This is a genomic window from Rhodothalassium salexigens DSM 2132 (assembly GCF_004341375.1).
GTDB classification, from domain to species: Bacteria; Pseudomonadota; Alphaproteobacteria; order Sphingomonadales; family Rhodothalassiaceae; genus Rhodothalassium; species Rhodothalassium salexigens.
On the sequence record NZ_SLXO01000011.1, the window covers coordinates 1 to 43,429 of the forward strand.

General features: G+C 69.0%; 30 protein-coding genes, 1 tRNA gene and 1 pseudogene. 10 read left to right on the top strand and 22 right to left on the bottom strand.

The window, feature by feature from the left end; genetic code table 11:
• Nucleotides 1-95, top strand: a pseudogene (locus EV659_RS12590) (IS5/IS1182 family transposase); the annotation flags it as partial.
• Between the two features lie 225 nt (nucleotides 96-320).
• Here the strand turns inward: EV659_RS12590 and EV659_RS12595 are convergent.
• The 6 genes from EV659_RS12595 to EV659_RS12620 form a co-directional block, all read right to left on the bottom strand.
• Nucleotides 321-1,418: a hypothetical protein gene (locus EV659_RS12595; protein ID WP_132709249.1), complete on the bottom strand. Its 1,098-nt coding sequence runs from the start codon at nucleotides 1,416-1,418 to the stop codon at nucleotides 321-323.
• A gap of 107 nt (nucleotides 1,419-1,525) precedes the next feature.
• Nucleotides 1,526-1,918, bottom strand: a complete 393-nt coding sequence (locus tag EV659_RS12600; protein WP_132709250.1) for a gamma-butyrobetaine hydroxylase family protein — start codon at nucleotides 1,916-1,918, stop codon at nucleotides 1,526-1,528.
• A gap of 111 nt (nucleotides 1,919-2,029) precedes the next feature.
• A complete protein-coding gene (locus EV659_RS15260) occupies nucleotides 2,030-2,236 on the bottom strand; it encodes a Trm112 family protein (protein ID WP_200288121.1) in 207 nt (68 codons plus the stop codon).
• A gap of 229 nt (nucleotides 2,237-2,465) precedes the next feature.
• Complete coding sequence (locus tag EV659_RS12610) at nucleotides 2,466-3,110, bottom strand: LON peptidase substrate-binding domain-containing protein (RefSeq protein ID WP_132709252.1); 645 nt, start codon at nucleotides 3,108-3,110, stop codon at nucleotides 2,466-2,468.
• 14 nt (nucleotides 3,111-3,124) lie between these two features.
• A complete protein-coding gene (gene trxA / locus EV659_RS12615; protein WP_132709253.1) occupies nucleotides 3,125-4,030 on the bottom strand; it encodes a thioredoxin in 906 nt (301 codons plus the stop codon).
• 475 nt (nucleotides 4,031-4,505) lie between these two features.
• On the bottom strand, nucleotides 4,506-7,565 hold the full coding sequence (locus tag EV659_RS12620) for a TonB-dependent receptor domain-containing protein (RefSeq protein WP_165878884.1): 3,060 nt from the start codon (nucleotides 7,563-7,565) through the stop codon (nucleotides 4,506-4,508).
• A gap of 863 nt (nucleotides 7,566-8,428) precedes the next feature.
• On the opposite strand from EV659_RS12620, the gene EV659_RS12625 reads away from it, so the two are divergent.
• The 3 genes from EV659_RS12625 to EV659_RS12635 all read left to right on the top strand — a co-directional run bounded on the left by EV659_RS12625 (nucleotide 8,429) and on the right by EV659_RS12635 (nucleotide 11,502).
• A tRNA-Gly gene (locus tag EV659_RS12625) sits at nucleotides 8,429-8,503 on the top strand.
• 255 nt (nucleotides 8,504-8,758) lie between these two features.
• Nucleotides 8,759-10,609, top strand: coding sequence for a M2 family metallopeptidase (locus EV659_RS12630; RefSeq protein ID WP_132709255.1), 1,851 nt, complete (start codon nucleotides 8,759-8,761; stop codon nucleotides 10,607-10,609).
• A gap of 143 nt (nucleotides 10,610-10,752) precedes the next feature.
• Nucleotides 10,753-11,502, top strand: a complete 750-nt coding sequence (locus EV659_RS12635) for a nitroreductase family protein (RefSeq protein ID WP_200287562.1) — start codon at nucleotides 10,753-10,755, stop codon at nucleotides 11,500-11,502.
• Nucleotides 11,503-11,633: 131 nt separating this feature from the next.
• Here EV659_RS12635 and EV659_RS12640 read toward each other — a convergent pair whose 3' ends face one another.
• The 7 genes from EV659_RS12640 to EV659_RS12670 form a co-directional block, all read right to left on the bottom strand.
• On the bottom strand, nucleotides 11,634-12,446 hold the full coding sequence (locus tag EV659_RS12640; protein ID WP_132709256.1) for a class I SAM-dependent methyltransferase: 813 nt from the start codon (nucleotides 12,444-12,446) through the stop codon (nucleotides 11,634-11,636).
• Nucleotides 12,447-12,849: 403 nt separating this feature from the next.
• Nucleotides 12,850-13,815 carry a glutathione S-transferase family protein gene (locus EV659_RS12645; protein WP_132709257.1) on the bottom strand — a complete coding sequence of 322 codons (966 nt, stop codon included), beginning with the start codon at nucleotides 13,813-13,815 and terminating at the stop codon, nucleotides 12,850-12,852.
• A gap of 76 nt (nucleotides 13,816-13,891) precedes the next feature.
• On the bottom strand, nucleotides 13,892-14,686 hold the full coding sequence (gene xth, locus EV659_RS12650; protein ID WP_132709258.1) for an exodeoxyribonuclease III: 795 nt from the start codon (nucleotides 14,684-14,686) through the stop codon (nucleotides 13,892-13,894).
• Between the two features lie 46 nt (nucleotides 14,687-14,732).
• Nucleotides 14,733-15,314, bottom strand: a complete 582-nt coding sequence (locus EV659_RS12655; protein WP_132709259.1) for a hypothetical protein — start codon at nucleotides 15,312-15,314, stop codon at nucleotides 14,733-14,735.
• Between the two features lie 342 nt (nucleotides 15,315-15,656).
• On the bottom strand, nucleotides 15,657-16,451 hold the full coding sequence (locus EV659_RS12660) for a LolA family protein (protein ID WP_132709260.1): 795 nt from the start codon (nucleotides 16,449-16,451) through the stop codon (nucleotides 15,657-15,659).
• A gap of 88 nt (nucleotides 16,452-16,539) precedes the next feature.
• Complete coding sequence (locus EV659_RS12665) at nucleotides 16,540-18,975, bottom strand: FtsK/SpoIIIE family DNA translocase (protein ID WP_200287560.1); 2,436 nt, start codon at nucleotides 18,973-18,975, stop codon at nucleotides 16,540-16,542.
• Between the two features lie 356 nt (nucleotides 18,976-19,331).
• The gene (locus tag EV659_RS12670) at nucleotides 19,332-20,669 is read right to left on the bottom strand and encodes an ammonium transporter family protein (RefSeq protein ID WP_132709261.1); all 1,338 of its coding nucleotides are present in this window, start codon (nucleotides 20,667-20,669) and stop codon (nucleotides 19,332-19,334) included.
• A gap of 326 nt (nucleotides 20,670-20,995) precedes the next feature.
• Between EV659_RS12670 and EV659_RS12675 the strand changes: the two genes are divergently transcribed.
• Entirely contained in the window at nucleotides 20,996-22,267 is a 1,272-nt protein-coding gene (locus EV659_RS12675) for a UbiH/UbiF/VisC/COQ6 family ubiquinone biosynthesis hydroxylase (protein WP_132709262.1), read from the top strand.
• A 78-nt stretch (nucleotides 22,268-22,345) separates the two neighbouring features.
• Here the strand turns inward: EV659_RS12675 and EV659_RS12680 are convergent, their stop codons facing one another.
• The 6 genes from EV659_RS12680 to EV659_RS12705 form a co-directional block, all read right to left on the bottom strand.
• Entirely contained in the window at nucleotides 22,346-27,262 is a 4,917-nt protein-coding gene (locus EV659_RS12680) for an NAD-glutamate dehydrogenase (RefSeq protein ID WP_132709263.1), read from the bottom strand.
• Nucleotides 27,263-27,373: 111 nt separating this feature from the next.
• Entirely contained in the window at nucleotides 27,374-28,213 is an 840-nt protein-coding gene (locus EV659_RS12685) for a PAS domain-containing protein (protein WP_132709264.1), read from the bottom strand.
• Nucleotides 28,214-28,401: 188 nt separating this feature from the next.
• Nucleotides 28,402-30,456 (bottom strand): hypothetical protein, encoded by a 2,055-nt coding sequence (locus EV659_RS12690; protein WP_132709265.1) that lies wholly within the window; start codon nucleotides 30,454-30,456, stop codon nucleotides 28,402-28,404.
• A 3-nt stretch (nucleotides 30,457-30,459) separates the two neighbouring features.
• Nucleotides 30,460-33,255, bottom strand: a complete 2,796-nt coding sequence (locus tag EV659_RS12695; protein ID WP_132709266.1) for a DUF4159 domain-containing protein — start codon at nucleotides 33,253-33,255, stop codon at nucleotides 30,460-30,462.
• A gap of 3 nt (nucleotides 33,256-33,258) precedes the next feature.
• Nucleotides 33,259-34,275, bottom strand: coding sequence for a DUF58 domain-containing protein (locus EV659_RS12700; RefSeq protein ID WP_132709267.1), 1,017 nt, complete (start codon nucleotides 34,273-34,275; stop codon nucleotides 33,259-33,261).
• Complete coding sequence (locus tag EV659_RS12705) at nucleotides 34,272-35,285, bottom strand: AAA family ATPase (protein ID WP_132709268.1); 1,014 nt, start codon at nucleotides 35,283-35,285, stop codon at nucleotides 34,272-34,274. The genes EV659_RS12700 and EV659_RS12705 overlap by 4 nt, the downstream gene beginning before the upstream one ends.
• 152 nt (nucleotides 35,286-35,437) lie before the next feature.
• Between EV659_RS12705 and EV659_RS12710 the strand changes: the two genes are divergently transcribed.
• The 3 genes from EV659_RS12710 to EV659_RS12720 all read left to right on the top strand — a co-directional run bounded on the left by EV659_RS12710 (nucleotide 35,438) and on the right by EV659_RS12720 (nucleotide 38,168).
• Nucleotides 35,438-36,049 (top strand): DUF1285 domain-containing protein, encoded by a 612-nt coding sequence (locus EV659_RS12710; protein ID WP_132709269.1) that lies wholly within the window; start codon nucleotides 35,438-35,440, stop codon nucleotides 36,047-36,049.
• An 80-nt stretch (nucleotides 36,050-36,129) separates the two neighbouring features.
• Nucleotides 36,130-36,807: a CoA pyrophosphatase gene (locus tag EV659_RS12715; protein WP_200287552.1), complete on the top strand. Its 678-nt coding sequence runs from the start codon at nucleotides 36,130-36,132 to the stop codon at nucleotides 36,805-36,807.
• A gap of 5 nt (nucleotides 36,808-36,812) precedes the next feature.
• Nucleotides 36,813-38,168 carry a CCA tRNA nucleotidyltransferase gene (locus tag EV659_RS12720; protein WP_132709271.1) on the top strand — a complete coding sequence of 452 codons (1,356 nt, stop codon included), beginning with the start codon at nucleotides 36,813-36,815 and terminating at the stop codon, nucleotides 38,166-38,168.
• Nucleotides 38,169-38,495: 327 nt separating this feature from the next.
• Here the strand turns inward: EV659_RS12720 and rpmF are convergent, their stop codons facing one another.
• Nucleotides 38,496-38,690, bottom strand: a complete 195-nt coding sequence (gene rpmF, locus EV659_RS12725; RefSeq protein ID WP_132709272.1) for a 50S ribosomal protein L32 — start codon at nucleotides 38,688-38,690, stop codon at nucleotides 38,496-38,498.
• A 370-nt stretch (nucleotides 38,691-39,060) separates the two neighbouring features.
• Between rpmF and EV659_RS12730 the strand changes: the two genes are divergently transcribed.
• Nucleotides 39,061-39,516, top strand: a complete 456-nt coding sequence (locus EV659_RS12730) for a DUF3429 domain-containing protein (RefSeq protein WP_132709273.1) — start codon at nucleotides 39,061-39,063, stop codon at nucleotides 39,514-39,516.
• A gap of 4 nt (nucleotides 39,517-39,520) precedes the next feature.
• Here the strand turns inward: EV659_RS12730 and EV659_RS12735 are convergent, their stop codons facing one another.
• Together EV659_RS12735 and acs are read right to left on the bottom strand one after the other, a co-directional pair.
• Nucleotides 39,521-40,171: a response regulator gene (locus EV659_RS12735; protein ID WP_132709322.1), complete on the bottom strand. Its 651-nt coding sequence runs from the start codon at nucleotides 40,169-40,171 to the stop codon at nucleotides 39,521-39,523.
• A gap of 124 nt (nucleotides 40,172-40,295) precedes the next feature.
• Nucleotides 40,296-42,236, bottom strand: coding sequence for an acetate--CoA ligase (gene acs / locus EV659_RS12740; RefSeq protein WP_132709274.1), 1,941 nt, complete (start codon nucleotides 42,234-42,236; stop codon nucleotides 40,296-40,298).
• A gap of 320 nt (nucleotides 42,237-42,556) precedes the next feature.
• Here acs and EV659_RS12745 point away from each other — a divergent pair.
• A partial coding sequence (locus tag EV659_RS12745; RefSeq protein ID WP_132709275.1) for a cache domain-containing protein occupies nucleotides 42,557-43,429 on the top strand: 873 nt, incomplete at its 3' end.

The window sequence follows — 43,429 nt, forward strand, 5'->3', positions numbered from 1 at the left end:
CCACGCGCTATGACAAGAAACCCGAGAACTTCCTCGCCGCCGTGAAACTCGCTTCAACGCGGATATGGCTGCGAAATTATGAGTCTACGGCCTAGGTCACATGGGCCGGGACGAGCCGATGGGCAAGGGGGCGGGCCTGACCGCCGCGCCGTCGCAGCGGTCGCTGTGGGCCGGGTCGGTGCAGATTTTCTCTGAAAGATCACCGCTAAGCCATTCGGGAACATCGGTGTTCAGGAAATCGCGTCTGATTGACAGAGGGCCGGAAGAAAAAAGCCCCGGCGCGAACCGGGGCTTTCCGTCCTTTTGTTGTTGGCCGGCGCTCAGCGATAGTCGCGCGGCTGGAGCCCGTGCGGCGGCGCAATGGGCCGCATGGGACGGGGCGTCTGATCCCGGTTCAACAGATCCGGCACCAGGCGTTCGGCAAAACCGGCGGCAGCGGCGATGAACGCCAACTTGTAGACATTCACCATGTCCATGGCGCCATCCCCGCCGGTGGCGCTCAATTGGGTGACGATGCCCGAGCGCAGCAACAGATAGACGATCAGCGCGATGATCACGCCGGCGAACACGCGGAAGCCGCCATAGAGGAAATTGAGCCCGGCGCTGGCGCCCACATCGACGCTGAGCCCGCGCAGGCTGACCGCCACCGAGGCCAGCGCGCCCACCGCGCCCATCATACCGGCGATGGCGAAGCCCGGGTCGAAGCCGGTCGGCGCCAGGTTGAGCATCAGCCCGCCGGCCAACAACACCACGGCGGTGACCAGGAAACACATGCGGAAGTAATAGAGCCGGCCCACATTGCCGACCTTTTGTTCGAGCACCGTGGTCAGATGGCTCATGGTCTCGCGCCCGGCGTCTTCGTCGCCGCTCAGCGCCTGGGCGATGCCACGCGCCATCTCGCGCTCGTAGTAGCTGCGATTGTTGGTCGACCCGCGCCGGCCGTCGCCGCCCGGCAGGCGGCCGATCAGATGGTCGAGGGCAGCCAGTTGCGACCCCAGCTTCAGATAGCGCTCGCGCTGTTCCTCGGCGACCACGGGGTCGTCGGAGAAGTGCGGCGAAACCCCTTGCGGCGTCTTGTAGATCTTGAAGTCGTGGACGGCCCACAGCACGTCCTCGATCGGCCGGTCGCGCTTGTCCTTGCCGCCGGTGCGCACCGCTTTGAGCGGGAACGAGACCGAATAGTCTTCGTCTTCATAGCCCGCCTTGACGGTGGCGGCGGCGCGCTTGCGGGTACCGACCGCGGTTTCGGGTTCGTTGGCCATGGCGCGTTCCTCTTTTCGCTTCGACGCCGCACGGCGCAGGCCGCGCAGCCCCGGCTCGTCGCGGTCGGCTTGCGGCTCGTCATACGGCCCCCCGGAGCCGCCTTCGCCGGGCTCGTCCGGATCGGACGGCGCCCTTTTCCGGGACGTTGTGACCATCCCTTGATCCCCTTTGTATATACGCCGACTTTACATCATAAGTTTCACATTGCAGTATAGCCGCGCTTTCAGGGGATGAAAACAGTCTTTATTTGGTTAATAATGTGTTACGGGCGGTCTTGGGATACCTTCGCCTGATACTCTGCCCAATAGCGGTCCGCATTCTCGCAAAGATCGCGCAAATAGGGCCAACTATAAAGTCCGGTGTCGTGGCCGTCGTCAAAGCTGATCTTGACCGCATAGGTGCCCACCGGGTCGAGCCCGGTGATGGCCACACGCGCCTTGCCGCGCACCAGGGTGCCGCCCTGGCCGGCGTGGCCCTTGACCTCGGCACTTGGCGAATGAACGCGTAGAAACTCGGCCCCGAGGGTGAACCGCGCGCCGTCGGCAAAGCCGATCGCCAAGCGCCGGGTCGTCCGATCATAGGCCAGGTCGACCACCTGGCGGGCGTCCTTGGGGGGGCTGGAAGTGCCGGGCGGGCGGGCGTCGCGGTCGGTCATGATCGGGCCTGGGGGTGATGGGCGGGGACGAAGGCGCGCACGAAGGCGCGTATTGGGTGTGCGTATCGGGGGCGCGAACGGAGGCGGATCGCCGGGCGCGCGCAGCCCCTGCTAGGCGGGGTCGCTCGCCGGCCCGGCGACTGCCGGCGGCGTGTCGTCCAGCCGGCGTGCTTCGTCCACCAGCATGATCGGCACGCCGTCGCGGATCGGAAACGCCAATCCGGCCGCGGCGCTGACCAATTCGGCGCGGCTGGGATCATAGCGCAACACCGACTTGGTGATCGGGCAGACCAGGATTTCGAGCAGCTTCGGGTCCACACCGTGATGGGGAGAGCCAAACCCACCCGCAGCCGGGCGGTCGTCGCCGGTGTCGGCATCGGCGCCGTCGATCTCGGGGGCGGTGGCCTGGGTTTGCGGGTCGGGCGAGGGATAGCGCGGGTCGGACATGGCGAACGCTCTTCTGGCTGGGCGCCCCGTGGCTCACGGCCAATCGGGGCACCGAACGGACATCGGCCGGCGCCCACGCCGCCGGCCGCCCGTCGCGCGATCAGTGCGGGGCGGCCGACGTTGGGTCCGCGGCCATGGTTTCAAACTGCAGCAGCAACATCACCGCCTTGGCCCGGCCGGTCAATGTGGGTTCTTCGAGCAGCGCCTGTTTCTCGGGCGTGTCGAACGGGCACAGCATGGCCAGGGCGCTGACCAGCGTTTCATCGTCGATGCGGTGGAGGGCGTCCCACTCGGCCTCCAGCCCGCGATCGTCGAGATACGCCTTCAACAGCGCCAGCAGCCGCTCGCGGTCCACCGTGCCGTGGGCGGCCGGCGGCTCCAGATCGGACAGGAACGGCGTGAAATCCGCGGAAACCTGGCGATAGAGCGTGGTGCAGGTCAGTTCTTCGACGACCCGGAACCGGCACAGCCCTTCGAGCGCGATCAGCAGGCGCCCGTCGCCGGTCTCCTCGACCCGGTCGAGCCGCCCGGCACAACCGACGTCGAAGACCGGCGGGTCGCCGGGCCCGCCGGCGTCGCGCGGCTGGATCATGCCGATGATGCCGGCACCGGCCTGGGCGTCCCGCACCATGTCCAGGTAGCGCGGCTCGAAGATGTTGAGCGGCATGGTGGCGCGGGGAAACAACACCGCGCCGCTCAGCGGAAAAATGGGAAAGACGGTAGGCAGATCCGCGGTCGATGGCATATCCCTCTCGGCGCTCAGGCAAATAAAAGAGAAGACAGAGCGCGGCGATATTCCAGGGTGAAGCTATCCGTCGGGCCGGCGGCTTCGAACAGGGTGACGAGTTGCTTGCGCGCCGCGTCGTCGTTCCAGGACCGGTCCCGGCGGAGGATCTCCAACAGCTGATCGCCCGCGCCCGCCCGGTCGCCGGCGGCTGCCAAGGCCAAGGCCAAGTCGTAGCGCGCCGCCAGATCGTCCGGGTCCTTCTCGATACGCGCCTTGAGCGCCTGCGGATCGCCGGCGGCGGTCGCCTGCGCGGCAAGGTCCAGGGCGGCCTGGACCTGGGAGAAGGGCGGCTTGGCCCGCTCGGCCTCGGGCACGGCGTCGAGCAGCGCCCGCGCTTCGTCCGGCTGGCCGAGTTTGAGCTGCGCCTGGGCGAGCCCGGCGAGTGCGCGTTTCTCCTCGCCGTCGGCTTGCAGGATCTGGGCGTAGAGCGCGGCGGCGGTTTCGGCGTCGCCGGCGTCGAGCAACTGTGCCGCCTGATCGAGCGCCGCCTCGATCTGGTCGTTGCCGCTGCCCTCGCTCGCGTGGGCGTCGATGATCTGGGTGATCTGGCTTTCCGGCACCGCGCCCTGGAAGCCGTCGACCGGCCGACCGTCCTTGAACACATAGACCGTGGGCAATGATTGGATGCGCAACTGAGCGGCCAGGCCCTGGTTTTGGTCCACATTGATCTTGACCAGCCGGGCCTTGCCGCGCGCCTTGCGCACCGCGGCCTCAAGCGCCGGCGTCAATTGCTTGCACGGCTGGCACCAATCGGCCCAGAAATCGACAAGCACCAGAGCCTCTTGCGAGGCGTCGATCACATCCTGGGCGAAGGCGCGTTCGTCGCTGTCCTTGATCAGCGTCTTGTCGTCGGGTGCGGCGTTGATGATCGGTTCCATGGTCGCGAAGTGATCCTGAATCGGGGCCCTGACGTCTCTGGCTTCGGGGCCTGGGTCTGGGGTCCGCCGGCGCCGCGGTCTCGGCGACCGGCGCCGGCGGGGCGGTGAAACACGACGAAGCGCAGGTCCGGCCGAGCCGCCCGGACCGACGCCCCTGGCGCCGCCGGCACGCCGGCCGGGCGCGCGACAGTCGCCTAAAGGGTGATCGTTGAGCCGGGGCTTTTCAAGCGTCGGCGAGGCGAGCCCCGCCACGCGGGACCATATAGCCGGCCGCACCGGGTCGCCCGCGACGCTCTTGGCCGGATCGGGGTTCGTTTGAACCTGGGGTCGTTTGGGCTGGGTCGGGCGGGCGCCCTTCTGCCCATCAGATCTTTGCCGTGCGGCACCAGACAGGGCCGGGCCTGCCCAGGCCATAAAAAACCGCGACCCCCGGCAGGGGTCGCGGCCATGCGCTTTGGATATCGATCCGCCGGGATCAGTAAGACAGGTTGATCCCGAAGAAGATGTAGCGGTCGATGTCGTAGGACGCGGGGAAGGTGTTGCCGTTGCCCGGCGCATTGCCCGCCGACGTGGAGATCGGCGCATCCTTGCCCAGCAGGTTGTTGGCGCCAAGGCGGAACTCCGCGTATTCGGTCGCCTGCCAACGCACCACCATGTCCAGATAGTTGCGGCTTTCAAGCACCGCATCGATCGGGTTGGCGGTCCCGGCGTTGAGCTCGGTATCGCCGAAGTAGCGCCAGGTGGCGGTCACGTCCACGGCCCAGGGGGTGTTCCAGGTGGCCAGGAACAGGTGCCGGTATTCAGGGTTCGGCACCCCGCAGCCGCCGCGGTAGAAGCCCTGACACTCCACCTCGGGCGTGCCTTCGATGGGCGTGAACGAATTCGACCGCAGCCAGGTGGCGTTATAGTCGAAGTTCAGCGACCCCGAATTGCCGAGCCCGATGCTTTCCAGGTCGAAGCCATACTTCATCGAGAAGTCGACGCCGGTGGTCTTCAACTGGGCGATATTGTCGAGCGGCGTGCGGATGCCCTCGAAATTCGAGTTGTCGAGCCACAAGGTGCCCAGGCTGTCGCGCTGGATCAGGCCACAGAAGCGCTCGTCGCCGGTGGCGATGCAGCTGTCGAGGGTGGTCTGCGCCGGGATCTCGCTGATCGCGTCATTGATGGTGATGTTGAAGTAATCGATCGCGAGCGAGAAGCCGGGCAGGTAGGACGGCGTCCACACCGTGCCGACGGTGAACGTGTCCGACACTTCGGGCTTCAGTTGGGCGTTGCCGCTGGTGACGATATTGTACTGGCCGGCGGGGTTGTCCTCGATGTTGCCGTAGAGCTCGTCGGTCACGCCGGTGCGCGCGCACTGCTCGCGGGTTGCGGCCGGCGCGATCGGGTTGCCGTCGCCGTCGACGCCGCTGGCGCACGGGTCGAACAGCGTGTTGGCGCCAGCCGCCAGGTCCACCAGGTCGGTGTTCTGGGTGGTGAACAGGTTGATCACGTTCGGCGCCCGGATCGCGCGCTGGAACTGGACCCGGAATCGGATGTCGTCCACCGGCGCATAGTTACCACCGACGAAGAAGGTATTGGTGCCGAAGCTGTTCGACGTCGGGTCGCCGGAAATCGGGTCGGCCCCGTTGGTCTCGTATTGCGACCGGCGATAGGCGCCGTTCAGCGACAGCTCGCGGATCAGGAACGCGTCCTGGACCAGCGGGATCTGGGTTTCCATGAACATCTCGACGACTTCCACATTGCCTTCCACGGGCAAGGTGCCGCCGCCGCCGCCGGTCAGGCCCATGCCGCCGACCACTTGCGAGATGTCGTCGGGCGTCCGGCTGAGTTCGTCCTTGCGGTATTCGAGCCCGACCAGCATCGACACGCCGTCCTCGGCGAACGGCGAGGTCATGCCATAGCGGCCGAAATCGCCGCCGATGGTGCCGCCGACCACCCGCTGGTTGGTCTCGCCGATGCTCATGCCGACGCCTTGAATGAAGTCGGTGGCCGCAGCGGTGACCATGCTGTCGCCGTCGGCGGTGCGCCCGAAGATGTTCCACGGCACGCAGCCCTTGTCGGGGTTGCGCTCGGGGTCGCAGACGATCTGGCCATTCTCGCCTTCAACCGCGAACAGCGCCTGCTGCACCCGGTTAAAGTTGAGGTCGTTGCGCATGATGTCCTGGCTCTTCACCCGCGAGAATTGGCCGAACACTTCCCAGTCGAAATTGTCCAGCACGCTGCCGCGCAGGCCGGTGACCACCCGCCAGCTGGTATTGTCGTATTCGGTCTCGCGCGGCTGGCCTTCGACGTTGCGGTGGCTGTTGAAGAACTGGCGGTCCACATTGTCGCGTTCGCCATTCTCATAGGCGTCGATGATGGCGGCGCAGCCGAGTGCGTCGTAGAAGCTCGTGCCCGCGCCGTCAGGGCCGGCGCCGTTTTGCAGCAGCGGGTTGTCGCAGTTGATCTGGAACGCCCGGTTGAACGACGCCGACGGCGCCAGCTGCGCCTTGGTGTTGTTGTTCATGAACGACAGGTCCATGAACGCCGTGACATTGTCGCTCAGGTCGTAGTGACCGCGGGTGTAGATGTTGAAGCGTTCATTGGGGCGTTGGAAGTGGTTGAGCGGCGCATAGTTGTAGGTCTGCTCGGGACCGCCCACCAACGGCACCAGGGTGCCGTCTTCTTCCAGGAACATGGTCCCTTCGTCGGTGTTGAAGCGGCGATAGTTCGACGAGCCGACGCACGCAATGCCCAGGTCGGAGCTGCTGCCGGCGATGCCGCAGGCGCTGATGTCGCGGTCGCCTTGCAGGATCGCGTTCTGGTTCTGATAGGCCACATGGGCGGTGATGTTGCCGCGGCCGTCGGCGCTGTTGGCGCCCATGGTCATGGTCACGAACACGTCGCGTCCGTCCATGGTCGAATCGGGCTGGGGATAGCCGTCGGCCCCGGTCACCGCTTCCATGAACGAATTGTTGTTGCCGGCATGGTGAAAGCCCACCTGGCCGTCCACTTCGATGCCCTCGAAATCGTCCTTGAGCACGAAGTTGACCACGCCCGCGACCGCGTCCGAGCCGTAGATGGCCGAGGCACCGCCGGTGACCACGTCGACCCGTTCGATCAGTTGGGTCGGCACCATGTCGAGATTCGGTGCGGCGGTGGCGTCGGAGCCGAACGGCATGCGCTTGCCGTCGATCAGCGGCAGGGTGCGCACCGCGCCGAGGCCGCGCAGATTGACCGACGACGTGCCCGTGGCGCCATTGCCGGCCGTGCTGGTCTGGTCGCCGAACGACGACGGCAGCACGTTCAGCACCTCTTCGACGCGTACCACGCCGCGGCTGTCGATCTGGCCGGCGCCGATCTGCACCACCGGCACGGGCGAACTGACATTGGTGGTCGCCAGGCGCGACCCGGTAACGACGATCTCTTCGACCTCCATCATGGAGTCTTGTTGATCGTCGACCGCCTGGGCGTGCGCCCCGGCCGTGGCCCCCAACAGCGCAATGGCGGACGTGCCGAACAGCGCCGATCGCTTAAAAAAGCCGTTTGTCATTACTAAGCGTTCCCTCATACGAACTTGTCGGCAGGTATTCGTGTCTCTTGGGCAAATTTTTAATGGCGATGCCGCCGACCTGACATCGCAGTCAGATTGTTGCGAAAAACCCAAGCTACCTGTGTGATTAGATCGGGCCCATCAAACCCTGTAAAGCGATTAGACAGATTAAAGCTGTTGAAAAAAACGAATGTTGCCAAAAGGCCACATTTATGACGGATAGTATCGACCAAAATAAAAAATTCAACTGTGTGTAAATAAACTGTGGGATCGTTTTCTATAATATTGCATGTTATGTGCCAAAAAATTTTCTGGCTAAGAAGTGACAAGAGCTGGATTTAGCAAAATATTTCATATTTACTCCAATTTTGGAGTGCAGCTTAATCGTTGGTGAGGAGCCGGCGCGGATCGGTGACAGCTAGAGCGCCTCGGCGCTGTGCACTCCAGGCTTGGGCCTTCGAGGCGGGCCTGGGTGCCGCGCCCGGGGTCTTGCGGTTAACGTCCGGCGCGATAGGCGGCGGGGCAACCTATAGACGCGGGGGTGGAGGGGTAAGTGCGGTCCGCCAGGCCGGGGCTTTGGGGGCGGGTAGCGGCATGGGGAAGCTGTCGCCGACCAGTCGCGCCTTCGCTGGGCCCATGATAGGCGCACCGAGACCAAGATGGCCGGCCAGCCCTTGTCAGCTGCCGCGGACCGTCGCCGCCAACCACCGCCGCTCGAAACCTGATCCAGACAGAGGTGCGCCTTCGCTGGGCTGATTGATCGATCCGGGCGTTTGGGCGATCGCCAAAAAAAGGGCTTGCATCGGCCCCATTGCCTTGTCTATAGACTGCCGCACCGATCGGGACGCTCCGGTCGGTCCGGTGCGGGCGTAGCTCAGGGGTAGAGCATCACCTTGCCAAGGTGAGGGTCGTGAGTTCGAATCTCATCGCCCGCTCCATTTTTCTGATAAAAGACATTCAATGAACGCTGTAAGCCTTGTTGCTTTCGACTTTTTAGTCGAAGGACAGGGCTTGTTCCGTTTTCGTGGCCCTGTTCCATCAGGCCGGATTGCAGGCTAGTATCGAAGCCGCCAAACGCCCTTGCAGGCGTGACCATGTCTCTTCCAGTCGGCTAAACCGCTCGGTCGATTGACAAGGCCGATCCCCGGCGTTCCTATGACGCGCGTAAAACCAGTGTTTACGGGAAGCCAATCATGTCATCGATCACCAAGCGCGCCGGCCAACTGGCCGGTGCCGTCTCCGCGCTGGCCCTGTTGGCCGCGTGCGACCCCCAGACCCCGGCCGCGCCGGCGGGCGACGCCGGCCAGACCGCCGCCGAAACCGCGCAACCCACCGCCGAGGACGCGCGCGCCTTCGTCGAACGCGCGGGCCAGAAGCTCGCCGCAGTGTCGGAAGAAGCCAGCCGGGTGTTCTGGATCAACGCCAATTTCATCACCTATGACAGCAACTGGCTGGCCGCCAAGCAGTCCGAGCGGCTGACCAAGCTGGGCGTCGACCTGGCCCAGGAAGCGCGCCGTTTCGACGGCGTCGAGGGGCTCGATGCCGACACCCGGCGCAAGCTGATGCTGTTGAAGGAATCGCTGACCCTGCCGGCGCCGGCGGGCGACGACGAAGCGGCCGCCGAACTGGCCCGCATCACCACCGAGTTGCAGTCCATGTACGGCACCGGCGAGGTGGACGGCAAATCGCTGGGCGAACTGTCGGAAACCATGGCCAGCTCGCGCGACTATGACGAATTGCTGGCCACCTGGGTCGGCTGGCGCGACGTCGCCAAGCCGATGAAGGACATGTACGCCGCCATGGTCGACATCGCCAACCAGGGCGCTGGCGACCTGGGCTATGACGACACCGGCGTGCTGTGGCGGTCCAAGTACGACATGGACCCCGACGCCTTCGCCGCCGACGTGGATCGGCTGTGGGGCGAGGTCAAGCCGCTGTACGAATCGCTGCACTGCCATGTGCGCGCCAAGCTCGGCGAACAGTATGGCACCGACAAGGTGCCCCAGGACGGCCCGATCCCGGCACACCTGCTGGGCAATATGTGGGCGCAGCAATGGGGCGAGATCTTCGACCTGGTGGCCGAGGGCGACGCCGACCCGGGCTATGACCTGACCCAGCTGCTCAAGGACGCCGACTACGACCATATGAAGATGGTCGAAACCGCCGATAACTTCTTCACCTCGGTGGGCTTCGAGCCGCTGCCGGAGACCTTCTACGAGCGCTCGCTGTTCCTCAAGCCCGAAGACCGTGACGTGGTCTGCCATGCCTCGGCCTGGAACCTCGACGACCAGGACGACATCCGCATCAAGATGTGCATCAAGCCGACGGCGGATGACTTCAAGACCATCCACCACGAAATCGGCCACAACATCTATCAGCGCGCCTATAAGATCCAGCCGCCGCTCTACCGCGGCGACCCCAATGACGGCTTCCACGAGGCCATCGGCGACATGATCGCGCTGTCGATCACGCCCGACTATCTCAAGCAGATCGGCCTGCTGGACCAGGTGCCGTCGGAAGACAAGGATATCGGCCTGTTGATGGCCCAGGCGCTCGACAAGGTGGCGTTCCTGCCCTTCGGCCTGCTGGTGGACAAATGGCGCTGGCAGGTGTTTTCGGGCGAATTGACCCCGGACGACTATAACGAGGGCTGGTGGAAGCTGCGCGAACAGTATCAGGGCGTGACCGCGCCGGTCGACCGCGCCGCCGACGCCTTCGACCCCGGCGCCAAGTACCATGTGCCCGGCAACACGCCTTACATGCGCTATTTCCTGGCCCACATCTTCCAGTTCCAGTTCCACCGCGCCGCCTGCGAGATGGCCGGCTGGGACGGGCCGCTGCACCGTTGCTCAATCTACGGCAACAAGGAAGTGGGCGAGAAGTTCAACGCCATGCTGGAAATGGGCGCGTCCAAGACCTGGCAGGAAGCGCTGGAAGCGTTCACCGGTCAGACCGAGGCCGACGCCACCGCCATCCAGGCCTATTTCAAGCCGTTGAAGGACTGGCTGGACGAACAGAACCAAGGCCGCTCCTGCGGCTGGTAAGGTCGCCGGCAGGGCAACCTGCGGACGCGGTCGGGGCCTGGTGCCCCGGCCGCTTTTTTTTCGCCCGGCGCGGGCTTTCCAAAAGCGGCAAGCTTGGGCTATGTGGACCATAGCCGTCTTGTTTCCACCCGATGAGGTTTGCCATGGCCGCGCCCGACACCGCCCCGACGCCCAATGCGCCCCCGCCGCTGACGACGACGCCGACGCCGCCGACCGAGGTCGACGCGACCGACCCGGCGCCGGCACCCGGTGCGCGTCTCGATGAGCTGCTGGCCGGCCTGCCCGAGCCGGCCAAGGGCTGCGCCCTGGACGCCACCCGGCCCAGCGCCGAGACGCTGGCGCTCCTGGCCCGGCGCCGGTCCACCAAGGTCAAGGACGGCATGACCGGCCCGGCGCCCGAGGGGGCGGCCCTCGCCGGCCTGCTGCGCCTGGCCGCCCGGGTGCCCGACCACCGCCAGGTGGTGCCGTTCCGCTTCGTCACCATCGACGGGCCGGCGCGCGGCCGGCTGGGTCGGGTCGCCGCCGACGCCCTGGCGGCCGACGGCGAGACCAGCGAGGCCAAGCTGGCGCTGGAGCGCGGCCGGTTCGAGCGCGCGCCGCTGGTGGTCGCGGTGGTCGCGTGCCCCGATGTGAATCACAAGACGCCCGAATGGGAACAGATGCTGAGCGTCGGCGCGGTCTGCCAGACGCTGATGATCGCCGCCCACGCCGCGGGCTATGGGGCGCAATGGCTGACCGAGTGGGTGGCCTATGACGACCGGGTGCGGGCGGCCCTGGGGCTGGCGCCGGGCGAGCGCGTGGCCGGCTTCATTTATCTGGGCCAAGCGGTGGGCGAGCCCGCCGAGCGGGCCCGGCCGGACATGGCCGCGCTGGTCACCGCCTGCCCGGTCTGAACCGCCAGGAAGCGCCCGGAGCGCCCGCGCCAACCGGGGCGCGGGCGTTGAACGGGTCCTGTGCCAGTACTGGGCCAGCACTGGACCAACACTGGGCGGACGCTGGGCGGGCCCGGCGACCGCCCGAGGCTTCAGCCCTTTGGCTTGACGAATTTAAGCGTCATGCGGTCGGATTCGCCGATCGCCAGATAGGTGTCGCGGTTTTCCTCGCCCAGGGTCAGCACCGGCGGCAACGCCCAAACGCCCGGCGGGTGGTCCTTGGGGTCCTTCGGGTTGGCGTTGATTTCGCTCTTCTCGGCCAATTCGAAGCCCGCCGCCGTGACCCACTCGATCACGTCGCTTTCCTTCAGATAGCCGCGCCGGTCGGCGGGCGTGTTTTGGGACGCCGGGTCCTCGCGGTGCTGAACGATGCCGAGCACGCCGCCGGGTTTGAGGATGCGGAAATACTCGGCGAGCATCGGTTCGAGCGTGCCGGCATAGACCATGCCGTGGGTGGCGCGGATGACCAGCGCGGTATCCACCGAGGCGTCGGGGATCATCGGCTCCGGCCCGCCAAGCGTCGCCGCCTCGGCCCGTTCGCCGAACATCGGCCGGTCGGTGTCGAAGTCATCGACGAACCGGGCACGGCCGGGGCGATAGGGATGGTCCTCGGGCAGCAGGCTCGGATGCTCGTTCACGGCGATATAGTGGCCGTCCTCGGCCAACAGCGCGCCCAGGATTTCCGTATACCAACCCGGCAGTTGTTCGGTGACCGTCTGGTCGGGCTTCAGGCCGAAGAAGCGCAGCGTTTCCACCGGGTGGCGGTAAACGTCGCGAGCCGCTTGCGCGTCGCTGCGGTGTGGGTTGGCCTGGACTGCGGCGACGATCGGGTCGCCAGACGGATCGGCGGACGCGGCCTCGGTATCGGCTTCAGGTGCAGGCGCGGCGGCGTTCGACGCTGGCATAGGCGCCTCAGCGGTCGTCGTCGCGCTGCCGGTCTCGGTGCTATCCGTGGACGGGTCAGCAGGCGTTTCGGGCGACCCGCCGTCGCATGCCGCCAGGGCCAGCACGGCGGCTCCGGCCAGCCAGGCCCGCGCCCTCAGATGTCTGCGCATTGTCCTCTCCCCTTGCTATGGTCGAATGGATCGGCACTGTAGCAGGCGCCGGAAACGGGCGTCGAGTTGTCTCCCGCTTGCCGCAACGGCGCCGGTCAGGACGCTGTCTGTAGGGGTTGGTTCGACCTTGCGGCCCGGTTCCGGGGTGGGTTTCGGCTTGTGCGGGGCCGATGACGGATCTCTCGCAGCGATGGTGTCAGCCCTCGTCGCGCCCACGGAACAAGGGCGATGCCGCCCGACCCCCTGGGTTGGATCAAGCGGCCTTGAGATGATCGCGGTCGTGGGGCGCGGTGAAGTCCAGAACCGGGCCGCCGGGGACGATTCCGGTCGGGTTGATGCCGGTCTGGCTCACATAATAAAACCGCTTTATGTGCGTCATCACCACCGTCTCGGCGACGCCCGGCCATTGATAGAGCTCGCGCAGATACCCCGCCAGATTGGCATAATCGGCGATGCGGCGCAGGTTGCACTTGAAGTGGCCCACATAGACCGCATCGAAACGCACCAGCGTGGTGAACAGCCGCCAGTCGCTCTCGGTGATCCGATCGCCCAGCAGATAGCGCCGGCTGGCGAGCAGCGCATCCAACGCGTCGAGGGCGGCGAACAGGCGCTCGAACGCAGCGTCGTAGGCGTCCTGGGTCTTGGCCTGGCCCACCTTGTAGACGCCGCTGTTCACGTCGCCATGCAGCCGCTCGTTCATGGCGTCGATCTCGGCGGCTAAATCGGCGGGGTAGAAGTCCAGATCCGGCCGCTCGGCCACGGCGTTGAAATCGTTGTTCAGCATCCGCATCACGTCGGCGGACTCGTTGCTGACGATGGTGCCGGCCTCGTTGTCCCACAACACCGGCACCGTGACCCGGCCGGTGTAATCGGGCATGGCGGCGGTGTAGACTTGGTGCAGCCGGTCGAAGCCGTGGACCGCGTCGACGGTGGCGCCATCGTCGGTCGGCTCGAAACGCCAGCCGTGATTGTCCAGATGCCAGTGCACCACCGACACCGGGATCGCCGCTTGCAGCCCCTTGAGCGCGCGCATCACCAGCGCGCGGTGTGCCCACGGGCAGGAATAGGCCACATAGAGATGGTAGCGCCCGGCCGCCGGCGGCTGCGCGTCGCCGCCGACGCGGCCGTCAAACCGGCTCGCCGGCCGGCGGAACGATCCGTCCGGGGCGATCAGGTCGCTATTGTCCTCGTGCCACACGCCATCGATCAGCAGTCCCATGGGCTTTACTCCTTCGTCACCAAAACCTCAGTCCCAGAGATAGGCACGCCGCCCCGGCCTGTCTGCCCCCGGCCGACTAGAGATCGTCGAAATCGGCCAGCACCGGCGCATGGTCGCTGGGCCGTGGCCAGTCGCGCACGTCGTCGAGCACGCGCATGGTGCGAAACCGCGCCATCAACGGCCGGCTGACCCAGATATGGTCAAGCCGCCGGCCGCGATTGGATGCCCGCCAGTCGCGCGCCCGATAGGACCACCAGGTGAACAGCTTATGCTCCGCCGGCACCGCCGCGCGCATGGCGTCGACCCAGTCATGGGCGGCCATGACCGCGTCGAGGCGCGCGCGCTCGGGCGGCGTGTGGCTGATCACGTTGCGCAACTGCTTGTGCGACCAGACATCGGTTTCGAGCGGCGCCACGTTCAGGTCGCCGACCATCACCACCGGCCGGTCGAGCGTTTCGGCCCAGGCGCGCATCTCGTCGAGAAAGGCCAGCTTGTGGGCGAAGCGCGGGTTGGTCTCGGGGTCCGGCTCGTCGCCGCCCGCCGGCACATAGAAGCAATGCACCTCGACCCCGCTTTCCAGGCGCACGGCGATGTGGCGCGCGTCGCCCTTGCCGCACCAGTCGAGGCTGTAGCTGTGGACCACCGGCACCCGGGCGAGGATCGCCACGCCGTGGTGCATGCGCTGGCCGCGCGGGCAGACATGGCGATAGCCCGCCGCGCGCATCGCCTTGTGGGGGAAGCCGTTGTCGTCGACCTTGGTTTCCTGAAGGCACAGGATGTGCGGGCGCTGTTCGTGGCTCAGCCGGGCCACCTGTTCCAATCGGGCGCGCACCGAGTTGACGTTCCAGGTGATCAGGCGGAAGGCGCCCATGGGCCGGTCTCCGGGGCTGTTGGGGGCGTAGCGGCGGCGGGGGGGATCAGAAGATGTTGAAGCTGGCACCGACGATGCCGACCGGCCAGCGGCCGTGTTCGTAGAGCGAGAATTTGAGCGAGAACGGGTGCTCGGCGCCCTGGCCCGCGGCCAGCACCAGGGCCGCCTGGTGGCACGCCTGGACAGCGCCGCCGCTGGCCGCGCGCAGGAAGTCCTCGTCATGGATGCCGAGCAGCGCGGCGGTGGTCTCGGCGGCGTCGCGCACCGGTTCGGCGGCCAGTTCGGCGATGCCGGTCATCACCAGTTCGAGCACCCGGGGCTCCACCTCGGCCTCGGCGGCCAGCGCCAGGTCGCGGCGCAACTGCGCCTCGGCTTCCCAGGCCGGCGTGTTGAGGTCCAGCGTCTCAGCAGCAGCAGCGGCGTCCTGCCAGTCTTCGAGGATCGCCGGTTCGGCGTCGGGAAAGCCCAGGGCGGCGGCATAGGTGCGCGCCTCGTCCAGCGCCACCGGGTCGAGCGGCTGGCCGACCCGGGCGAACCAGTCGGTGTTCGGGATCAGACGGGCGAACCGGCGCACCCCGGCCAGGGTCGGATAGGTCTCGAACAGAGCGTCATGATCGTCGAAATCCATCTGTTCATGCGCCTCCCGGCACGCCGCGTAGAAACTCACAGAAAGGAGCCCGGTCGCGGGGGGACGACCGGGCTCCGAGCGCCCAAGGCGCTCACGGTGACGCCGGATGGAAGGGGGCTCGATCCGGTAAAGGGGGCTCGTCACCGTTCGCAAAGACAGATGTTCCTGGTTCCTGTCGAATTCAAGACAGGACCGCGCGAAAAAGCACCGGCAGCGGCCCGTAAAACCGGGCGCGCGCGCATCTCGCGTGACCGGCGCCAGGACGCACCAGGACGCGCCAGGCGCGGCGTGCGGCGCACCAGTCCCGCCCACCGTGTCCCCTCGCGCCTCAGAGCTCGCGCGTCAGCGCCCGCGCCGGCGGCGGTTGGCGGGCAGGCCGCGCGGGTCGTCGAAGGTCCAGGTGCTGTCGGCGAAGGTCTGGCCCAAGGTCACGTCGGACAGGCTGACCCGGGTCACATAGCCCTGGGCGTCGACCACCTCCCAGCCGAGCAGCCGCACGCCCGTCTGGGCCTCACGCACGAAGGTCAGTTCCACCGTGCCCGGTATGTCGCCGTCGGGGTTACGGGCTTCGAGCACCCAATAGCCGGCGAGCGCGCCGGGATTGAACGCGAGGTCCAGGCCCGTGGCCGCGGGGTCGTCCAGGTCAATCCGGTCGCGCACCAGCAGCCCGAGCGGCGTTTCGTCGATCGGCCAGCGGGTGACCTGGCCCACCTCATAGTCGATGAAGGTCAGCGTGGCGCCGTCCGAGACCAACAGCAGCGGTGTCTCGTCGTCATAGTCGAAGCGCAGCCGGCCGGGTCGGTCGATTTTCAGCACCCCGTGCGCCATGCCGCCGTCGGGGCCGATCTGGACGAAATCGGCGCGCAGCGTGTCGATACCGTTGAGATAGTCCTCGATGGCTTGGCGCGCGGCGTCTTGGCCGCCGGGCGCCGGCGTCACCGTCTCAGCTTCAAGCGGCGGCAGACCCGGCTCGGCGGTGTCGCTGGACGCGGGTGCGCCGGCGCCTTCCTGGGCCGCCGCGCCGCCCATTGGCAGGCCCATGAGCGCAGCCAGCAGCGCCCCGGTTAAGGCCCTGGTCAGGGCCTTGGGGCGAACCGGGCGGCGGCGCGGCCACGGCGGGGCATTTCGGTCGGTCATGGCGTCGATCCTCATTGGTCGCAGCGGCGATGCCGGCCTCGTCGGCAGCCCGGTCTGGGCTTGGGGGGGCGGTTGCGGGCGTCGCCGTCTACTGGCCCTCGCCCGGCGGGATCACCTCGCGCTTACCGGCATGGTTGGGCGCGGTGATGACCCCCTCGCGCTCCATCTCGTCGATCAGGGTGGCGGCGCGGTTATAGCCGATGCGCAACTGCCTCTGGATATAGCTGGTGGACACGCGGCGGTCGCGCAAGACGATGGCCACCGCGCGGTCATAGAGTTCGTTGTCGCTGTCGCCGCCTCCGCCGCCATTGCCCGTGCCGCCGCCGGGGCCGGGGATAAAGGGCGAATCGAAGCCTTCCTCGGGCTCCTCGGTCACCTCTTCGATGTAGGAGGGCGGCGCCTGTTTGCGCAGATAGTCGGCCACCGCCTCGACCTCCTGGTCGGAGACGAACGCGCCGTGAACCCGGGTGATCCGCCCGCCGCCGGCCATGAACAGCGAATCGCCCTTGCCCAGCAGCTGTTCAGCACCTTGTTCGCCCAAGATCGTCCGGCTGTCGATCTTGGACGTCACCTGATAGCTCAGCCGGGTCGGGAAGTTGGCCTTGATGGTGCCGGTGATCACGTCGACCGACGGGCGCTGGGTGGCCATGATCACGTGCAGACCGGCGGCGCGCGCCATCTGCGCCAGACGCTGCACCGTCGCCTCCACCTCCTTGCCGGCGACCAGCATCAAGTCGGCCATCTCGTCGATCACGATGACGATATGGGGGTAGGGCGTGACGTCGAATTCCTGTTCCTCGTAGACCGGCTGGTGGGTTTCCTTGTCGAAACCGGTCTGCACCTGGCGGGTCAGCGGCTGGCCGGCGGCCTGGGCTTCGCGCACCCGCTTGTTGAAGCCGTTGATGTTGCGCACGCCGAGCTTGGACATGGCGCGGTAGCGCTCCTCCATCTCGCGCACCGCCCATTTGAGCGCCACCACCGCCTTCTTGGGGTCGGTGACCACCGGCGTCAGCAGGTTCGGGATGTCGTCATAGACGCTGAGTTCCAGCATCTTCGGGTCGACCAGGATGAACTTGCACTGCTCGGGCGGCAGCCGATAGAGCAGCGACAGGATCATCGCGTTGACGCCCACCGACTTGCCCGAGCCGGTGGTGCCGGCGACCAGCAGGTGCGGCATGGTCGCCAGGTCGGCGATGATCGGGCTGCCGCCGATGTCCTTGCCGATGACCACCGGCAGGGCGGCGTTCGACCGCTCGAACGCGCGCGATTCGAGCAATTCGCGCAGCACCACGGTCTGCCGGTCGGCGTTGGGCAGTTCGATGCCGATGGCATTCGCGCCCGGGATCACCGCCACACGCGCCGAAATCGCGCTCATCGACCGGGCGATGTCGTCGGCCAGGCCGATCACCCGGGCCGACTTGGTGCCCGGCGCCGGGCGCAGTTCGTAAAGCGTCACCACCGGGCCGGGGCGGACGTTGAGGATCTCGCCCTTGATGCCGAAATCGGCCAGGACGGTTTCCAGCAGCCGGGCGTTTTCCTCCAGCGCGTCGGCGCCGAGCGCGGTGTTGCCGGCCGCGGCGTCGGCCTTGGACAGGATGCCGAGGCCAGGCAGGCGGAAGCCGCCATGCTCGGTCCCGAACACCTGCCCCTGGGGCGCCGGGTCGACCCGGCGGCCGGGCTTGGCCGGTGCCTCGACGGTCTTGCGGCCTCGCGGCTTAGTCGGCGGGTCGGCCTCGTCCGACGGTGAGCGGTTGGTCTTGCGCGGCCGCGCGACCGGCACGGTCTCGGCCGCCGCGGCGTCGGTCGCCGGCGTGTCGGGGGCGGGCTGGACGTCCGACGCTTCGGCCCGGCGTCCCAGGCGCAAACTGGGGAGCGAGGGCAGCGAAGGCAGAGCCGGTGGGCGCGGCATCTCGGCGCCGCGCAGCGTCGTCCACAGTCGCACCGCCGCACCGCGCCACTCGTGCCAGGGGATCCCGAGCGTCGCGGGTAAGGCGCTGGCCAATAACAGCGCCAGGACCAACCGTTCGATCCAACGCGGCGGCGCCGCCCCAAGCGCCGCCCAACCGTCGGCGATCAGCGACAGCCCGAGCGCCCCCAAGCCGCCGCCGAGCCCGCCGCTGGGCCCGGCGACCGTGGCGGCCAGCAAGGCGGCGAACAAGGTTGCCGCCGGCACGATCAACAGATGGGTCCAAAACGCCGGGATGCCCCGCAGCAGGATCAGCCGCAGCCCCCAGACCAGGGGCGGCAACAACAGGGCCGCTGTGCCAATACCCAGCGTTTCGACCAGAAAGTCGGCGGCATAGGCGCCCGGCAGGCCGAGCCAGTTGGCGACCGGGCGGCTGCTGGCGCTGAGTGGCGAGGGGTCGGTGGCGTCATAGCTGATCAGCGCCAGCGCCAGGGCCGCGACCGCCAGCACCAGGGCCGCACCCACCGCCCGCACCGCCAGACGGCGCAACAGCCGGCTCAACGCCTGGGGCAGCAGTCTCGGTCGGCGGCCGAACGATTTGGAATGCACAACGGACACGGGGTGATGGGTCCTTTCCGTGGGGCCTTCCGGGTATACAAATCCACACGTCCGGGCAAGCGCGTCGCCACAAACCGGGGTGCGACGCCCTCGGCGGCCCGGTCCCCGGGTCCTGGTCTCCGGCCCGCCGCGCCCCGGCTTGGGTGAGGCCCCAAGCTCGATGTCCCCCCGCGCCTGTCCCCGCGCCCCTTGGCGGCTCAAGGCCCGGTGTCGGCGCGTACGGCGGCGCGCGCCGGGTCCACAGCGTGCCGATCTCGGTCAAAGCGCGAACAAACAGTAAACGACCCGACCGGCAATTGCAAAGCCCGGTCGGGTCGCGAACACGCCAGGGCTGGCCGGGCTCGGAGCGGCGGCGGTCAGCCGGCGAACTGCGAGCCGCGGCCGAATTCGGGATAGGCTTCCATGCCCAGTTCGCTGGTATCGCCGCCGGCCAGTTCGTCCTCGGGCGTCAGGCGCAGGCCGATGGTCGCCTTGAGCCCCAGCCACACCACCAGACTGGTCACCGATACCCACAGCCCGGTGGCCAGCACCCCCAGACCTTGAGCGGCCAGGGTGGCCTCGGGGTTGGTCAGCGGCACCGCCAGCGTGCCCCAGATGCCGGGCACCAGGTGCACCGACAGGGCGCCGACCACGTCGTCGATGCGCAGCCGGTCGAACAGCGGCACGCACACCACCACCAGCACCCCGCCGACCGCGCCGATGGCGACGGCGGCCAGCGGCGACGGCGTCAGCGGTGCCGCCGTGATCGACACCAGGCCGGCGAGCGCGCCGTTGAGCACGAAGGTCAGGTCGATCTTCTTGTAGCGCAGTTGTGCCAGTAGCATGGCGCCCAAGGTGCCGCCGACCGCGGCCATGTTGGTGTTGGCGAAGATCCTGGCGATCGCGGCGACGTCGGCGCCCGAGCCCATGGCGAGCTGGCTGCCGCCGTTGAAGCCGAACCAGCCGAGCCACAGGATGAACGTGCCCAAGGTGGCCAGCGGCAGGTTCGAGCCCGGCATCGGCCGCACCCGACCGCGCGGGTCGTAGCGGCCGAGCCGGGGGCCGAGCACGATGGCGCCGGTCAGCGCCGCCCAGCCGCCGGCCGAATGGACCAGGGTCGAGCCGGCGAAATCGCTGAAACCGGCGCCGGCCAGGGCCACGAAACGGTCGCTGGTCAACAGCCCCGAGCCCCAGGTCCAGGCGCCCTGGATCGGATAGATCAGCCCGGTGAGCACGATCACGAAGACGAAAAAGCCGGTCAGCCGGACCCGTTCGGCCAGCGTGCCCGAGACGATCGAGGCGGCGGTGGCGACGAACACCATCTGAAAGAACCAGTCGGCGGACGAGGCATAGCCGGCGCTGAAGTCGGCGTCGGCGCCGTCGAGCGTGCCGTCGGCGGGCAGGAACGGGCCGAAGCTGCCCAGAAATCCGCCGTCGACGCCGTCATACATCAGCCGATAGCCGACCAGCAGGTACATCAGCCCGGCCAGGGCGAACAGCACGATGTTCTTGAGGCACATGGTCGCCACATTCTTCGAGCGGACCAGGCCGGCTTCCAGCATGCAGAAGCCGGCCGCCATCCACATGACCAGAAAGCCGCCGATCAGGAACAACAAGGTGTTCAGCACATAGGCGGTCTCGTCGGTGACCGCGGCGTGAGCCGGGGCCGAGACGGCCGCAAGAGCGACGAACACGGCGACAAACACTTTGACCATGGCGGTTCCTCCCGGGGGGTGTTTGGCGCTGCACAATCAAGAACCGTGCCGGGCGCGCGGGCACCGGCGAACGCCGCTGCGGGCGGGCCGGCCTGCGCCCACGCCCCGGGCCCGGCGCCGGTATTGGGGCGGATAATTGCTCAATCGGTGAACACGCTGCCCATTTCCTGCGCAATTGGTCCGTTCGGGCGGCGAAGCGTGCCGTGCGGGGGCGGCTCGGGCTGCGGCCAAGGCGCCCCTGGACAGGCGCTTGCACCGCCGGTCTAATCCGCGCACAAGACAATGTTTCGACCTTGGACCATCCGCGCAGCAGACGAGGCACAGCGATGACCCGATCTTCAGCCCCCACCCGGCCCGGTGCAGACCCACAGCGCGCGGATCGGGCCCAGACCAGCCGCGCCGACGTGGCGATCATTGGCGGCGGTCTGGTCGGCCTGACCACCGCCGTGGGCCTGGCGCAGCAGGGCCTGTCGGTGTGCGTGGTCGACCGCCAGCCGTTGCCGGCCACGCTCGACCCCGCGTTCGACGGCCGGGCGACGGCGGTGGCGCACGCCTCCAAGCTGTTGTTCGAGGCGTTGGACCTGTGGCCGGCCATGGACGCGCACGCCCAGCCGATCCTGGAAATCCGGGTCTCTGATGGGCCGTCCTTGATGCACCTGCACTTCGACCATGACGACCTGGGCGACGGCCCGTTGGGCTTTCTGGTCGAGAACCGCTATCTGCGCCAGGCCATGGCCGACAAGGTCGCCGGGCTCGATGCGGTCGAGGTGGTGGCGCCCGAGGCGGTCGAGACCATCGAGCGCAGCGAAGCCGGCGCCCGCGTCGCCCTGGCGTCGGGCCGGGTGATCGAGGCGGCGCTGGTGCTGGCCTGTGACGGCCGCGGCAGTGCCACGCGCAGCCGCGCCGGCATCGACATCATGCGCTGGTCCTATGACCAGATGGGCATCGTCGCCACCATTCACCATGAGCTGCCGCACGCCGGCATCGCCCATGAGCGGTTCCTGCCCGACGGCCCGTTCGCCATCCTGCCCCTGCGCGGCAATCGCTCGTCGCTGGTGTGGACGGTGCCGACCGCGAAGGAACCGGCGATCATGGGCCTCGGTCCCCGCGGTTTCGAGGCCGAGGTGCGCCGCCGGGTCGGCGATTTCCTGGGCCAGGTGACGGTCGAGGAGCGGCGCTGGTCCTACCCGCTCAGCCTGCACCTGGCCGACCGGATCACCGACACCCGGTTGGCGCTGGTGGGCGACGCCGCCCACGGCATTCACCCGATCGCCGGCCAGGGCTTCAATCTGGGTCTGCGCGACGTGGCGGCGTTGATCGAGGTGATCGTGGATGCCCGGCGGCTTGGGCTCGATATCGGCTCGGCCGAGGTGCTGGGGCGCTATGCCCGCTGGCGGCGCGCCGACACGGTGGTGCTGGCGGCCGTCACCGACGGGCTCAACCGGTTGTTTTCCAACGATGTGACGCCGGTGCGCCTGGCCCGCGACATCGGCCTGGCGGCGGTCGACCGGATCGGGCCGCTCAAGACCTTCTTCATGCGCCAGGCGCGCGGCTCGATCGGCAACCGGCCGCGGCTCTTGGACGGCCAGGCGCTCTGAACGCCCGGCGGCGCGCCAGGCTTTGCGTGTCGGGGTCTGCTGGGCCGGGGCCGTCTTGGCGGCCCCGGCATGGGCCGCTTATGACGGGATCACCGCCCGGCTGAGGATCGAGCGCAGGTGGCGCGCGGCGAAGCTGAGCTTGGCGACCGTCAACTGCCCCGACCCTTTCAGGTCGCCCAACAGTCGGTCGGTGCGCACCAGGGTCAATTCGCGCTCGGCCAGCCAGTCTTCGACCGCCTTTTCCGCGCCCGCGTCATGGTGTTCTTCAAGCACCGCCTGGGTCAGTTCGCGCTGCTGGTCGGCCACATCGTCGAGCACCGCGCCGGCGGCCAGCCGATCCCAATGGTCGTCGGTGCCGAGGCTGTTGGCGGCGCGGCGCAACCAGTCGAACCCTAAGCGGTCGCCGGCGTCGAAATAGGCCCGGCCCACATCGGCCACCGACCGGTCGAGGCTGTGCGCCACCTGGACGATATCGGTGGCGAAGGGCAGGAACTCGAACGCCGTGACCAGCCGCGCCAACGCGTCGGGCACGCCGGGCTCGGTCCACTCGGCGACCCGGGCCTCGAACGCTTCGGCCAGGTCGGCGGACAGCACGCTTTCGGGGGCGGCGAACAATTCGCCGGCGGCCGGGCCGTAGCGGTCGATCAGCGCGCCCATGTCCAGCGGGCGCGGCGCGTTGCGCAGGAACCAGGTGGTCTGGTGGCGCAGGAACGTGGCCACCGAGCGGTGCATGTCCAACTGCACCGCCGCGGGCACTTGGTTGTCGAGCCCGTCGATCCCGGCCCACACCCGGTCCAGGTCGAAGGCGTAGCGCACCACCGTGAAGGCGGCGGTGATCTGCTCGACGCCGAGGCCGGTCTCCTGGCGGATTTCGTAGACGAAGGTCAGGCCGCCCCGGTTGATCACGTCGTTGGCGGTGATCGTGGCGACGATCTCGCGGCGCAGCCGGTGGCGCGCGATCAGGGCCGCATAGCGCTCGCGCAGCGCGGCAGGAAAGCCCCAATCCAGGCTCGGTTGCAGGATCGCCTCGTCCATCATCGGGCTCGGGGTCAGGATCGCGGTCAATGACAGCTTGGCATAGGACATCAACGTGGCGATCTCCGGCCGGGTCAGGCCGCTTTGGTTGAGCGCCAGTTCGGAGAATTGTTCCTCGCTCGGCAGGTTGGCCAGATCGCGCTCGAACGCGCCTTCCTTCTCCAGCGTGCGGATCAGGCCGGCGTGCAGTTCGCGATCCTTGACCGCCTGGTGCTCGGCGACCGAAATCGCCAGCGTCTGGAGATAATTGTCCTCCAGCACCAGGTTCGCCACATCGTCGGTCATCTCAACCAGCAGGGCGTCGCGGTCGGGGCCCGACAGGCCCTCATTGACCGCGGCGTCCTTGAGCAGGATCTTGATGTTCACTTCCTTGTCGGAACTGTCGACGCCGGCCGAATTGTCGATGAAGTCGGTGTTCAGCCGGCCGCCGGCGCGCGCGAACTCGATCCGCCCGGCCTGGGTCATGCCCAGATTGCCGCCCTCGCCCACCGCTTTGACGCGCAACTGGCAGCCGTCGACGCGCAGGTCGTCATTGGCCCGGTCGCCCACTTGCGAATGGGACTGGTGCGCGGCCTTCACATAGGTACCGATGCCGCCGATCCACAACAGGTCCGCCTGGGCCAGCAGGATGCGGTGGATCAACTGGCTCGGCGTCAGGGTGGTGTCGTCGACGCCCAGGAACGCCTGGATTTCGGGCGTCAGCCGGATCGACTTGGCGTCGCGGCGAAACACCCCGCCGCCGGTCGAGATCAGCGCCGGGTCATAGTCGGCCCAGCCCGACGCCGGGCCGTCGAACAGCCGCTTGCGTTCGGTCCACGCGGTCGCCGGGTCGGGATCGGGGTCGAGGAAGATGTGCAGATGGTTGAACGCCGCCTTCAGCCGGATGGTCTTGGACAGCAGCATGCCGTTGCCGAACACGTCGCCGCCCATGTCGCCGATGCCGATCACGTCGATCGGGTCGGTCTGGACGTTCAGGCCCATCTCGCGGAAGTGGCGTTGCACCGACACCCAGGCGCCGCGCGCGGTGATGCCCATCTTCTTGTGGTCATAGCCCTTCGACCCGCCGGACGCGAAGGCGTCGCCCAGCCAGAAGCCGCGCGCCTCGGCGATGCCGTTGGCGGTGTCGGAGAAGCGCGCCGTGCCCTTGTCGGCGGCGACCACCAGATAGGGGTCGTCGTCGTCGCGGCGTACCACGCGCGCCGGCGGCACCACCGTGTCGCCGTCCAGATTGTCGGTCACCGACAGCAGCGTCTGGATGAAGATGCGATAGCAGGCCTCGCCCTCGCCCTGGCGTTGGTCGCGGCCCAGCCGGTCGAGCCGGGTCGGCACAAAGCCGCCCTTGGCACCCACCGGCACGATGACCGCGTTCTTGACCTGCTGCGCCTTCATCAGGTCGAGGATCTCGGTACGGAAATCCTCGCCCCGGTCGGACCAGCGCAGGCCGCCGCGCGCCACCGGGCCGCCGCGCAGGTGGACGCCCTCCAGCCGCGACGAATAGACGAAGATCTCGGCCCAGGGACGCGGGCGCGGTGCTTCTTCGATTTCGCCGGTGCGGATCTTGAGCGCCAGCGCGGTGTTCAGCCCGTCGGCGAAGGCGTCGCCATACTCGCCCCAGAAATTGGTCCGCAAGGTGGCGGCGATGGCGTGGTTGAAGGCGCGCAGCACCCGGTCGTGTTGCAGGCTCTCGACCGCTTCGAGCGCGGCTTGGAAGCGGTCTTCGATGTCGGCGACCCGGGCGTCGCGCGCGGCCCTGTCGTCGCTGGTATCGGCGGCGTCGGCATCGGCCGGTGCCCCGTCCCGGGGGCCGAAGTCGGGGCGCAACTGGGCCTCGAACCGCTCGAACAAAAGCCGGGTGATGGTCGGGTTGTCGATCAGCGCCCGGGCCAGCGCGTTGGTGCCATAGGGCACGTTCAACTGGCGCAGATAGCGCGCATAGGCGCGGATCACCGTCACCTGGCGGCAGTCCAGCCCGGTGGGCACCACCAGGGCGTTGAACCGGTCGTCGGCGACCCGGTCGAGCCAGACGGCGTTCAACAGGTCTTCGACCAGGGTGCGTGCCTGGGCCCAGTCGACGGCGCCGTGCGGCCAGCTCAGGTCGAAGTCGTAGATCGACCCGGCGCGCGGCCCGCTCAGCTCATAGGCGTGTTCGCTGATCACGTTGAAGCCGGCATGTTCGAGCATCGGCATACAGCGCGACAGCGGCACCGTGCGTTCGCGGGTGTAGATCTTCAGCCGCACCGCGTCGGCGGGATCGCCGGGGCGGTGATAGACGGCGAAGTCCACCGGCCGGTCGGCGTGCAAGCGGGCCAGCCGGGCGATGTCCTCGATGGCGCGGGCGGGGGGAAAATCCTCGCGATAGCTGAACGAGAAGCTGTCCGACCAGTCGTGGAACAGTTGGTTGCCCTCTTCCTCGCCGTGGCGTTGGACCAGTTGTTCGCGCAGCCGTTCCGACCAGGTCTTGGCGGCTTCGATCAGCTCCTCGTTGAGCTTTTTCTCGTCCACCTCGGGCACCTGGCCGGGCTTGGTGCGGATGATGTAGTGCCAGCGGCCCAAGGGGTCGTCGGACAGTTGTGCATAATGTACCGAAACCTCGCCGTTGAACGCCGCGCACAACAGGTCGGCGGCCTTGCGGCGCAGGCCGCTCTTGAAGTTGTCGCGCGGCACATAGATCAGCGCCGAGACGAAGCGTTCGAACCGGTCGCGGCGCAGGAAGAGGTGCGGGCGCGGCCGTTCGAGCAGGTGCATCACCTGGGTCGAGATCGACAGCAGCAGGTCTTCGTCAATCTGGAACAACTCGTCGCGCGGGAAGGTCTCCAGAATGTGGGCCAATACCTTGCCGGCATGGCTGCGCGGGTCGAAGCCGGCCTGTTCCTGGACGGTCCGCACCTTGACCCGCAGCCACGGCGTGTCGCTGACCGATTCCGCATAGGCCCGGGCGGTGAACAGGCCGACGAACCGGCGTTCGCCGACCACCCGCTGGCGGGCGTCGTAGATCTTGAGCGACACATAATCCAGATGAACCGGCCGGTGCACGGTCGACTTGCGGTTCGCCTTGGTGACCATGAGCGGCATTTCCGGCCGGCTCAGAAAATCGCGCACCTCGGGCGAGATGGCGGTGTAGCCGTGTTGGCCGCGGACGATGTTGCGCGACGGATCGCGCAAGATGCCCAGACCGCTGTCATTGTCGGTCTTGAAGGTGGCGGTCTCCGGTTCGCCGTCGAAATAATATTCGCGAAAGCCCAGGAAGGTATAGTTGTCACTGCCCATCCAGCGCAGGAAGCGGATCGCTTCCGATACGCCCTCGTCGTCGATGGGTGGCGGATTGACGGTCAGCGACGCGGCGGTCTCGTCGATCTTGGCCAGCATCGCTTTCCAGTCGGTCACCGCCAGGCGCACATCGGCCAGCGTCGCGCGCAGCGTCGCCTCGATACGGGCGAGCGCGGCGGGGTCCGACTCCTCGTCGATCTCCACATAGACGATGGACTCTTGGCCCGCGGGGCGGCGGGCGGTGCCGTTGCCATAATCCACCGGCCCCAGAAGCGCGGTGCGGCGGCCGCCGTCGTCGCGGTCGACGCGCACGATCGGGTGGTGCAGCTCGTGGATGCGGTAGCGCAGCGTGGTGCCCAGCGCGCCGGTGATCGAGTCGACCAGGAACGGCATGTCGTCGTTGACGATCGCCACGCTCGTGTGCGGCGTGGTCCAGCCATGGCTGTCGGTGCGGGCGTTGAACACCTCCACCAGCGGTTCGCCGGGGCGCCGGGTCTCGCCCAACTGCCAAAGATAGCGCCCGAGCGCCAACAGGGCCTCGGGCGATTTGGCGTCCAGATCGTCGGCGGCGGCGTTGGAGAACAGGATGTCGAGAAAGCGGAGCAGCGGGTCTTTGCCGTTTTGCTTCAGCTTGTTACGTGCGCGATCCATCACATGGGCGATGATTGCGTCTTTGGTCTGCCACAAGGTCATGGGGTCCGGGTCCCCGGGTCAAGGTACGAAAGTCGGCGAACGGCCGGCACTTTGGCGCAAACGGCACCGGGCGTCCAGTAAATTAGGCCCTTAAAAGGCCCCGCTAAGCCATTATGATGCTTGGCGTTTTTGTGCAGTGCGGCGAACCGCTTCGGCAACCAGGTCGGGCGCGTCGACGTCCAGACGGCCGACGATTTCGGGCTTGCCATCGGCGCCCGGCCGAGCCAGCAGCAGCCAGGCCGCCGTGGGGTCGGCGGGCTGCTGATCGGCCGGTGTCAACGGGGTCAGGCCGGCGACCAGGGCGGCGGCATCGGCGCTGTCGCTGTGCCCGGTCGTTACCGGTGCATCGGGGGCTTCGTCGGCGATCAGGGCCGCCATGTCTTCAAGCAGTTCGTCGCCGCCGGGCCCGCCGCCCACGTCGAAACCGTCATTGGAGGCGAGCGGCGTGTAGCCGGATTGCTCGATCACCGTTTCCTTCCAACTGACCACCGCGATGACGCTGGTCAGCGCGGTGCCTTGGGCGGCGAACGGCAGCAGGATGGCGCGAAACGGCAGCACCAGGTCGGTGTCCAGGTCCAATTCGGCGTCGAGCCCGACCGGGGCTGCGGCCTCCAGCACCTCGTCGATGTGGCGCAGCACGCGGCCGAGCAGCAGCTCGTCGGGCACCGACGCCGGCGTCCAACCGGCATAGGTGCCGCCCGACACGGCGGCCAGTTTGGCCCCGGTGGCGACGATGCGGTCGCTGTCGCCGGTCAGGTCGATGTGGCAAAAATAGTCGGCAAACGGCGCGAAGTCGGCGTCGTCGGTGTCGGGCGCGGCCGGCAGGGTGGTGCCGTCCAGCAATCGCTCCCAATGGCGGAACGCACGGATATGAAGCCGTTTTTCCGAGGCGAAAAAGGGCAGGTCGTCGGGGTCGATCCGGTACCCGGACTGATCGGGTGCTTGCGCCATGCGCCACTCCGCTGATGGTTGCCGAACGCTACGGGCATCCACGTTAACAAGCTCTGAAATCATGGCCAAGTTGTGGGCTCCCGACCGCTCCCGACCGCTTTCGACCGCTGGCGGGCGGCCGGGCACGGTCGGGGGCGGTTGGGCAGCGATCAGGGGTGGGCGAGGACCGAAGACGCCGCGCATGCCGCTCAGCGGCTCTCGCGCATCCAGACGCCGACCAGCAGACCGCCCACCAGCACCAGCCACGCCCAGGCGGGCAAGAGCGGGCGTTGTTCGACCGCGACCACGCGTTCGGCCCGCTCGCGGGTCAGGCCCAGCCAGCCGGGGCCGGCGCGGCGGTCGCGTGCGCCGACCCGGCGCACCTCGGGGATCGCCTCGGCAAGCCAGAACACCCCGCCGCCGGTGCGCTCGGCCAGCGGTGTCAGCGCCGTGGCACTCGGTTTGAGCGCGGCATACTCGGCGGCGCTGTCCAGGCCCACCGCCACCAGGGCCTCGCGCTCGCCGTCGCGGACCCGGTAGAGCCCGCGCCGGGGCACCTCGGTGACGCCCACCGCCTGGCCCGGCGCGGTTTCGCGCAAGCTGACGGCTTGGTCCACGCCGGTATCGGCCGCGCGCAGCGGGCCGCTGACGGTGACCGTGCCGGCGGCCTGGCCGAGGCTGCGGCGGTGGATCTCGATCCGCTGGCCGGCCAGCGCCTGGGCCGACAGGGCCTCTTCTTCCAGATCGGGTTCCTTCATCAGCCAGTGGGCGGTGCGGCGCAGCAATTGCTGGTCGGGCCCGCCGCCTTCGACGCCGCGCGCCCACAGCCAGATCTGGTCGGACAGGATCTGCGCGATGCGCCCCTCGCCGACCCGCGACAGCACCAGAAGCGGCCGCGCCGCCGGCCCCTCCATCAACACGTCGCCGCCGAGCACCGCCGCCTCCATGACCCGGAACCAGCGCCCCCAGCGGTCCTGGTCGGCGGCCAGCGGCGCGGTGACGGGGTGGCGCGCGCCCAGGTCGGTGACCGTCGGGCGGTAGGCTTCGGCCAACATCTGCCCGGTGGGCGCCGCCGGCAGGATCGGCCGCAGCGGCGTGCGGAACAGGCTCGACGCTTCGGCGAACTCGGGCCCGGTGGAGATCAGGATCGCGCCGCCGGTCTCGACGAACTCGACCAGGTTGAACAGGTGCTGGCGCTCCAGCACGGCGCGGCGGCTGTAGCGGTCGAAGATCACCAGGTCGAAATCGTCCAACTGGCGCTCGAACAGGCGCTGGGTCGGGAACGGGATCAGTGACAGTTCGGATTCGGGGGTCAGGTCGCGGCTGTCGGGCAGGCGCAGGATGGTAAAGTGCACCAGGTCGACCGCCGGGTCGGCCTTGAGCGCCTGGCGCCAGACCCGCTCGCCCACATGGGGCTCGCCTGAGATCAGCAGCACCTTGAGCCGGTCGCGCACCGCGTTGAGCTTGAGGATCACCCGGTTGTTGCCCAGGAAGGTCTCGCCCGGCGCCGGCTCGACGGCGATTTCCACCAGCGTTTCGCCGCGCCGTTCGGGGCGCACCGGCACGGTCAAGTCCTGGCCGACGCGCCCGCGCAGTCCCGGCCGGCGCTCGCCGTCGACCCGCACCGACACCGACACGGCGCCTTGGGTGGCCAGATTGTCTTCCTCGATGCGCACGGTCAGCGGTGTGCGCTTGTCGACCAGGGCATAGCGCGGCGCGGTGACCAGGTCGATGCGCCGGTCGGTGAAGCCGGGGGCGCCGGCGACCAGCGCGTGGAACGGCGCGTCGAGTGCTGCCAGCGGCTCGGGCGTGTCGTGGATCTGGCCGTCGGTGATCGCCACCACGCCGGCCAGCCGGTCGGCCGGCACCTCCTTGAGCGCGCGGGCCAGCGGACCGAACAGCCGGGTGCCGTCGGCGGCCTGCGGGATGTCGACCCGGTGGACGATCAGGTCGCCGGCGTCGTCGAGCGCGGCGTTCAACCGGGCGGCCGCGGCGTCGGCCTGCGCCCGGCGTTGGCCAAGGGTCATGCTTTCGCTGCGGTCGCTGGCGATCAGCACGTGGCGCGGCAGGCTCTCGCGGCGTTCTTGGACCAGCATCGGCCCGGCGAGCAGGGCGACCACCGCCAGCCCCAGGGTCAGCCGTGCCAGCCCGCCGCGCGCCCGCGCCGCCAGGCTGATCAGCGCCGGGGCCAGCGCCGCCGCGCCCAACAAGGCCAGCGCCCACAGCGGCAGCAACGGGTCGAAGGCGATATCGGCGGCGTCCATGGCCTATTCCCCCAGCCGTTCGAGCACGGTCGGCAGGTGCAGGCTGTCGGCCTTGTAGGTGCCGGTGAGCGCGTACATGACCGCGTTGACGCCGAAGCGCAGCGCCATCTCGCGCTGCTGGGTCCCGCCGGGCAGGCTGGCGACCATATAGCGGCCCTGGTCGTCCACCGCCCAGGCCGCCGCCCAGTCGGCCTGGCCCACGATCAGCGGCGACACGCCGCCGTCGGCGCGCTCGGTGCCGCGTTCGACCCACAGGGTGGTATCGCTCAGCCGGCCGGGGAAGGTGCGCAGCAGATAGAAGGACCGCGCCAGCACATGGTCGCTGGTCACCGCCATCAGCGGCGGCACGTCGACGCCGTCGAGCAGCGCGCGCAGCCTTGTGCCGTCGCCGGTGTCGATGCCGATCGGGCCGCTGCCGGCGCCGGTGTCGAACAGCACGATGCCGCCGCCGCGCAGATAGGCGTTGAGCCGCGCCCGGGCCGCCGGCCCCAGCCCGCCGCCGCCCTGGGGCACCGGCCAGTAGATCAGCGGGAACAGCATCAGCGGGTCTTGGGCCGGGTCGACCGCTTGCGGCGCGCCCACCTGCACCGCCGTGCGCAGGGTCAATACCCGGCCGAGCCCGACCAGGCCGGCGCGCGACAGGGCGTCGACCTCCGGGTCGCCGGTGGTCACATAGGCAAGCCGGGTCGCCTCGGTGGCGTGGAGCGCATAGGCGTCGTCCAGTCGGTCGTCGCCGGGCGGCTCTTGCGCGGTCGCCGGCGCGCCGCCGGCCACCAGGCCGGCCGCCACGGTCAGGGCGAGGAGTGCGGCGGCGCCGGGGCGCCAGCGGCGGCCGGGCACGCCCAGGCGCCCGCGCAGCCACAGCCCGACCAGACCGTCGACCGCCAGCAGCACCGCCACCAGGGCGAGGAGCGGCGGCGCCAGCGCCCGGTCGCCCCGGGTGGCGGCCAGCAGCGGCTCGGTCTCGGCGTCCAGATCGTCCAGCCGGAAGCGGTCGTCGATCGGCCCGGCCGGCCCCATCAGGTTGAGCGCCAGCGCCGCCCCTTCGGGACCGTAATAGCCCGGCGGGTGGCGGGGCCCGGCCGGGGTCTCGTCCAATTGCGCCAGGCTCAGCGGCGCGACGCGCGGGTCGGCGGGGCCCAGCCGGCCGAAGCCGTCGAGGGTCTGGGCCGGCACCAGCCGCTCGGGGCCCTGGCCCGCCAGCGCGCGCTGGCCGGGCTCGGCGAGGGTCACCAAACGCTTGAGCATGTCCACAAACACCCCGTTGAGCACCAGGTTCGACCAGTCGGGATTGGCCGAGGTGTGCACCAGCACCAGCCAGCCGTCGCCGCGCCGTTCGGCGGTCACCAGCGGCGTGCCGTCGGCCAGTTGCGCCCAGGTCTTTCCCGCCAGGTCCGCCGACGGCACGGCCAGCAATTGCCGGGTCACGGTGACCCGCTCGCCCGGGTCGAGGCCGGCGAACGGGCTGTCGTCGGGAAACCGGCCCAGGGCTTGCGGCTCGGACCAGCTGAGCGCGCCGCCGAACGCCCGGTCGCCCGAGCGCAGGCGCACCGGCAACAGCCCGTCGTCGGCATTGGCCAGGCGCGGCCCGGCGAAGCGGATCAGCACCCCGCCCTGGCCGATCCAGTCGCTGAGCCGGCGGCGGGTCTGGGCCGCCACCTCGCCCACATCGGCGAGCATGAGCATGGCGACGCCGCCGTCGATCAGGCCGTCGATCTCACCCTGGCGCACGGCGGCGAACGGTTCGAGCGCCCGCGACAGATAAAACAGCGGCGAGCGCAGCGGCGTCACTCCGGCGCCCACCAGCCCCACATCGGGCCGCACCGCCCGCGCGTCGAGCAGCAGCGTGGTGCCGGCGCTCGCCTGGTCGGCCAGGTCGAGCCGGCGGACCTCGTTGCGCAGCGCCGGCGGCAGCTCGACGCGGGCGGTGGCGGTGCGCGCGCCGGCGGCGAACCGGGCGGTCGCCTCGGCCAGCAGCCGGCCGTCGCCACCGCGGGCGTGGAGCGTCACCGATTGTTCGAAGTTGCGCGGCGGGCGCACCAGGGTGGCGGCGAGCGCCGTGCCGGTGCGCTCGACCCCGCGCAGGCCCAGGGGCGGCCGGGTCGGGGCGTCGGTGAGCACGGTCAGCCGGCCGGCGCGCGCCAGCGTGGCCAGCAGCCGGTCGCTGCCGTCATGGGCGACGCCGTCGGACAGATAATAGACCGCGCCGCCGGTGGCGATCTCGCCGCGGTCGAGGGCGGCGTCGATGCGTCGGGCCACCGGTTCGGGCGCGGGCGACCAGGGGCGGACCGCCAGGTCGGCGAGCCGGGCGCTCAGCTGCGCGGCGGTGGTGGCGTCGGCCAGGGCTGCGTCGGCAAGCGCTGCGTCGGTGCCGCCGGTCCAGCCGCCGGGCGGCGGCGCGGTGGTGATCAGGCGCACGCCGCGGCCGGCGCGCGCCGCCTTTTGGGCCAGCCGGTCGAGGGCGGTGCGCCGGTCGTCGAAGCGCGCCGCCGCCTGCCAGCCATTGTCCAGCACCAGCAGCACCGGCCCGGTTCCGGCGAGGTCGTCGCTGCGGTCGAGCACCGGCCCGGCCAGGCCAAGGATCAACAGCCCGGCGGCAAGCAGGCGCAGCAGCCACAGCCAGGGCGGTGTGCGCATGGGCGGCGGGTCGGCGGGGCCGATGTCGCGCAACAGCCGGATCGCCGGGAAGCGCCGTTCGCGCGGCTCGGACGGCAGGGCGCGGATGATGAAATAGAGCCCGACCAGACCGGCGAGCGCCAGCAACAGCGCCGGGCTCGAAAAGCTCAGGGCGCCGAGCATGGCTCAGCGGCTCCCGCGATTGTGGCTGTGACCGTGGCCGGCGCTGCCGGGGCGCGCGGCGGCCATGGTCTGGGCGACGGTCAACAGCGCGTTGAGAGCCGGGCGGTCGGTGCGGTGGACGGTGAAGCTCCAGCCGACCCGGCCGGTCAGCCGCGCCAGGGTCTGCTGCCAGGCGGCGAGGCGGCGGCGATAGGCGTCGCGCAGGTCCTCGGCACGGTCGAGCACCTCGGACCCGTCGCCGGCCTCAAGCCCGGTCAGCCGGACCCGGCCGCGATAGGGGAAATCCTCCTCCGCCGGGTCGAGCACCTGGACCAGATGGCCCTGGACGCCGGCGGCGGTCAGCCGGGTCAGCGCCGCTTCGATCTCGGCCGGTGGGCCGAGGAAATCGCCGACCAGCACCAGGTGGCTGTGGCGCGAAATCGGCGCCGGGGCCGGGCAGGCCGGCTGGTCGGTGCCGCGCCGGCTTTCGGCCGCGCGGGCGATCCGGTCGAGCCCCAGCCGGCCGCCGGTGGCGCGCCGGTGGGCGGTGTAGAAGCCCAGTTTTTCGCCCGCTTCGCCGGCCATGGCGGCGAGCGCCAGGGTCAGCACCAGCGCCCGGTCGGCCTTGGTCTGCGGCCCGCCCTCGGCGAAATCCATGGACGGCGAGGGGTCGCACCACAGCCAGATGGTCTGCGGCGTCTCCCATTCGGTCTGGCGCACATAAAGTTGGCCGTCGGCGCGCGCCGAGCGGCGCCAGTCGATGTCGCTCGACCGGTCGCCTTCGTGGAAGCCGCGATACTGCCAGAAACTGTCGCCGGGGCCGGCGCGCCGGCGGCCGTGGGCGCCGCGCCCGACCACCGGGCCCAAGGGACTGACCCGGGCGTTGAGCGGCGGGCAGGCGCGGGCCAACTGGTGCGCCTGGGCCAGCAGGGCGTCGAACGGCTGGGCCTGGGCGGCATCGGCGCCCGATGGCTGGCCGCTTCCGGCCGGGCGCCAGCGCTGCCCGAGCCGTGCGCGCAATGTGGCGATGGGCGGGGTCAAAGCGTTTCGGCCAAGCCCCCGATCACCTGATCGGTGCTGCGGCCCTCCGCCAAGGCCCGGAAGCTCAATGCCATGCGGTGGCGCAGCACCGGCTGGGCCAGGGCGACCACATCGTCCACCGACGGCGCCAGCCGGCCGTCGAGCAGCGCGCGCGCACGGGTCCCCAGCATCAGCGCCTGGGCGGCGCGAGGGCCCGGCCCCCAGACGATGTCGGCGTCGCCGGCGTCGGGCCGGGCGCCGCGCACCAGGTCGAGGATCGCTTCGACCACGCTGTCGGGCACCGGCAACTGACGCACCAGGGCCTGCGCGGCGGTCAGGGCCTGGGCGTCGAACACCGCTTGGGCGCGCGCGCGCTCGGTGCCGGTGGTGGCCAGCAGCACCTGGCGTTCGGCGTCGCGGTCGGGATAGTCCACATTGACCTGCATCAGGAACCGGTCGAGCTGCGCTTCGGGCAGCGGGTAGGTGCCTTCCTGTTCGATCGGGTTCTGGGTCGCCAGCACGTGGAACGGTCGCGGCAGCGGGTGGCGGGTGCCGGCCACCGACACCTCGCCTTCCTGCATCGCCTGCAACAGCGCCGACTGGGTGCGCGGGCTGGCGCGGTTGATCTCGTCGGCCATCAACAGGCGGCTGAAGATCGGCCCGGGGATGAACCGGAAGTGACGCTTGCCGGTCTCGTCCTCGTCGAGCACTTCCGAGCCGATGATATCGGCGGGCAGCAGGTCGGGGGTGAACTGGACGCGCCGTTCGTCGAGCCCGAGCACGGTGCCCAGCGTCTCCACCAGCAGCGTCTTGGCGAGCCCCGGCACGCCGACCAGGAGCGCGTGGCCGCCCGACAGCACGGTGATCAGCACCTGGTCGACCACCGCGTCCTGGCCGAAGATGACCCGGCCGATCTCGGCGCGCGCGGCCCGCACCCGGGCGGCGGTGGCCTCGGCGGTCTCGACGCTGATGTCGCTCGCGGGTGTGGCGGTTGCGCCGTCTGGGGCGGTCGCGCTGTCCTGGGGAGCCATGCCATGCCTCTCTGTTGCGCCGGGCCTTGCTGTGGCGCCGGGCGTCTGCCCACCGGGTCGACGTCCACCGGCCTCGACGGGTCGGGTAGCGTTAGACCAAGCGAGGGTTTCTTCCTATATAAAGGGCGTAACAGTGTCAGGGAAGCCAAGCCATGGTTGACGAGTCTCGTCCGGCCGAAACGTCGCAAGCGCCCGCCGTGGCGCCTGGGCTCGAGGGGCTGGTGGCCCAGGTCAAACAGCGTCCGGCGCCACCGGTGCACGATTGGAATCCGCGGTTCTGCGGCGATATCGACATACGTATCGCGCGTGACGGCACCTGGTACTATCAAGGCTCGCCGATCACCCGACCGGCCATGGTACGGCTGTTTTCCAGCGTTCTGCGTCGCGACGACGACGGCAAGACCTATCTGGTCACGCCGGTGGAGAAGCTGGGCATTCAGGTGGACGACGCGCCGTTTCTGGTCGTCGGCCTGGGGCGCAGCGGCGCCGGCGCCGACCAGCGGCTGGTGTTTCGGACCCTGACGGAAGATGTGGTGATTGCCGATTCGGACCACCCCATTTGGGTCGAACATCACCGAGCGGGCGGCGAGCCGACGCCCTATTTGCGCATACGCGACCGTCTGCACGGATTGATCAACCGGCCGGTGTTCTACGATCTGGTCGAAATCGCGGTCGAGGAACGGCTCGACGACGGGACCTATCTGGGCGTCTGGTCGGAAGGCAGCTTCTTCCCGCTCGGCCGGGTCGACGAGGCGGCGGCATGACGCACGCCGCCGGCGCTCCCCCTGCCCCTGCCACCGGGTCTGCCCCGGGGTCTGCCCCGGGGTCTGCCCCGGGGTCTGCTGTGTCCGCCGAGTTGCTGGCCCGCCTGTCCAAGCCTTGGGCCGCGCCGGTGGCCGGCCCGCTGGTCGGCGACGCCGACATGCTGCCGGATGGCCAGACCGCCGCCGAGGCGCGGCTGGCTCGGCGCGCGGCCGCCGTGCTGGTGCCGTTGATCGTCCACCCCGGCGACGTGACCGTGTTGCTGACCCGGCGCACCCGGGCGCTCAAGCGGCATTCGGGACAGGTGGCGTTCCCCGGCGGTCGGGTCGACCCGGAAGACCCCGACGTGGTCACCGCCGCCCTGCGCGAGGCCGAGGAAGAGGTCGGGCTGCCGCGCGACCGGTCGCGCCTGCTCGGCCGGCTGGCGCCCTATAACACGGCGACCGGCTTTTCGGTGACGCCGGTGGTGGCCACGGTGCGCGCGCCGTTCGTGCCCATCCCCGACCCGGCCGAGGTGGCCGCGGTGTTCGAGGTGCCCCTGGCCTTCGTCATGGATCGCGCCAACCACCAGTGGCGCACGCGCACCTGGCGCGGCCGGGAACGTGGCTTTTACGCCATCCCGTATGGCGAGCATCTGATCTGGGGCGCGACCGCCGCCATGCTGGTCAATCTGGTGCACGTGCTGTCGACGCCCGGCGGGTCCGGCGCGGTTGTCGAAACGTCCACCGGGCCGGCCGCCGCGCCGGTGCCGCGGTCTTGAGCGCGATGAGTAAAGGAGCGGGCGAAGGCGCGGATCACCGGGCGAAAGACGCCGCGGCCGGCGGCGACGACGGCCTGACCGACGCGGTGGTGCCGGCCGCCTGGCCGGGCCAGCCGCCGGCGGTCACGGTGTTGACCGCCCTTGGCGCCGGGGCGGCGCGTTATGTGGGCGGGGCGGTGCGCGACGCGCTGCTCGGCCGGCCGGTACAGGATATCGACATCGCCACCGTGCACGGGCCCGAAACGGTGATCGAGCGGGTGCGCGCTGCCGGGCTCGCGGCGCACCCCACCGGGCTCGACCACGGCACGGTGACGGTGGTCGCCGAGGGCCACGGATTCGAGGTGACCACCCTGCGCCACGACCTGGCGACCGACGGGCGCTACGCCACCGTGGCGTTCACCGACGACTGGCGCGCCGACGCCCGGCGGCGCGACTTCACCATGAACGCGCTCTACGCCGACGCTGCCGGTCACATTTACGACTATACCGGCGGCATCGCCGACGCGCGCTCGGGACGGGTCCGTTTCATCGGCGACGCCGCCGCGCGGATCGAAGAAGATGGCTTGCGCATTTTGCGCTTCTTCCGGTTCCACGCCTGGTACGGCGCCGGCGCGCCCGACCCCGCCGCGGTCGCCGCCTGCGCCGCGCATCGCGGGCTTTTGGGCCGACTGTCGGCCGAACGGGTCGGCGGTGAGGTCGTGCGCCTGCTGGGTGCGCCCGACCCCGGCGCATCGGTCGCCGCCATGGCTCGGGCCGGCGTGCTGGCGGCGGTACTGCCGGTGGCCGCATCCGGTGCGGCTGCGGCCCGGCTCGCCCGCTTGGTCGCCCGAGAGCGGCAGGCCGGGGTGGCGGTTGCGGCGGAACGCCGGCTGGCCGCCCTGGTCGGGCCCGAGGGCGCGGACGGCACGACACCGGCGGCGGAGAAGCGCGCGCGCGCGCTCGGTCGGTCGTTGCGGCTGTCCAGGGCGGCGACGGCGCGCTTGGGGGCCGCCTTGGGCGCGCCGCCTGATCTGGCTGACCCGCCCGGCACGGCCGACGCCCGGACGCTCGCCGAGGCGGTCTATTGGGATGGGCGTGCGGCCGTCGTCGATCGGCTGCTGCTCGACGCCCGACTCGATGACGCGCGCAGTGCTGCGGCCGTGACCGCGGTCGGCGCCCTGGCCTGTCCGCGCTTTCCGCTCGGCGGGCGCGATCTGCTGGCGCTTGGCCTGACGCCGGGCCCGGGCGTCGGCCGGCTGCTCAAGCGGCTGGAACGGGACTGGGTGGCGGCTGGCTTCGCGCCTGACCGCGAACGGCTTCTGGACCGTGCCGCCGCCCTGATCGCCGGGACCGGCGATGCCAGCACGCCCGGCGACGGCTGAACTGCTGGCGACCGGCGCCGAGCCGCGGGCGTCTCGATCAACGGACCCTGCCTCGTGTGCGGGCGCTCGGGCCATGGCGGAGGGCCGGTGGTGGGATCGATGACCGCCGCCCGGAGCGGGCGGCCAACGACAAAACCGGCCGCGGCAAGGCCGGGCCGGCGCGTCGATCTTTGGTCAGGCCCACGCCGCAACGGCGGGCGCGCCGCAAGGTGCCGACGGTATCTGAGCGGACGCCCGGTCAACACGGGACGTTTGTCCCGGTCGGTCTCGACCCGACGCTGGGCCCTGGGCGGCCGGGCGGGGTGCGACGACCCCGGCCCCGGAGGCTCAGAACTCGTCGTCGTCCCGGGCCTGTTCGATCACCTGGCGACCGCGGTACATGCCGGTCTTCAGGTCCACATGGTGGCGCAGGACATATTCGCCGGTGTGGGCGTCTTCCTGGATGTTCATCGGCTTGAGCGCATCATGGGCGCGCCGGTTGCCGCGGCGCATGCGCGAAGTTTTCCTTTTGGGAACGGCCATGGTTCGGGTCCCTACCTACATCAAGGGCCGCCCATTGACGCCGCGCCACGGCGGAGCGACGGTGGTCAACGGGGCGACTGTGGTCAAAACCGGTGCTGAACGCGGCCGCATGGCCCGCGCACTCGAAGCGCGGACCCTATTGCCGCCCAGAGGTTCGAGTCAAGACGCTTTGCCGCAAAGCCAGTCTCTTTTCACGATGCGGCGATGTCGTTAGAGCCTTTGCGGTCGGAGCGGTTCGCTTATGGCGGTCGATCCGGGCGCTACAATACGCTCATCTCTTGCATCTTGGGTTCTGTCCCGGCCGATCCAGATGGATCGGAGCAGAGTTTCGATCCGACGGCGCGCTTCCTGAACGAAGGAGAACGACCCCATGTCGCTGGCCCGCCCACCTCGTTTCGCGTTGTTTCTGGCCCTGTCGGGGACGCTGCCGGTGCTGGCGGCGTTGATGGCGTTGCTGGTCCGCTGGCCGGGGCTCGACGGCCTGTGGCTGCGCGCCGTGGCGGTCTATGGCGCGGTGATCGTGTCGTTCGTGGCCGGCGCGCATTGGGGGTTGGCATGCGCGGCGGGGGCTGCTGCCCAACGCGCCGTGGTCCAGCGTCATCTGGCCTGGTCGGTGGTGCCGGCCCTGGCCGGTTGGGCGGTGGCGGCCCAGCCCTTGTGGATGGCGTATCTGGGGCTGGCGGTGCTGTTTCCGCTGTTACTGGTGCTGGACCGGGTGGCGGTCGGGGCAGGCTTGGCGCCGATCTGGTGGCCGGCGATGCGCCTACCGCCCACCGTCGTCATCGCGCTCGGCTATCTGGCGCTCGGGCTTTTGCTGTTGGTCTGAGCGCTCAGGCGCCGTCGGTGACCGTGTCGGGATCGACGTCGAGCACGTCGGCGGCGAGCACCGCCTGGGTGCGGTTGAGCACGCCGAGCTTGCGGAAGATCGCGGTCACATGGGCTTTCACCGTCGCTTCGGTGATGCCCATGTCATAGGCGATCTGCTTGTTGAGCCGGCCGCGGCGCAGGCCGAGCAGCACGCGCACCTGGGCCGGGGTGAGGGTGGCGAGGCGCGCCGCGGTCTCGTCGGTTTCGGCGTCGGCGGCGGTCGGGTCGAAGCCCGGCGGTGTCCACACCGCGCCGCCGAGAATCGCGTCGAGGGCGGCGCAGATGGTCTCCAGCCCCGACGCCTTGGGGATGAAGCCGGCGGCGCCGAAGCCGATGGCGCGGGCGATCACCCCGGCGCTGTCGCTGGCCGACACCACCGCCACCGGCACGGCGGGGAAGTCGTGTTGAATGCCGACCAGCCCGGCGAAGCCGTCGCTGTCGTCCATGTGCAGGTCCAACAGCACCAGTGCTGCCGGCGTCTCGGCCAGATGGGCGCGGGTTTTGGCCAGGCTGGCGGCCTCGCGGATCTTGGCGCCGGGGGCGACCCGGCGTACCGCGGCGGCGAGGGCGTCGCGGAACAGCGGATGGTCGTCGCTGATGACGATGGTCGTCATGGCCAGGGTCACGGGCTTTCTGTCCAGGCCGGGGCGGTGCCCGACCGAGGCTTGAGGCGCTTGGGCGGGCATGGTGTTGTCGGGCATCGCCGACCCCGGGCCATCCCGCCCCCGCCGTTCAGACCTATCGGTTCAGCCGCCCTTCGATCAAGTCGTCGACCACGCCGGGGTCGGCGAGCGTCGAGGTGTCGCCCAGATTGGAGAACTCGTTCTCGGCGATCTTGCGCAGGATCCGGCGCATGATCTTGCCCGATCGGGTCTTGGGCAGCGCCGGGGTGAAGTGAAACAGGTCCGGCGTCGCGACGGGGCCGATTTCCTGGCGCACCCAGGCGCGCAGCTCGCGGCCCAGATCCTCGGTCGGCTCCAGCCCGGCGTTGAGCGTCACATAGCAATAGATGCCCTGACCCTTCATCTCGTGCGGGTAGCCGACCACCGCGGCCTCCGAGACCAACCGGTGCGCCACCAGGGCCGATTCGATCTCGGCGGTGCCGAGCCGGTGGCCCGAGACGTTGAGCACATCGTCGACCCGGCCGGTGATCCAGTAATAGCCGTCGGCGTCGCGCTTGGCGCCGTCGCCGGTGAAGTAATAGCCCGGAAAGGCCGAGAAATAGGTCTGTTTGAACCGCTCATGGTCGCCGAACACGGTGCGCGCTTGGCCCGGCCAACTGTCGCGGATGACCAGATTGCCCTCGCCCACCAGGTCCTCGACCAGATGGCCTTCATTGTCCACCAGGGCGGGCTCGACGCCGAAGAACGGCCGGGTCGCCGAGCCGGGCTTGAGCTCGGTGGCGCCGGGCAGCGGGGTGATCATGATGCCGCCGGTCTCGGTCTGCCACCAGGTGTCGACGATCGGGCAGCGGCCTTCGCCGACCACCTCGTGGAACCAGGACCAGGCTTCGGGGTTAATGGGCTCGCCCACCGAGCCGAGCAGGCGCAGCGACGAGCGGTCGTGCTTGGTCACCGGCTCGTCGCCCTCGCGCATCAGCGCGCGGATCGCCGTCGGCGCGGTGTAGAGGATGTTCACATTGTGCTTGTTGACGATCCGCCACATGCGGTCGATGCCGGGATAGGTGGGCACGCCCTCGAACATCAAGGTGGTCGCGCCGTTGGCCAGCGGGCCATAGACGATGTAGCTGTGGCCGGTCACCCAGCCCACGTCGGCGGTGCACCAATAGACCTCGTCGGGGCGGTAGTCGAAGACATATTCGTGGGTCATCGACGCCCACACCATATAGCCGCCGGTGGTGTGCAGCACGCCCTTGGGGCTGCCGGTGGAGCCCGAGGTGTAGAGGATGAACAGCGGATCCTCGGCGCTCATCTCCTCGGGCTCGCAGTCGGACGGCACCAACAGCGACAATTCGTGGTACCAGTGGTCGCGCTCCTCGAACCAGTCGATGTCGGCGCCGGTGTGGCGGACGATCAACACGTCCTTGACGCCCCGGGCGTGTTCCAAAGCCTTGTCGACGTTCTTTTTCAGCGGCACGGCCTTGCCGCCGCGCACGCCCTGGTCGGCGGTGATCACGAAGGTGGAGCCGCAATCCTCGATCCGGCCGGCGAGCGCTTCGGGGCTGAAACCGCCGAACACCACCGAGTGCACGGCACCGATGCGCGCACAGGCGAGCATGGCATAGGCGACCTCGGGGATCATCGGCATGTAAATGGTCACCCGATCGCCTTTCTTGACGCCCAGATGCTTGAGCACATTGGCCATGCGGCAGACGTGCCGGTAGAGCTGGCCGTAGGTGATCGAGTGGTGATAGGCGGGATTGTCGCCTTCCCAGATGATCGCCGAGTCGTTGGCTTTCGCCGGCAGGTGCCGGTCGACGCACTGGACGCAGGCGTTGAGCGTGCCGTCCTCGAACCATTTGATCGGCACGTCGCCGTCGAAGCGGGCGTTCTTGGTTTTTGAGAAAGGCTTGATCCAATCCAGGCGCTGGGCGTGTTCGGCCCAGAAGGCGTCGGGATCTTCGATCGACCGTCGATACAGTCGGTCGTAATCGGCCGCCGAGCATCGGGTTTCGCCCCGGGCGGCATCGGGAACGGGATAACGGGCGTCGTCAGCCATCAAGTCCTCCCCTGGATTGCATGGCGCTGCCTTTGGCTGCGCCTCGCGCTAGCCCGGCAGCTTGCAGTGATCGACGGCAACGAGTTTACCACTCTCGCCGTCCCTGTCGAAGGGTGGAGCGGTCAAACCTATGCGACCTTGGTCGCAGGCTTGCCCGCCCGTCGATGTGCCTTTAAATGGCGCAAATTTTGAAACAATATAGTAAAAATTTGCTGGATGGTGGCCGATAGCGGGTTTCGTCAAGTAATTTTTTATTAAGTAATTGAGTATATTGAAGCTTAAATATCGAATTTTTGTCTTTGCAGAAGAGTGCCTGCCCCATGTCCCGATTCTTGTCGATCAAGAACGCGCTGATCGCCCTGCAAGGCTTGATGTTGCTCGGCTTCATCGTCCTGACGGTGAACGCCGTCGCGCCTTATAAACAACAGTTCATGGAAGAAAAGCGCGAAACGATCAAGGCCCTGACCGACATCGCCTATGAAACGATCCTGCATTATAAAAATATGGCCGATGCGGGCGAAATCGATGTGGAGACGGCGCAAAAGCGCGCCATAGATGCGGTGGCAGCGCTTCAGTACGACAATGGCAAGGGCTATTTCTGGATAAACGATCTGGACTATCGGGTTCTCTACCATCCCAGCGACGACTTGCGCGGCACGGATGCCAGCAACCTGTTGGACGTTTATGGCAAGGCGATGTTCGTGTCGTTCACTGACAAGGTGCGGAACGGCGGCCATGCCTTCGACGATTATTACTGGAACAAGCCGGGCGAGACCGAACCGTCGCCGAAGCTCACATCGGTGGAATTGGTGCCGGATTGGCAGTGGGTCGTCGGCACCGGCTTTTATGTCAACGATGTGGACGAGCAGGTCGCCGCGCTGACCTGGGAACAGGCCGGCGCCGCCGGGGTGATCCTGGTGGTGACCGCGGGGCTGGCATTGGTGATCGCGCGCGGGCTCAGCGGCCGGCTCGGCGCCCTGCGCGCAAGCTTGGGCGCGGTTGCCAGCGGCGACTATACCCAGGATATCCCGGGCACCGACCGTCATGACGATATCGGTCTGATGGCGCAGTCGATCGACGTGTTGCGCGAACGCGCCGCCGAGCGCCAGGCGTTGCAGGCGCGCCAGGCGGAAGCTGAGCGCGAACAGCAGCGTCGCGAGGCAGAGCAGGCCGAACGCGACCGCCAGGCCGAG

What these genes read in the sequence shown, in the direction of transcription:
- EV659_RS12595 (WP_132709249.1), bottom strand. Translation starts at nt 1,418, where the DNA reads ATGGTCACAACGTCCCGGAAAAGGGCGCCGTCCGATCCGGACGAGCCC.
- EV659_RS12600 (WP_132709250.1), bottom strand. Translation starts at nt 1,918, where the DNA reads ATGACCGACCGCGACGCCCGCCCGCCCGGCACTTCCAGCCCCCCCAAG.
- EV659_RS12610 (WP_132709252.1), bottom strand. Translation starts at nt 3,110, where the DNA reads ATGCCATCGACCGCGGATCTGCCTACCGTCTTTCCCATTTTTCCGCTG.
- trxA (WP_132709253.1), bottom strand. Translation starts at nt 4,030, where the DNA reads ATGGAACCGATCATCAACGCCGCACCCGACGACAAGACGCTGATCAAG.
- EV659_RS12620 (WP_165878884.1), bottom strand. Translation starts at nt 7,565, where the DNA reads ATGACAAACGGCTTTTTTAAGCGATCGGCGCTGTTCGGCACGTCCGCC.
- EV659_RS12630 (WP_132709255.1), top strand. Translation starts at nt 8,759, where the DNA reads ATGTCATCGATCACCAAGCGCGCCGGCCAACTGGCCGGTGCCGTCTCC.
- EV659_RS12635 (WP_200287562.1), top strand. Translation starts at nt 10,753, where the DNA reads ATGGCCGCGCCCGACACCGCCCCGACGCCCAATGCGCCCCCGCCGCTG.
- EV659_RS12640 (WP_132709256.1), bottom strand. Translation starts at nt 12,446, where the DNA reads ATGCCAGCGTCGAACGCCGCCGCGCCTGCACCTGAAGCCGATACCGAG.
- EV659_RS12645 (WP_132709257.1), bottom strand. Translation starts at nt 13,815, where the DNA reads ATGGGACTGCTGATCGATGGCGTGTGGCACGAGGACAATAGCGACCTG.
- xth (WP_132709258.1), bottom strand. Translation starts at nt 14,686, where the DNA reads ATGGGCGCCTTCCGCCTGATCACCTGGAACGTCAACTCGGTGCGCGCC.
- EV659_RS12655 (WP_132709259.1), bottom strand. Translation starts at nt 15,314, where the DNA reads ATGGATTTCGACGATCATGACGCTCTGTTCGAGACCTATCCGACCCTG.
- EV659_RS12660 (WP_132709260.1), bottom strand. Translation starts at nt 16,451, where the DNA reads ATGACCGACCGAAATGCCCCGCCGTGGCCGCGCCGCCGCCCGGTTCGC.
- EV659_RS12670 (WP_132709261.1), bottom strand. Translation starts at nt 20,669, where the DNA reads ATGGTCAAAGTGTTTGTCGCCGTGTTCGTCGCTCTTGCGGCCGTCTCG.
- EV659_RS12675 (WP_132709262.1), top strand. Translation starts at nt 20,996, where the DNA reads ATGACCCGATCTTCAGCCCCCACCCGGCCCGGTGCAGACCCACAGCGC.
- EV659_RS12680 (WP_132709263.1), bottom strand. Translation starts at nt 27,262, where the DNA reads ATGACCTTGTGGCAGACCAAAGACGCAATCATCGCCCATGTGATGGAT.
- EV659_RS12685 (WP_132709264.1), bottom strand. Translation starts at nt 28,213, where the DNA reads ATGGCGCAAGCACCCGATCAGTCCGGGTACCGGATCGACCCCGACGAC.
- EV659_RS12690 (WP_132709265.1), bottom strand. Translation starts at nt 30,456, where the DNA reads ATGGACGCCGCCGATATCGCCTTCGACCCGTTGCTGCCGCTGTGGGCG.
- EV659_RS12695 (WP_132709266.1), bottom strand. Translation starts at nt 33,255, where the DNA reads ATGCTCGGCGCCCTGAGCTTTTCGAGCCCGGCGCTGTTGCTGGCGCTC.
- EV659_RS12705 (WP_132709268.1), bottom strand. Translation starts at nt 35,285, where the DNA reads ATGGCTCCCCAGGACAGCGCGACCGCCCCAGACGGCGCAACCGCCACA.
- EV659_RS12710 (WP_132709269.1), top strand. Translation starts at nt 35,438, where the DNA reads ATGGTTGACGAGTCTCGTCCGGCCGAAACGTCGCAAGCGCCCGCCGTG.
- EV659_RS12720 (WP_132709271.1), top strand. Translation starts at nt 36,813, where the DNA reads ATGAGTAAAGGAGCGGGCGAAGGCGCGGATCACCGGGCGAAAGACGCC.
- rpmF (WP_132709272.1), bottom strand. Translation starts at nt 38,690, where the DNA reads ATGGCCGTTCCCAAAAGGAAAACTTCGCGCATGCGCCGCGGCAACCGG.
- EV659_RS12730 (WP_132709273.1), top strand. Translation starts at nt 39,061, where the DNA reads ATGTCGCTGGCCCGCCCACCTCGTTTCGCGTTGTTTCTGGCCCTGTCG.
- EV659_RS12735 (WP_132709322.1), bottom strand. Translation starts at nt 40,171, where the DNA reads ATGACGACCATCGTCATCAGCGACGACCATCCGCTGTTCCGCGACGCC.
- acs (WP_132709274.1), bottom strand. Translation starts at nt 42,236, where the DNA reads ATGGCTGACGACGCCCGTTATCCCGTTCCCGATGCCGCCCGGGGCGAA.